Origin of the sequence: Klebsiella sp. JB_Kp031 (assembly GCF_040064295.1) — a bacterium.
GTDB lineage: Bacteria > Pseudomonadota > Gammaproteobacteria > Enterobacterales > Enterobacteriaceae > Klebsiella > Klebsiella quasipneumoniae.
The window spans coordinates 1-56,706 of sequence record NZ_JBEAJW010000003.1 but is presented as its reverse complement, the minus strand read 5'-3'; the positions used below and the strand labels follow the sequence as shown (position 1 = coordinate 56,706).

Sequence of the window (56,706 nt, the reverse complement as noted above, 5' to 3'; positions counted from 1 at the left end):
CGGTTGGTCGAGACCCAACTGATGACGAACCTGGTCGTAAGTCGACTGACTGGCATGGTCGCCGACGATCTGCAGCACGCGGTCGACCGGCGACAGCGCGGAGAGCGCGAAGGTGACCAGCAGCAGCCCGAACAGCGTCAGCAGCAGGGTAAACAGCCCCTGCAGCAGGCGGGTAAGATGAGTGGAAAACGATGGCATGGAAAATGGAAATTCCTGGTATATCAACATGGTTCCCGGCGGCGCGACGCACACCGGACCCGGGTGGCGAAACGGTCATCCGGGCAGGGCGAGGCCGCCATGCCCGGTGACATAACCCGCTTACTTGGTGACGTTATCGTACCAGACCATATCGGCGTTCAGCCCCTGCTGATAGCCCTTCACGTTGTCGCGCACCACGATCTGGGTTTTCCCCTGGTCAATAAAGACGTATGGCGAATGCTGCAGCAGGGTTTCCTGCATCGTTTTGTACAGGTCGAGGCGTTTCGCCGGGTCCGGCTCCGCCACCGCGGCGAGGGTGGCTTTATTCAGCTCAGGGATCTGCCAGCCGTTGAGCCCGGCCACGGTGCTGGATTTACCATCGTTCCATGCAAAGGCGCTGGCGTTGGAATGGGCATCAAAGTAGTCCGGGATCCACAGGCGGATCGCCGCCTGATGCTGCTTCGCGCGCACCCGGGCATAGACCTGGCTGCCGGCGGCGGGTAGCAGATCCACCTTCACCCCACCCTGGGCAAAGCTGGCCTGCAGCGACTGGGCGATGGTGATGAACGGCGGTTTGTTCTCCACGTCGAGGGTGAAGTGGGCATCCTTAATGCCCGCTTTATCGAGGATAGCCTTAGCTTTTTGCGGGTTGAAGGTGAAAGGATTGGTCTCCAGCGCCCCCGGCAGTCCGGCCGGCAGGAAGCTTTGATGAATAAAGTACTGTCCTTTCAGCAGATTTTTGGTGATGCCTTCATAATCGACCAGCCAGCGCGCCCCCTCCCAGAAGGCCGGATTATTCAGCAGCGGGTTGGCGCTGTTGGCGGTATTAAACACCAGGTAGTTTTGCTCGGCGGACGGGATGCTCAGCACCTTCACGCCGGGTTTATCCTGCAGGGCGGCTATCTGGTCAGCGCCGAGGTCGCGGGCCACGTCGGCATCCCCCTGCTGGATCAGCAGGCGGCGGGAAGCCGGGTCGGGGACGTTTTTAATAATAATGCTTTTGATCTTTGGCGCGCCGGTGGGGGAACTGGCGTTGGCCTCCAGCACGATGGCCTGATGCGGCTGGTAGACGCGCATTTTATAGGCCCCGCTGCCCGCCGAGTGCATCTTCAGCCAGTCGTTGCCGAAGTCGTTATTTTTCGCGTTCGGTGCCACCTGTTTTTCATCAACGATGGAGGCGATGGGGGTGGAGAGAATATTCAGCGCCACCGCCGGGCTGACGTCGGCGGTCCAGTGCAGCGTCAGGGTATGATCGTCAACTTTTTTCAGCTGGCTGGCGATGTTGTCCGGCTGCCAGCCGAGCACGTTGAGAATAAACGCTGGCGATTTATTCAGCGTCACCGCGCGGGTGTATGAGAAAATCACATCTTCCGGGCGCAGCGGATTACCGGAGGCGAATTTGGCATCCGGCTTCAGTTTAATGGTCAGGGTTTTCGCCGCCGGATCGGCCTGCCAGCTTTCGGCGAGAATCGGTACGATTTTTTCAGGGTTGTTGCGGTCCGGCTGCACCAGACGCTGGTAGAGGCTGGGGACCGTCTGAATGCTGGAGAGTTCGTTCGCTTCCGCCGGGTCGAGGCTGACGATATCGTCGAGACCCTGGGCGACTACCAGCGTGTTGGGCGGCGTGGCGGCATGCGCGGCGGTGGAGAGCGCCGTCAGTACCAGTAAAGGCAACAGTTTTTTGGTCATGTGCAATCCCTGAAAAATGGTTATTTTAATTTTTTATGCCTCGCTACGTTAGGCCGCTTGCGAAAAGGCGTAAAGTCAAAATAAGGATATCCTTATGCTAAAAACGCATAATCAAGAACGACAGGTTATTGCCGGTCGCGCAGAAGCGCCTTTCTCCGCTGCGGGCTTCTTGCTATAACGCATTGTCTATTGCGAGGAGGTGGGTGTGCCGGAAATCAATGAGTTTGGCCAGCAGGTGAACGACCTTGTCCCAGGCTGGCAGGGGGCGCGAGTCCTGCGACGGACGGCGTTAAATGGCCGTTTTTGTCGACTGGAGCCGCTGGACGTTGACCGTCATGCGGCGGATCTGTTTGCCGCCTATGCGCTCGGTGACAACAGCGACTGGACGTGGCTGGCGTCTACGCGGCCGGAGAGCGTGGCGGCGACCGCCCACTGGATCGCGGGCAAGGTGAATGATGATGCCCTGGTGCCGTATGCGGTGGTTGACCTGCGCAGCGAGCAGGCGGTGGGCATCGTCAGCTATATGGCGTTCGAACGGGAAATGGGCACGGTTGAGATCGGCCATGTCACCTGGTCGCGACGGATGAAAAACACCCCGCTGGGTACCGAAGCGGTCTGGCTGCTGCTGAAGAACGGCTTTGACCATGGCTATCGTCGGCTGGAGTGGAAATGCGATTCGATGAATGTCGCCTCGCGCCGCGCCGCCGAACGGCTGGGCTTTAGCTGGGAAGGACGTCTGCGGCAGAGGCTGGTGCGTAAAGGGCGGACGCGCGACAGCGATATGCTGTCCATCATCGACGGCGAGTGGCCTGCGCGCGATGCGGCGCTGCGGGCGTGGCTGGCGGCGGAAAACTTTACTGCCGACGGGCAGCAGATCAAACGCCTGGAGGCGTTTCGCTAACTCTGCAAAGTGAATGGGCAGAGCGCATCACGCCAGCTCTGCCCATACAAAGGCTATTTCTCGATCATCTGAATAATTTGATCCCGGTTAATGGCATGTTCATTTCCCGCGATATCCTCATAGGTGATTAACCCAGTATCGTCATCGACCTCCGGTTTTCCGTGGGTGATAATCATCTCACCATTTTTTTTCTCTAATACATAATCGCTGGAACACCCCGCAACGGTGAACGTTAATAATGCCAAACCGAATACTGCAACGAACTTTTTCATTGTGCTACCTGTTGTAAGAAAGCCACGGTGGGCCGCAGAATATGACAGACTAACCAGTTATCGAAAGTGGGTCATAATTAACACCGAATAAAGTATTAACATGGCGACTAACGTAATAACCACAATACGACGCTCAAGGGGCGTGGCCTTTTTCTTAGATTCATCATCTGGTTTTGTTAACATAATATTCTCTCTGTTAGCCCTGTCAGTGCTCCCGATTCCGACACCGGCAGAGGTGAGTTCTCGGCAATATTGTCGGGATGAACGACTTGCTAGTTGTTATTTAATACCCAGAGTTAAAGTAACGATTCCAGTGATAACCATTCAAAGACCCGTTCAGGCATTTTTGGCTAACACAACATTAAAAATCTCATTTTTATGGCTGAAGCTGGCTATGCCTGCCGCAGACTCTGTTGCGCAGGCAGCACGCTTATTATCTTTTCGCACGTAACGGATAAAAAATGCCTGTTGTTATCAATGCTCCGGGGCTGGAAACGGCAAACCCCGGATGACGTTATTGAATGATTCTCACCAAAATATTAAAGAGGCCTATTTAATATGATGAGAATCACAATTCGCCATTAAGCTAATATAATTTTGCAAATAAGCTATAGATTCGTCGGTTTACAAAATAAAGGTACCTTCAATAACCAGACAGGCTTCGCCTGAGAGTTCAACACGTCCGTTATCTTTGATGTGGCAGAAGAGTTCTCCCTTACGGTTGCCACCTTGCTGGGCATGAAGCGTTTTTTTCGCCAGTTTCTCACTCCACAGCGGCGCCAGAAAAGTATGTGCCGAACCGGTGACCGGATCTTCGTTGACTCCCACCTGCGGACCGAACCAGCGAGAACGAAAATCGAAGGTCCGTGATGCGGCGGTGACCACCACGCCACGGGTGTTGAAGGCATTCAAGGCGTTAAAGTCGGGTTTAAGCGCGTCCAACAGCGCTTCGTCATCAATGACGACAATAATATCGGAGGCTTGCCAGGTTTCACCTGCGTCTTCAGCCAGTCCCAGCGCCTTGAACAATCCTTGCGGCGCGGCGATGGGTGACGGAACAACCAGCGGAAAATCCAGGGTATATTTTCCGTCATGCAACGTGACGTCCAGCGCGCCGCTGCGGGTGAAAAAACGCACCCGATCGCGCGCTTGTTGATTGAGCAGCACGCTGGCCGCAGCCAGCGTGGCATGACCGCAGAGATCGACCTCGACGGCTGGGGTAAACCATCGCAATCCGAAACCGTCAGGCTGCCTGACAACAAAGGCCGTTTCCGACAGGTTGTTTTCCGTCGCAATGCGCTGCAGCACGCTATCTTCAGGCCACGCCTCCAGCAAACAAACCGCGGCGGGATTGCCGGTAAAGGGGCCTTTTGAGAAAGCATCGACCTGATAAAAGCGAATGCGCTGCTGTGAATTATTTTTCATTCATCACCTCAAGGTCATTATAAACCGTATATCGTGTTACCCCCAGGGCCTGAGCCGCCTGCTGCACGCCCCCGCGCATTTTAAAAATACCTTTCGTATGCATTTCAGCGACAATTTTCAAACGCTGCGCTTTTTGTATTTTTTTACCCGGCACTGAATATTTATCAATGATTTCCTGGATTGACTGATCGATCAATCCGCCTAAATTAAGATCGACCGCCTCTGCGGCCTCCGCCGGCGATGGCAGCAGCGCGTCAAGGCTCTTGCGTATTTGCTCAAAAGGCGAGGGGTCGACATTAATACAGAAGGCGATAAGCGGATATCCCTCTTCGCTGTAATAAATTGTCGATGCGCTATTGAGCGTTTTCCCTGAAGCGGTGACGGTTTTATAATCGCTTATGGTTCTCGGCTTGTTGTTATTCGTCTTCTGCAGAAGCAGCGCAAAACCGGTATCTTTTTCCGGGCCGGCTAATAAATGATCGCCATTACCCCTGCCGCTAACATGACCGTTAATAATTTTGATAATGGAATGTTCAGGGGTAGTGAGATTATGCAACACCACCTCCTGATTCGCTGATAACGTTCCCGCCATGGCGTCCATGGCTGCTTCAAGCGGCCCGGCGATCTGTGCAACCTGCTGTGTGTACTCTGATGTCATGGATGATCCTCTGCTGGAATCGTGGTCAGGAAGCGACCCCGGAACGCCATTTTACCATGGGAGATTCGCTGACAGGATTAAGTTATACGCACAATGTTTAATTATCAACAAAAAGTTGAATTTTTAGTGCTGGCAGCGTAAATTCCGCTGCGCAAAGCGTCAGCGCTCATGTCGGGTGCGTCTTTATGTTATGGAAATATAATGAGAATTTTTGGCTTGATAGTCATTGCCGTTCTGCTGGTGGCCTGCGGAGTCATTCACCCCTTCGGCGACAAAACCATCTATCAGACTTATTCGGTATCCGATCGGCTGGGGCTGCACTGGCGCTATGACTGCATACGCAGCGCCCTAAAGCCGCAAGGCTATGAGGTTGAGCGCATCATCCCCGAGCAGAATGCACCAAACTTCTTTGATATTTCGCAGCACGGCACACGAGTCGCCCAGATCGATATGTATCAGGTGGCTGGGGCGAGGACGATAAGTATCACCCTGATATCCGGTGCAAAACAGGTGAATGCTGCTGTTGATAGCATTATTCAGCCGTGCCTTGAGCGCTAAGGGATGCTGGAAAGGTGAGGAGTGTCCTTTCCGCACGGGAAAGGACAAGCGTGGCCTAAACGGTTAGCGGCGAACCGGCGCGTCGCCAGCGACATAATACGCCGCGGTGCTACGCGGCAGCGGCTGGCGGCCGCGAATGGCGTCAGCCATCTTCTCGCCGATCATAATGGTGGTGGCGTTCAGGTTGCCGGTGATGATCTGCGGCATAATCGACGCATCGACCACCCGCACGCCTTCCAGACCGTGGACCCGGCCTTCGCCGTCGACCACCGCCATCTCGTCGTAACCCATCTTACAGGTCCCGCATGGGTGGAATGCGGTCTCGGCGTGGTTGCGCACAAACTCATCCAGCTCGGCATCGCTCTGGCAGTCAATACCCGGGCTGATTTCGCGGCCGCGATACTTATCCAGCGCCGGCTGGTTCATGATCTCCCGGGTGATGCGAATGGCGTCGCGGAACTCCTGCCAGTCCTGCTCATGGGACATATAGTTAAACAGGATCGCCGGGTGGGCGTGCGGGTCGCGCGACTTCAGGCGCACGTGGCCGCGGCTGGGAGAACGCATCGAACCGACGTGGCACTGGAAGCCATGCTCTTTTACCGCATTCGAGCCATTGTAGTTAATCGCCACCGGCAGGAAGTGGTACTGAATGTTCGGCCAGGCGAACTCGGCGCGGCTGCGGATAAAACCGCCCGCTTCGAACTGGTTACTGGCGCCGATCCCGGTGCCGCCGAACAGCCACTCGGCGCCGATCTTCGGCTGGTTCCACCACTGCAGCGCCGGGTAGAGCGACACCGGCTCTTTGCATTCATATTGCAGATACATCTCCAGATGGTCCTGCAGGTTCTCACCCACGCCGGGCAGATCGTGCACCACCGGGATATCGAACTGCCTGAGCAGCTCGGGATTGCCGACGCCAGAGCGCTGCAGGATCTGCGGCGAGGCAATCGCCCCGGCGCACAGCAGTACCTCTTTGTTGGCCGTCGCTTTTGACGGGATAGTGCTTTCCCCCTCCAGCCACTCGACGCCCACCGCGCGCTTGCCGGCAAAAATAATATGATCGGTCAGCGCATGGGTGCGGATGGTCAGGTTGGGGCGACCGCGCGCCTGGTCGAGATAGCCGCGGGCGGTGCTGGCGCGACGGCCCTGCGGCGTCACGGTGCGGTCCATCGGACCAAAGCCTTCCTGTTGGTAACCGTTGAGATCGTCGGTGCGCGGATAACCCGCCTGCACCCCGGCTTCAACCATCGCCTCGAAGAGCGGATTATTGCCCGGCTTCGGCGTGGTGACGCTCACCGGGCCATCGCCACCGTGGTAGTCGTTGGGCCCGATATCACGGGTTTCCGCTTTCCGGTAGTAGGGCAGGCAGTCGAGATAGCTCCAGTGTTCCAGCCCTGGCGCGGCGGCCCAGTTATCGAGGTCCAGGGCGTTGCCGCGTATGTAGCACATGCCGTTGATCAGCGACGAGCCGCCGAGCCCTTTGCCGCGTCCGCACTCCATGCGGCGATTGTTCATGTACGGCTCAGGTTCGGTCTCGTAGGCCCAGTTGTAGCGCTTGCCCTGCAGCGGATAAGCCAGCGCGGCGGGCATCTGGGTGCGGAAATCGAACCGGTAGTCCGGGCCGCCGGCTTCCAGCAGCAGGACGGTGGTGTTTGGATCTTCAGTCAGTCGTGTCGCCAGAACGTTGCCGGCGGAGCCGGCGCCAATAATGATGTAGTCAAATTGCAAAAAAACCTCCCGGTTAAAATATGGACTGGAATTTACCCATCTCAACCTGGATGGACTTCACCTGGGTGTAACTCTGCAGGGTCATCACGCCGTTCTCGCGGCCAATGCCGGAGTGCTTATAGCCGCCGACCGGCATCTCCGCCGGGGATTCCCCCCAGGTGTTGATCCAGCAGATACCCGCTTCGAGCTGATGAATGGCGCTGTGGGCGCGGTTCAGGTCGGCCGTGACGATACCCGCCGCCAGACCGTAGTCGGTATCGTTGGCGCGGCGGATCGCTTCTTCATCGGTGTCATAGGTGAGGATGGACATCACCGGGCCGAAGATCTCCTCGCGCACGATGGTCATCTCATCGCTGCAGTCGGTAAACACGGTCGGGGCCACCCACGCGCCGTTGTCAAAGCCTTCGCCCTTCAGCACGTCGCCGCCGCACAGCAGGTTCGCGCCTTCTGCTTTGCCTTTGGCGATGTAGCGCAGCACATTGTCACGGTGCGGGAAGCTGACCAGCGGGCCAAAGTTGGTGCGTTCATCGAACAGATCGCCCGCACGGATGCGGCCCACGCGCTCAACGATTTTCTGCTCAAACGCCGCCTTAACCTTCGCGGGGACGAACACCCGGGTGCCGTTGGTGCACACCTGGCCGGAGCTGAAGAAGTTGGCCATCATGGCGATGTCGGCGGCGAGATCGAGATCCGCATCGTCGAAAATAATCAGCGGCGATTTACCGCCCAGCTCCATGGTGACCTCTTTCAGCGACGAGCCCGCCGCGTTGGCCATCACCTTTTTGCCGCTGGCGACACCGCCGGTAAAGGAGACTTTAGCGATACCCGGATGCTCGGTCAGGTACTGGCCGGTCTCCGCGCCCACACCCGGCAGGACGTTAAACACGCCGTCCGGCAGACCCGCTTCGGTATAGATTTCGGCAAGTTTCAGGGCGGTGAGCGGGGTCACTTCGCTCGGCTTGAAGATCATCGCATTGCCGGCGGCCAGCGCCGGGGCGGATTTCCACAGGGCGATCTGGATCGGGTAGTTCCATGCGCCAATCCCGGCCACCACACCCAGCGGTTCGCGGCGGGTGTAGACGAACGACGTCTCGCGCAGGGGGATCTGACTGCCTTCCAGCGCCGGGATCAGCCCCGCGTAATACTCCAGCACGTCCGCGCCGGTGACGATATCCACGGTTGAGGTTTCGGAATACGCTTTACCGGTGTCGAGGGTTTCCAGCTTTGCCAGCTCGTCGTTCCGTTCGCGCAGGATATCGACGGCGCGACGCAGGATGCGCGAGCGTTCCATGGCGGTCATCGCCGCCCAGATTTTTTGCCCGCGCCGCGCGCTCTCGACGGCGCGGTCGACATCCTCGCGTCCGGCAGCCTGTACGCTTGCCAGGACTTCACCGTTGGCCGGGTTAATGGTCTCGAAGGTGCGACCGCTGGTGGCGGATGTATAACCACCATGGATATAAAGCTGCTGTTCTGCCATTCGGGACATAAATTCTCCTCGGTTATTCGGTCGGTAAATGCTGGCTGATGAAGTGGCTGGTCAGCGACTGCGCCAGCGTCTTATCCAGCGGTTTGCCGCTCAGGGCGGCGCGCAGCCACAGGCCGTCTATCAGCGCCGCCAGCCCGTAGCCGGCCTCCTGGGCCTGCTGGCGCGGCAGCTCCCGGCGGAACTCGTACACCAGGTTCGACAGCAGGCGGCGGCTGCTCACCTGCTGCAGGCGGTAGAGCATCGGCTGGTGCATGCTGCTGGCCCAGAAGGCCAGCCAGGCCTTCATCGCCGCGCTGCTGATCTGCGTCTCATCAAAGTTGCCGCCGACTATCGCCTGCAGGCGCTCTCTGGCGCTGCCGTCCGGCAGAGCGTGCAGACGGTTGAGCACCGCGTCGCGTAGCTGGCTGGTGATGTCGCGCATGGTCGCCTCCAGCAGACCATTTTTGTCTTTGAAATAGTGACTGATGATCCCCGTCGACACGCCCGCCCGCCGGGCGATCTGCGCGATGGTCGCGTCGTGCATTCCGACTTCATTTATTGCGTCCAGCGTGGCGTCGATCAGTTGCCTGCGCCGGATTGGCTGCATCCCCAGTTTGGGCATTTTTGCCACTCCATTCATCAGCGTTGGTTAACTATTAAAGCGGTTTTTGATTGGACGTTCAATATAAAATGTGTCTTAATTGTTACGTGATTGAATTTTAATAGTTACAAAAACAGTGGGGATACTGGATGACAGATCTTTCGCAAAACAGAGAAAAGGACAAAATCAATCCGGTGGTTTTTTACACCTCTGCCGGACTGATTTTGTTGTTTTCCCTGATGACGATCTTTTTTCGCGATTTTTCTGCCGAGTGGATTGGGCGCACCCTGGGCTGGGTGTCGAAAACCTTCGGCTGGTACTATCTGCTGGCGGCGACGCTGTATATCGTCTTCGTCGTCTGCATTGCCTGCTCGCGCTTCGGATCGGTGAAGCTTGGGCCGGAGCAGTCCAAGCCCGAGTTCAGCTTGCTGAGCTGGGCGGCGATGCTGTTCGCCGCCGGGATCGGCATCGACCTGATGTTCTTCTCCGTGGCCGAGCCGGTGACGCAATACATGCAGCCGCCGGAAGGGGCGGGGCAGACCATCGAGGCGGCGCGCCAGGCGATGGTGTGGACCCTGTTTCACTATGGCTTAACCGGCTGGTCGATGTATGCCCTGATGGGCATGGCGCTGGGATACTTTAGCTATCGTTATAATTTGCCGCTGACCATCCGCTCGGCGCTGTACCCGATTTTCGGCAAACGGATCAATGGGCCCATCGGCCACAGCGTCGATATCGCGGCGGTGATCGGCACCATCTTCGGCATCGCCACTACCCTCGGCATTGGCGTGGTGCAGCTCAACTACGGTCTGAGCGTGCTGTTCGATATTCCGGACTCGCTGGCGGCGAAAGCGGCCCTGATTGCGCTGTCGGTGATCATCGCCACCATCTCGGTCACCTCCGGGGTGGACAAGGGCATCCGCGTGCTCTCTGAACTGAACGTCGCCCTCGCGCTGGGGCTGATCCTGTTCGTGCTGTTCATGGGCGATACCTCCTTCCTGCTCAATGCGTTAGTGCTCAACGTCGGCGACTACGTCAACCGCTTTATGGGCATGACGTTGAACAGCTTCGCCTTCGACCGCCCGGTAGAGTGGATGAACAACTGGACGCTCTTTTTCTGGGCGTGGTGGGTGGCCTGGTCGCCGTTCGTTGGCCTGTTCCTGGCGCGCATTTCGCGCGGGCGCACCATCCGCCAGTTTGTGATGGGCACCCTGATCATTCCGTTCACCTTTACCCTGCTGTGGCTGTCGGTGTTCGGCAACAGCGCGCTGTATGAGATCATCCACGGCGACGCGGCCTTTGCCGAGGAGGCGATGCTCCACCCGGAGCGCGGCTTCTACAGCCTGCTGGCGCAGTATCCGGCGTTTACCTTTAGCGCCTCGGTGGCGACCATTACCGGTCTGCTGTTCTACGTCACCTCCGCCGACTCCGGCGCGCTGGTGCTGGGGAATTTCACCTCGAAGCTGAAGGACATTAACAGCGACGCCCCGAACTGGCTGCGCATCTTCTGGTCGGTAGCTATCGGCCTGCTAACCCTCGGGATGCTGATGACCAACGGCATCTCGGCGCTGCAGAACACCACGGTGATCATGGGGCTGCCGTTCAGCTTTGTGATTTTCTTCGTGATGGCCGGACTGTATAAATCCCTGAAAGTGGAAGATTACCGCCGGGTCAGCGCCAGCCGCGACACCGCCCCGCGCCCGATGGGCTTGCAGGACCGGCTGAGCTGGAAGAAGCGCCTGTCGCGGCTGATGAATTACCCGGGCACACGCTATACCAAACAGATGATGGAGACGGTGTGCTACCCGGCGATGGAGGAAGTGGCCCAGGAGCTGCGGCTGCGCGGCGCCGCGGTGGAACTGAAGAGCCTGCCGCCGGAAGAGGGGGAGAACCTTGGCCACCTCGACCTGCTGGTGCACATGGGCGACGAGCAGAACTTTATCTACAAGATCTGGCCGCAGCAGTACTCGGTGCCGGGCTTTACCTATCGGGCGCGCAGCGGGAAATCCACCTATTACCGGCTGGAGACCTTCCTGCTGGAGGGCAGCCAGGGTAACGACCTGATGGACTACAGCAAAGAGCAGGTGATCACCGATATTCTCGACCAGTACGAGCGGCACCTGAACTTTATCCATTTGCACAGGGAAGCGCCGGGGAACAGCGTGATGTTCCCGGATGGCTAGCCAGGGAGCCCCCGTCGGCGAAAGACTGACGGGGGCGACGGGCGGTTACTGGTAGTTAAAGGCGTCCGGATGGTTGTCGAGGCTACCGCTGAGGGCGGCAAACAGCACGGTTTTGCCATCGATGGACAGGGCGTCGCTGACGTTAAGCCAGGTCAGCTTCTCCTGGTCGGTTTTTTCATCGACCACCGAGTAAACACCTGACATCTGTTTGCTTTTCTCCGACCAGATCACCGCGATACGCTCGTGGCCGCAGTCGTGGGGTTTGCAGGCGCTTAACACCTGCCAGGATTCGCTGCCCAGCTTCACCGTCTGCGCCGGCGAACCGGTGCCGCCGGTGGTCACCCAGGCGGGCAGCTGATGGCCTTTGACCATCTGGTTAAACGACGCCCGGGTGGCGCTATCGTGGGCCAGACTGTTCAGCGTGACGTCGCCTTGCGCCATAACGCTGGCGGAGGCGGCTAAGGCGATAATAGCGGTAAGCGTTTTAAACATGTTTCCTCCTGGACTTATTCCGTCCTGATAACAAGCCTCTTTATAGTGAGCGTAGATAATGATTAATGCAAACTTTGACATATATCTCGTGAATGATTAGCGGCGGTGCGCGCATGGACGTTACGCTAAGCGATATGCCATGATGCGGATTGATTAACTTTTTCCAATATATGCCCTTGTGATAAAGCAGTTAGCGAAATGGCATAGTTATTCAGGCGATAAAGCATGGCGTATGTGAATCATCTACTGACGTTTATTGAGAGTAATCCGGCGCTGGCGGTGGGATTTAACCTTATTCTGCTGCTGCTCTCCGGCATATTTGCCCACCTTTTATGCAAGTTCTTGCTGATTAAAGTGGTGCGTAAGGTCTTCTTTGGTAGCCATAAACAGGACGTGCCGCTGGAGAAGGATCGACGCATCGCCGAAAAGCTGTCCAATTTCATTCCGGTTATTATCGTCTATTACGTTCTGCAGTTTATGCCGGCGATGCCGGCATCGCTGGTGACGGCGATTAATACCGTCTGCGGGATCTTGTTTTTTATTTTTATGTCGGTGTTTTTCAACGAGATGCTGGATATTGTTAACAGCTCTTATCTGCGAAAAACCAAACGTAAAAATCATTCCATTAAGGGCTATATCCAGATAGGCAAAATCTTAGTTCACATCCTGGCGGCGATTATGATCCTCGCCGTGATGTCGAATAAATCGCCGATTATTATTATCTCCAGTTTGGGGGCGGTGGCGGCGGTGCTGATGATCGTGTTCCAGCATACCCTGCTGTCGCTGGTGGCGAACGTTCAGCTGTCGTCCAACGACGTGCTCCAGCTGGGGGACTGGATTGAAATGCCTGACAAGAACCTCAGCGGCGAGGTGACGGATATCGCGCTGCACACCATTACCATCCGCAACTGGGACAATACCATCTCCCGTATTCCTACCAAGAATTTCCTCACCGAGACCTATACCAACTGGCAGGCGATGTTCTCCTCCGGGGCGCGGCGGATCATGCGCAGTATCGCCATCGATCAGCACTCGGTGCGTTTTCTCGACCAGGAGATGCTCTCCTCGATGCTGGCCATCCGCGGGGTGAATGAGCCTTTGACCACGTTGCTTGACGGCCGGGATCCCGGCGGCGTGGCGGACCGCTGGTTTGTCGATAACGGCCTGACCAACCTGACTCTGTTTCGCCACTACCTGATGCACTATCTTGCCGAGCGGCCGGATATTATTAAGGAGATGTACATTGTGGCGAGAACGCTGAAACCGTCGCCGTCGGGTATCCCACTGGAGATTTACTGCTTCACCTCCTCGACGCTGTGGAAAGACTACGAAAACACCCAGTCGGCGATATTTGAGTACATTACCGCGGTGGCCGGGCAGTTCTCCCTGCGACTTTATCAGTATCCTGCCGGGCACGATTTCTGGCGTCTCTCCCAGGAGCACGCCGCCCGGGCTGGCCTGCCGCCGTCGGCCGAAGGCTAAGCGCTGATCTGCTGGCGCCAGAGGGCAATCTCCTCTTCCAGCCAGGCGATGAACCGGGCGATTTCCGGCCGGTTCTCTGCCTGCGGGGAGACGGTCAGCCAGTAGTGCCAGGGGTAGGGGACGGTGACGGCGGTGAGCTGCACCAGCTCGCCGCGGGCTATGGCTCCCGCCACCAGCGAGCGCCGCTCCAGCGCCACGCCGGCCCCCAGGCGAACCGCCTCCAGCACCAGGTTGGAGTCGTTCAGGCGCAGGCCCGCGGGGACGATGGTCTTTTCCAGCCCCGCCTGGCTGCACCAGGCGTGCCACGACTCCATGGAAAAAACGATATCGCTGGCGGCGATCGCCTGCGGGGTGGTCGGCAGGTCGCCGCCGCGATAGTGCGGCGCGGCCACCACCAGCTGTTCATCGGCAAACAGATGCCGGCTTTCCATCCCCTCCCAGTCGCCTTGCCCCATGCGAATGGCCAGATCGATACCCTCCTGCTGCAGGTTGACTACCGCCAGACTGGTCAGCAGGCGCACCGCGATCTGCGGATGTCGCGCCTGAAAGCGCGCCAGCCGCGGCAGCAGCCAGTGGCAGCCAAAGGAGGGGAGGGTCGCCAGGGTCAGTTCCATGGTGCGGGGTTTGATCTGCACCATCCGCGTGGCGTCGGCGATGTGCTGTAACGCCTCGCGGATTTGCAGGGCATAGAGCCGCCCCTCTTCCGTAATGCGCACCCCGCGGCCGTGGCGGACAAACAGTGAGACGCCGACCAGGGCTTCCAGCTGTTTGATGTGCTGGCTGACCGCCGAATGGGTCACGCTCATTTCGTGGGCGGCCTGCGTCACGCTGCCGAGGCGCGCCACCGCCTCAAAGCTGCGCAGGCTGGCGACAGGGGGAAAATCTGCCATGGTGATCTCTCAGTCAGTGAGTCGATACGTTAACGTTACTACCGGGTTAGCGGGTTTTATAGCCGCTACGAACAGGCTGTCGAGGGGATGCAGGCTGTCTCAGTCGGTATAGCACAGGGGAGACCGGCGGACTACCCCGTGGCGCCAGTTTGTTAGTTTTCCTAACCATTGCGGTAAGCATCCCCTGATATTCGCGGGGCGGGTTTTCCAGTAAGGTAAGCCAGCAACCCCTTTATCGCAGGCAGGAGTGACGATGAAACTCATTGGTATGATGGATTCACCTTATGTAAGACGCGTGGCAGTTTCTCTGGCGCTCTATGGCGTGGAATTCGAGAGCCTGCCGCTATCGGTTTTTAGCGGCTTTGACGAATTCTCCCGTATTAATCCGGTGGTCAAGGCACCGACGGTGATTCTTGATAACGGGACGCAGCTGATGGACTCCACGCTGATCCTCCATTATTTCGAAACGGCCAACCCCGCCGGGCGTCGGCTGCTTCCCGCTCATCCCGAGGCGCTGGCCCACGACCTGCACCTGCTGGGGGTGATCCTCGCCGCCAGTGAAAAAGCGGTCCAGCATGTTTATGAGCACCGTCTGCGGCCGGAAGAGAAGCAGCATCAGCCGTGGATAGCCCGGGTGACCGGCCAGCTGCTCGCCGCCTGTCGGGAATGGGACGCCCGGCTGGCAGACCGCGCTGTCGCCGCGCATCCGGACCAGGTGATGGTCACCAGCACGGTGGTCTGGTCCTTTATCCAGTTGATGATCCCGGCGGTGGTGCCGGCAGCGGAATTTGCGCATATTCGCGCGCTGGCGCAGAAGGGGGAGGCGCTGCCGGCGTTTCAACAGTATCCTCTGGCTTAACGGCGGGGATGGCGCGTTGGATTGCAGCCGGACGAAGACGTTATCGCCCGGCTGGGTTGCGCTCAGCGTCTTGCCAGCGTCACCGCGTGTTGCCAGGACTGCCATCGCTGCACAAGCCGATGATGCCGGAGCGGGTCTGGCGCATAAGTGATGTGTTCTGGCAAAAAGGGCTGAAGCTCTGCCACCGTCAGCTTGTGCAACGCTTTACGCGCCAGCAGTGCCGCACCGGTCGCTGACAGCTCGGCCACATCGCTGCGCATCACCGGACAACCCAGCAGGTCGGCCTGGTACTGCATTAACCAGTCGTTTTTGGTGGGGCCCCCATCCACCAGCAGCGTGTTGAGCGTAAAGCCATGATGGGCACGCATCGCAGTGATTACATCGGCAATCTGGTAGGTAATAGACTCGAGCGCGGCACGAATGAGATGGGCACGCTTCACCCCCCGGCTTAACCCATGGATCAGTCCGCGGGCATTCTCGTCCCACCAGGGCGCCCCCATGCCGGTGAGGGCAGGTACAAAAAAGACGCCTAAGGTGGAGTCTACCGAGCGAGGCAGAGCATTCAGCGCCTGGGCCAGCTCAACGGGAGAGAGTTCGCTCAAGCCCGTACTGTCGGCCATCCACGCCACCGCATCGCCAGTATGGGGAATATTCCCCTCCAGTGCATAGACCAGCTTTTCTCCGTCGTGCCAGGCCACCGTGGTGGCGAGATTGCTGACGTGACACGCCACCGAATCGACGGGCGCCATCACCGAGGTTCCTGTACCGTAAGTAGCTTTAACGCAACCGGCGGCGCCCAGACCGTGGGCGAAAAGGGCGGCATGTGAATCGCCAATCATCGCCATTACCGGGATCCCATCAGGGAGGGTGGCTAAACCAGCGGTGTAACCAAAAAGGCCGCTCGATGGTTTTATCACCGGGAGTGCTGCACGCGGAATGCCAAACAGGGCGAGCATATCGGTATCCCAGTCCGCTGTTTGCAGATTCATGAGCTGCGTACGAGACGCGTTCGCGTAATCACAACAAAATTGCTGGCCTTGCGTCAGGTGCCAGAGTAGCCAGCTATCCACCGTACCGAGGCAAATCTCGCCATCTTTCGCCCGGTTGAGGCCATCCGGCGTGTGGTCCAACAGCCAGCGCATTTTCGAGGCGGAAAAGAGCGGGGCGATTGGCAGACCGGTTACCGCCTTGATCTGCGGCTCATGGCCTTGTTCACGCAGCGAGCGGCAAAATGTGGCGCTACGTGAACATTGCCAGCTCAGGGCGGGCGCTATGGCCTCGCCCGTTTCCCGATACCAGCCCACGACGGTTTCGCGCTGGTTGCTGATCGCCAGGGCCGCCACACGCTCCGCGCCAACAGCGGCCACTGTGCGAGAAATCACCTCCAGCGACGCGGCAAGCAGAAGCTCCGCTGACTGTTCTACCCATCCTTCCTGAGGCGTAGCGATCTCAAGCGCGCGGGAAAATTGCGCGATCACCCGCCCGTGGCTATCGAAGGCAACGGCTTTGGCATTGGTCGTGCCCTCATCGAGGGCAATAATAATATCCTTGTTTACCGACATAGCGGCCTCCGGCCTTACTGGTGGAGATAGGTCGACACGCCCAGGTATCGCGTAAACGCCTCGTGCAGAATTGAAGCACTGGCAGAATGGTTCATCGCGACATGGTGCTCAAAGCCGTTACGGCAGATCCACGACAGCAGATTTTCCAGGTGGGGAACCTGAATGACCGCCCGACAGCCTACCGTATCCAGGGGATCGTCAACCGATTGGCCTTCGCCGACGTAGGCCTTGATTTCGCCAGTCAGGTCGTCAGTGCTGAGGCGAAAATAGGTCAGCGCGCCGCTTTTCATGCGACCATGCACGGCACCGCAGGTGTTTTCTTTGCCGACGGTGGTGCCGATAATATCGGCCGTTCCCATGTGCGGCGACTCGAGACTGGCCGAGGCAAAGTTCCCGCAATGGAACAGCACACATTTATCGCGATCGTCGCCGAAGTTATTATTCCAGTCCGCGATCGAGGCGGGGCTCAGGTTGCTGCTGGCGAGCGCATACATGGAGAGCGCACCCATGACATCGACTTCACAGGCGCTTGGCATCAGTTGTCCGGACATCACGCTCATGATGGAGCAGACGTTAATCCCCAGATTTTCCTGTAGCGAGGTCCAGCACTGAATCGCGGTGGTGTCGATATCGTTGGCAACAATCCACTCGCTCAGGACCACAAACAGTTTTGCCATAGTGATCAGTTTATCTGCCGGAATACCGCTGGCGTCGGCATTATCGATCAGCAGGCGGCGCTTCTCATCCACACGAATATCGTCATCACGCAGGCACTTAATCCGGGTAAATACCTCGGATAGATCTAACGTTTCCACTGCGATGCCCAAACGTTCGAGCAGTTTTTCGCTGTAGCGCACGGTGTTAAAGCCCGCAGGACGGGCGCCAATCGCGCCAACGCGTACACCGCGCATACTGTTTACCACGCGACATATCTGCGTGAAGCGCCGCAGATCCTGCTCAAACACCTCGCCGCTAAGTGCGCAAACGTGCTGGGTGGTCAGCGTAAACGGGATACCGTACTGGCGCAGGTTGTTGCAAAGGGAAATTTTGCCGCAGAAGCTATCGCGGCGCGTCGACAACCCCATTTTATCCAGATTATCCTCTTCGGCCTGAATAAGCACCGGGACGTTGAGACCGGAGAGGCGCAGCGTCTCGGCGATGGCTTTTTCATCACCAAAGTTGGGTAACAGCACCACGACACCGTGAATGTTGTCGCGGTGGGTGCGGAACAGCTCGGCGCAAATTTTGGCATCCTGCCGGGTTTCCACGCCACCCAGTTCCGTCTGGGATGGATCAAGCATAATGGTGTTAATCCCAAGGCGGCTAAACAGGGCTACCGCCTGTTCGCGCGCTTCGGCGACCAGATAGCTGGGGAAAAATCCCCGATTGCCAATAATGACGCCCATGGTGAGTTGTTGAGGAATACGGGACATTGCGTTCTCTCCAGTAAGATGTTCTTGTTATTTTTCAGGATGCTTTTTTTGTGTGCAGCTTGCGGGCGTGCTTCGCCACCCCGGCGGCATCGATTTCATGGCGCGCGCGCGTGGCGGCGCGATCGGCGGCAATGGCGTATTTCCCGTCAGGGATACCTAAGCGTTTCAAAGGGATAGCGCACCCGGCCTCGGCCAGCACTTCCGCCACCAGACTCCCGACGCCGCCGTTGACGTTGTGTTCTTCCACCGTGATCGCGACCGGACAGGACTGTATTGCCTTTAGTAGCGCCTGGGTATCACAAGGACGAATAGATGGGACACTGATAACGGTGGCGTCAATACCTTCTGCAGCGAGTTGTGCGGCGGCTTCCACTATTTCATGTACCGTTGAGCCCATAGCAACCAACGCAACATCGCGCCCCGAACGCAGCACATCAATGTTGCCCGGAATAAACCGGTAATGTTCGTCATGCAGTTCCGGTAGCGCTTTACCATCGAGGCGGATATACACTGGCCCGATGTGGGCAAGGGCATAATCGATAATCTGTCGGCACTCGCCGGGACTGGACGGCGCGTAAATTTCAATATTGCCAAAACCGCGCAGAACGGCGATATCGTCAATGCTATGGTGAGTGCTGGCCAGCGGACCGTAGCTGGCGCCCGCGTTCAGCCCGAACAGTTTGACGTTGGTGTTGTTGTAGCAAACGTCGACCTTAATCTGCTCATTGGCACGTGAGATAAGGAATGGCGCCGCGTTGCAGGTCACGGCCACTTTACCCCCCAGCGCCAGGCCGGCGGCAGCGCCAACCAGCGTCTGCTCGGCGATGCCGACGTTGACCAGCCGGCCAGGGAATCTTTTGATAAATGGGGCAATTTTCGCCGTTGAGGTGGAGTCAGCCACTACTGGCACCAGATCCACGCCGCGGTCTACGGCATCAATAAAGGCATTCACCATCACCGTGGCGAGATGTTCGCTATTACTCATCTTTCAGTTCCTCCAGCGCCAGTTCAATTTCTTCTCCTTTCGGTACCCGGTGATGCCACTCGGGTCTTCCCTGAATAAATGAAATACCTGCGCCTTTGGTGGTATTGGCAATCACGACGTGTGGTTTCCCGTTCGGCTGCAAGCGCTCAAGGGTGGCGACCACCTCCGCCATATCGTTGCCGTTACACTGTGTGACCTCCATGCCGAAAGCGCGCCATTTTTCATCCAGCGGGTCGGTATTCATGATCTCTTTGGTCGCACCGGCCAGCTGCAGATTATTTTTGTCGTTGATAATAATAAGGTTATCCAGCTGGTAGTGGGCGGCGACCAGCGCGGCCTCCCAGTTGCTGCCCTCCGCCAGTTCGCCATCGCCGGTGACGACAAATACCCGACGCGGGTTGTTATCGCGTTTCGCTGCCAGCGCAATGCCTACCGCCACGGGCAGACCATGGCCCAATGCGCCGGTATTGAGCTCAATACCCGGCGTCTTGTGCTTCACCGGATGTCCAGGCAGATGCGAGTCGGCGTGTTGATAGGTTGCCAGCCAGTCAAGGGGGATAAAGCCTGCCTCGGCCAACACGCAGTAGTAACCGCCGACAGCGTGCCCCTTCGATTGAATATAAATATCGCGCTCGTCGCTCTTTTCTAGCGCAGGAGAGCAGTTAAGGATGCGAAAGTAGAGGGCGGTCAGAAGTTCGACTTGTGACAAATCTGCACCGGTGTGGCCGCCTGCCGGGCTTTCCGCATTTAAGACGATGATGCGGCGGCGGATGGCGCGTGCTTTTTGTTCTAACTCCTTAACGGAGAGTGAAAACGGATTCATAAAACACCTCTTGAAAGTAAATTCTTGTATGAATAAATATTCCAGCAGGGTAAAAAAACACTTTCCATCCTGACTACCTTTTATCGTCGACAAAACAAGGTATTAATAAGTGATTGAATATATATTCACTACTGATTTATTATTCACATAGGTAAGATATGCCCTGCGACGGGGTTTGTCCACGATTTGTACGGCCTATTTTCTAAAAAAGGAGAAAACGATCACATTTGGATCGTCGGGAAAAGGGCGCTGCGCTTGTTATCTATTCAATGATGCATAAAAATAACGAGCAGAAAACAGAGGGGAATGCCATGTCGAAGCAGGATGAACAGCGGTTGCTGGTGAAGATCGCCACGCTTTACTACAGCGAGAATAAAAAGCAGTCCGAGATCGCCTCGCTGCTGCATCTGTCCCAGTCTTTTGTTTCACGGGCGCTTACCCGCTGCCAGAAAGAGGGGCTGGTGAAAATTACCGTAGTCCAGCCGACAAACATTTTTGTCGATCTGGAAAAGGCGATTGAGGAGCGTTTTGGCATTCGACAAGCGATAGTCGTGGATGTGGGCGAGAATGCCAGTTACAGCCAGGTAAAGCATGCCATCGGCAGCGCGGCGGCGCACTATGTCGAAACGCGGCTGCGGCCGGAAGACCTCGTGGGTATCTCGTCCTGGAGCAGTACGATCCGCTGCATGGTGGATGAGATGCATCCGCAGAACATTCGCGCCGCCGGGGTGATTCAGCTGTTGGGCGGCGTCGGTCCCAACGGCAACGTGCAGGCTACCATTTTAACCCAGCAGCTGGCGGCGCATTTAGGCTGCCCGGCGTGGCTGTTGCCGTCGCAGAGTATTGAGCATTCCGTGGAGGAGCGCAGCCGTCTGGTAAACAGCCCGGACGTCGCGGCGGTGGTGGCGAAATTTGCCGAAGTGGATGTGGCCATCGTCGGTATTGGTGAACTGGAGCCTTCTCAGCTGCTGAAAAACTCCGGTAACTATTATAATGAAAGCATGCTCCAGCTGCTGGCGGAGCGCGGCGCGGTGGGGGATATCTGCCTGCATTACTATGATGCGGCGGGCAAACCGGTACTGAGCCAGGATGAGGATCCGGTGATCGGGATGGAGCTTGAGCAAATTCGTCGCTGTCCGCAGGTGATTGCGCTGGCCGGCGGCGTGGACAAAGAGAACGCCATCCGCGGCGCGTTGCAGGGCGACTATATTGATGTCCTGATCACCGACTTCCCGACCGCGCGCGCGTTAATTAAGGGCTAAGCGGGGGTGGAGACTGGCGTGCTTGGCGTGCCAGCGTCGCCAGTTCGTCCGCGCTGAGGCGAGTCATCCGCAACACGGTTTCAGTGTCCATACCGTTCTCTAACATCATCAGCGCGATGCGGCAGGCTTCGCGATGCTCACCCGCCTGTAAACCTTCCTGAAGCCCCTCTTGCTGGCCTTGCTGTAACCAGCGTTGTTTTCCCTCTTCGCGACCTTTCTGCTTCAGGTACTCGGCAATCGTCATCAGGGTATCCTCATATTGCGGCAGACGTTCGACCAACTGGTCGATAAAGTTATCCGGGTCGGCGCTATTACCATGCAGCGACATATAGGTAAATAACGTTTTGAACTGCTGGTGGTCAGTGTATCCCATCAGCACCACCTCCACCAACTGCTGGAGGATATGGCTAAGATCGCGTTGACGGATGTGTTTCTGGACCAGTTCCAGAAGCGCGATCCGCCGATGCTGTAATATGGCGTCGTCGGGAATATCGGTCACATCGACGAGCGGAAAGGCCCCGAGATAAAGCTGTTTTGCCGGTGAGTCAGGTGGAAACTCATCCAGCCAGCACAGTGAAAAGGGATAGGGAGAAATGCTGCCATGATAAAACAGCATGGGAATTACCAGCGGCAGCGCTTTATGGCCGCGATCAAGATGCTGTTGCATGGCCGCGAGGGCATAGCGCAGGAGTCTGAATGCCATATGGCTGTCCGGGGTGCTCTGATGCTCAATGACCACATAGATATAGCCCTCTCCCTTGCTGGTCTGCAGAGAGTAGAGAATATCGGAATAGCTGGCGCGCAGGTTGTCCTCAACAAAGCTCCCGGATTCCAGGTGCAGAGTGCTTAAGTCGTACAGTTGCCGCAGCGCGGGCGGCAGATGAATATCCAGAAAATCGCGTGCGGTTTCGCTGTCGCGCAGAAAGCGCTTAAACAGACTGTCGTGCGGGGTCGAGTGAGGACGTTTTTTCATGGCTTCCTTGCCTGGCAGAGCAGAGTGGCGGGATGCTACCACCGCTTGCTGTCGGGCAGGATTTTTCGATGAGGTTTTGCGAAGCGCCTCGGAGAAAGGCGCATCGTGAGTCAGTCTCGCCTCCTGTGGTCTGAGCCACAGGAGGTCTTGCGGTTACTTATTCTCCATGACCGCTTTCTGGGCGACCACCGCCGCCTTCTGCTGCATCCGGTTTTGCATCTGATCGATAATGACCGCCACAATAATCACGATCCCTTTGATGACCATCTGCCAGAACTCGCTCACCCCCATCATCACCAGCCCGTCGGCGAGAAAACCGATGACAAACGCACCAATCAGCGTACCCAGGATGGTTCCCCGGCCGCCGGCCAGTGATGTTCCGCCCAGTACGACGGCGGCGATAGCATTCATCTCAAAAGCGGTACCGTTAGCCGGATGGCTGGCCAGCAGCTGCGCGGAGACCACTATCCCGGCAATGGCGGCGCAAAAACCGGACAGCGTGTAGACCAGCACTTTAATTTGCTTCACTTTCACGCCGGAGAGCTCGGCGGCGCGCTCGTTGTCACCGATCGCGTAAACATGGCGGCCAAAGGGCAAACGCCGCGCGATATAGGCGATGATCAGCGCCAGCAGGATCATCAGCCAGATGGCCCACGGGATGCCAAAGAGCGCACCTGCGCCAATTTCATCGAAACCCGTGTTGCCCAGCTGCGGATTGCCCGCGAGCCCGGGGAAGGTTTGGCCATCAGAGGTCAGCATCGCGGCTCCGCGGAGCACATACATGGTACCGAGGGTGCAGATAAACGGCGCCACATTGTAGCGGGTAATGATCCAGCCATTAACGGCGCCAATCAGCGCGCCTATCAGCAGCACCAGGGGCACAATGACCCACACGCTTGGAAAAATGGCGATGCCGAACATCGGCAAGACGATCCCTTTGGTGATAAGCCAGCCGGCTATCATTCCGCAGAGACCGAGCGTAGCGCCAATCGAAAGGTCGATACCGGCAGTGATAATGACAAAGGTGATCCCCAACGCCAGAAAGGCGTTAATCGCAATGTGTTTAATCATAATCACCATGCTGCCAGCGGATAAAAAACCGGGCACGGTCATCGTGAAGAAGCCGACAATCAGGAACAGCGCGATAAAGGTGCGCAGTTTTAATAACAACAGCAGGATATTTTCACGGGAGAGAGAGGCTCCGCCGCGCGGCGCCAGTGCGACCGATTGTGTCATTTTCATCTTAGAACCCCTGAGCGCTTGCTGAAACCAGCGCCGACTCTTCGGCCTGGTCACGAACGATATCGGCGGTCAGTTTGCCGCCTGACATCACCAGGATACGGTCAGAGACCGCCATGATTTCTTTTAAATCGGAGGTGGAGAACACCACTGCCATTCCCTGCTGCGACAATTGCACCATCATGCGAAACACATCCCCCTTGGCGCCGATGTCGATTCCGCGCGTAGGCTCGTCAAGAAACAGCACCTTCGGATTGGTTAACAGCGAACGGCCAATAACCACCTTTTGCTGATTGCCGCCGCTGAGCGCCTGGATCTCGACCTCTGGTGATGAGACCTTAATGGAGAGATTGCCAATCGTGCTGGCGACGACGGCCTCTTCCTTTTTAGTGGCAATGGTTAACCCGCGCTGAAGACGACGCCACAGGCTGGCAATGGTCAGATTGCTGGCGACTGACGAGATGGGAAAAATCCCGGTCCGCTTACGATCTTCCGGCACCAGACTCATGCCCATGCGGATACGTTCGGCCGTGGTTAACCGCTGGGGAACCGGTTTGCTGTCCAGCCAGATCTTGCCAAAGTAGTGGCGCGCTGTCCCCAGCAGACATTCAAACAGCTCGGTTCGCCCGGCGCCCATCAGACCGTAGATCCCAATAATTTCACCGGCATGTGCTTTAAAACTGACGTTATCCACCACCGTATTGCCCGCGGCATTCACGCAGGTCAGGTTCTCCACTTCCAGCAGTGGGGCGCCGAAGCGGCGATCCGGGGGAAGAAAATGGCTTACCGGATCGCTGCCCAGCATTTCACGGACGATCCATGGCACATCAATTTCACTCACCCTAGCCTCCGCCTGGAATTTGCCGTCACGCAGTATGGTAATGACGTCGCCGATGGCCATCAGCTCCTCCAGACGGTGTGAGATGTAGATAATGGACACCCCCTGACGCGTCAGTTCGCGGATGACCCGAAACAGGATATCCACCTCGGTTTTGCTTAAGGCTGAAGTGGGCTCATCAAGGATCAGAATGTCCGCATTTTCCGCCAGCGCTTTGGCTATTTCGACCAACTGCTGCTGACCGACCTTCAGGTTACCCACCAGCTCCCGCGGCGAGATCGGCTGATCGAGTCGCTGCAACAGCTCCGCGGCTTGTCGTTCCTGCTCTGCTTCGTTAATTGGCGTCAGCCCGCGCTGTAGCTCGCGACCAAGAAAGATATTTTCCGCGACGCTAAGATTTTCAAACAGGTTCAGCTCCTGGTGGACCATACCAATGCCGTGGGCGGCGGCCTCGCGGGTGCTGGAGAAATGGACTATGTTGCCGTTGAGCTCCATTTCACCCAGGCTCGGCTGTTGCACACCGGCGAGAATTTTCATGAGCGTTGATTTACCGGCGCCATTTTCGCCGATGATCACGTTAACTTTGCCGCGCCAGACGTTGTAGTCGACGTTATCCAACGCCACCGTGCCGGGGAACAACATCGAAATACCACGGGTGCGTAAAATGATATCCTCTGCGGGTGAACTGGCCATCAGCGCACCTCCTGTTTTAGCTGAAGAGCGGCCGCATCCTGCAGACTGCCGTTAATAACCGTGACCGCAAAGAGAATATCGACAGGCTTGCCTGTCCAGCTCGCGTCCACTTTCGGCAACTGTTTAATAGCCTCTCGATTGTAGGCGCGTGAAAGCTGCGCAAACTGCACCTGGTTGGTAAAGTCTTCAAATTTGAAACCGCTGGCATCGCGGATGGCATTGCCTCGCATGACAGGACCTAATTGCACGACCAACGGCTGGCCGTGTAGCGTAAGTTTGAGCTTTTGCTCGCGTGGGTTGCCGACGTCAATCCCGGTCACCTCGCTGTTCAGGTGGACAAAGACGCTCTGTGGCGTAGCGCCAGACGCCTGGCGCACTTTTTCCAGCGCAGTCGCGTCCAGCGCATGTTGGTTCGCTGCGTCAATCACACGAGATTGCCAGGTTTGTTGCGCGATCTGCTGCGGGGTGAGATGGTCGAAGCTGGGTTTCGCGTTCGGGTCGGCAGGCAGCACTGGCTTGCCATTCTCATCTAAGTCCACCACCGTGCAGGCCGTCAGCAACAGGGCGGCGCAGCCCATCATCACGGCGCCCCATTGTTTTAACCGCATCATTTCCGCCTTACTCGCTGAGGTTGAACATGTTGAGTTTTTTCGCATTGCCACTATCGATGAGGATGCAGTCCATCAACTGCTTCTCTTCTTTCTGGGCTTTCCCGTTCTTGAGGAAAAAGTCCGCCTGTTCCACGGCCATTTGCGCCTGCTTCCAGCCAGGCTGGAGAACCGTGGCTTTAATGTTGCCCTGCTTGAGTATCGAGTCGCGCGTGTAGTCGCTGCCGTCGAAGCCGACGACAATCACGTCGTTTTTACCTGCGGCTTTCAGCGCCGCTTCCGCCCCCAGCGCCATGGTATCGTTGCCGGAAATCACACCGACGATATCCGGATTCGTCTGCAGAATAGCTTCCATACGGGTAAAGGCTTCCGTCTGGCTCCAGTTCGCCGTCTGCTGGGCGACCATTTTCATTTCCGGATAGTCGTCCAGCACATCGTGATAACCCTGCGAGCGGACGCTGGCGTTGGTGTCGGACTGACGACCTAACAGTTCGACATACTTGCCTTTACCGTTGAGGAGGCTGGCGAATTTTTCTGCGCCAAGCTGGGCGCCCTGATAGTTGTTAGAGACGATCTGCGCCACGGCGACGCCGGTTTTATTGATCTCTCTGTCGATTAAAAATGCCGGCACACCTGCCGCTTTTGCTTTTTCCAGCGGGCCGACGGTGGCATCCGCGCCAGCGTTATCCAGGATGATGGCTTTGGCTTTCCGCGCAATAGCCGTTTCAATCAATTGGTTTTGTTTGTTGACGTCATCGTCGTGCGAGGCGACCAGGGTGCTGTAACCCAGCTCTTTCGCTTTCGCCGCTGCGCCGTCAGCCTCGGCTTTAAAGAACGGATTATCATGTGAAGGGGTAATGATTGCGATCAGGCCATTATCGGCGGCGAAAAGTGAGCCAGATGCGGCCATCATGGAGGCAAACAGAACAGACTTTATCAGGGTAGTTTTCATTATTATCTCCGCATTGAATATATATTCAACAATGATTTATTATTCAATGTAACCATAAAGCGGACAGCCAGAACTGTCTACGGTTTGCACAGGTAATTTCTTAAAAAGCGAAAAGGATCACGCTTCGCGAGGCGGGCAGGTACAGGTAATAACGAAATCGTCTTTTATCAGATGGTTGATTTGCAAGGTGAAATGAGCAAGCTGTACGGAGAAGCTGGCGGTAAAACGTAAATGGATCTGCTGCGCAGTGAGTGCCACAATCCGGGCGCTGTGGAAGCCGGGCAGGGCTAAAGCGTGAGAGGACCAGGCCTTAAACCCACTCTCTTTCGCCGAAAACGCCAGCGTCAGCGCCAGCGGGAAGGGCAGGCCGCTGTGTAACAGCACCTTTTTTTCCACCTCGTTGATAATGCTGCTCTCCAGCTCCGCCGCCAGCGGTGGCGTAAACCGGCGCTCGATATCGACCCCCACCGGCCGGTCAGTCACTACCGCCAGCGCGCGCTGGCCGCAGTGGCTGATGCTGCCGAACCAGGGCGCGGGCCACAGCGGCTCGCGCCGATCGCCGATGGCGGGAGGCTGTTTTTCCCCGACCTCGCGCAGGGCGTACACCGCGGCGATGCGCCCGGCCAGGTGCTCCGCCTGCCGCTTGCGGCCCCAGCCGCTCAGGCTGGCGTGGTAGGGCAGCCACAACAGATCTTCAGGCTGGAAAGTCGCCGGGTCGAAATCGATCTGCTGCAGCGTATAGCCGGCCAGCGGCAGGGTGGCGTGATGGATGCGCATAGGGCAAGAATACCGTGGTTGTCCCCGCCCTTTGTCTTGCAAGGGCGGGGCAGGGAGAACCCGCTATCAGAAGTGGGTGTTGACGCTCAGGTACCAGGTGCGGCCCGATTCGTTGTAGGTCTCGGCGCCGGCGCCGTACATCGTGCCGGTGGCACCCCCAGTGGTCTGGGCGTTGCCCGCGCGCCAGTGGCGCTTGTCGAAGACGTTATCCACGCCGCCGGTCAGACTAACGTATTTGGTGACGTCCCAGGTCGCGCTCAGGCCGAGGATGCTGTAGGGGCTGACCTCGTTCTTCTCGCTGCCGGTAACCGGTTGACCCTTATAGTTGTACTTTTTCGGCTCCTGTTTGCCGTACCAGGTAAAGGTCGATTGCAGCGAAACATCATCGCGTACCTGCCAGCTCAGCGTGGAGTTTAGCGTGTATTCCGGGATTATCGACAGACGATCGCCGGTCTCTTTGTTCTTACTCTGCAGCATATAGGTGATGTTGTTGGTCCAGTTGACGGTCTCGCTCACCGGGACGTTGAGCGTGCCTTCCAGGCCTTCCACTACCGCTTTCGGCACGTTTTCCCACTGGTAGAGATCGGTACCTTTACCGTTTTGATAGACCGGAGCATAGCCTGCCTCAATCTTGTTGCGGTAATCGTTGCGGAACCAGGTCACGCCCGCCAGCCAGCCGTCGCGTTTAAACTCAAGGCCAATCTCTTTGTTGATGCTGGTCTCGGCTTTTAAATCTTCATTCCCCTGCAGATAGCAGCCGTCTTTGCTGGCGTAGCAGCCCTGGCCTTTGCTGTAGAGAATGTAGTTCGGGTTGGTCTGATACAGGCTCGGCGCTTTATAGGCGCGGGCGATGCCCATCTTCAGCGTGAAGTCGTCCCACAGCCCTTGGGACAGGTTAAGGGACGGACTCCAGTTGTTGCCGACGATGCTGTGGTGATCGAAACGCAGCGCCGGGGTCAGCATGGTGGTGTCGGTCAGCTCCATGTTGTTCTCAGCAAACAGGGAGAAGATCTCCGCCTGCGAGTACGGGCTGCGGCCGGTGCTGTCGTAGCCCGGAATTTCTCCTCCCGACAGCGCCTGGGTGTTGGAGGCATTATCCTTCATCCGCTGCTGGTTCCACTCGCTGCCCAGCGTCAGGTTCTGATTAACCAGATAGTCGAACGGGATGCTGACTTCGCTGTGCAGCATCACATCCGCCAGATCGATATCGGTGAACTGGTTGCTGTTGAAGATCCCCTCGGTACCCCCGGCCAGACCTTCGCCTTTGCGCGAGTTGCGGGTGCGTTCGTACTGCGCCCAGTTGCTGGTGGTCACGCCGTTGTCCCAGGCGCCGTTCCAGGTGACCGAGTAGGTGTTGCGGTACAGACGGTTGGTCTCTTTGCCGTAGTTCTCTTTCACCAGGTCGTTGGAGTTGGTGTTCTGAGTGTCGCCGGCATAGAGGTTCCCCTGGCGGCTGTAGCCGGCCTCAAACTCCAGCGACTGCATCGGGGCGAATTCCCAGCGCACCAGACCATCGATGTTTTTATTTTTTACCCCTTCGCGCCCGGCCGGCAGGGTGTCGGCATAGATCCCGGTGCGTTCGGACTGATGACCCTGGTTGATGTCCCAGGCGTCGGCCTGCGTTTTGTCGAGGTTACCGAACAGGCGGAAGCTGAAATCGCCGCCCAGCGGGCCGCTGAGGCTGAAGTTGGTGCGCTTGGTGGAGCCTTCGTCTTTGTGCTCCGGGGCGTTCATATAGGTGTTCCAGGAGCCGTGCCACTCATCGCCGGTTTTTTTGGTGATGATATTCACCACGCCGCCGGCGGCGCCGTTACCGTAGCGGGCGGCGGCCGGGCCGCGAATCACTTCGATGCGTTCGATCATCTCCGGCGGTACCCAGCTGGTGTCGCCGCGGGTGTCGCGCTCGCCGCGCCAGCCGAGACGCACAGAGTTGCGGCTGGTGACCGGCTTGCCGTCGATCAGGATCAGGGTGTTTTCCGGGCCCATGCCGCGGATATCAATCTGGCGGTTATTGCCGCGCTGGCCGCTGGTGGAGTTGCCGGTCAGGTTGACCCCCGGCATGGTGCGAATGATCTCCGAGACGTCGCGCGCCGGCGGACGCTTGCGGATCTCATCGGCGGTGATGGTGGAGACGCCCGGCGCCTGCAGGTTCTGCTCGGCGGCGGTGACCACCATGGTCTCTTCCGCGGCGCTGTTTTTATCGTCGGTGGCGGTTTCCGCTGCGCTTAACGGAAAAGCAACCCCGTAAATTCCCAGATTGACCAGCAAGGCCAGGGATTTGATCCTGTTATTCATTGTTATTCCTGCTTTTTTGTCGCCACGTTCCCCAAACGCCCCTTCCCACCGGGAGGGGAGGCGGCATAAATGTTGCCGGAAGAGGGCAAAGGCACTCCGTCGCTAGCTGAATAAGCTCTCTTCGACATGTGTTGTGAAAGACGCGCTTCCCACGGCGCGCTAATACGCTATTGCAAATGCAAATAGTTATCAATAATATTATCAATAAAGAATGACAATTAATTAAAAAAGTCACGCGATACATAGGGTTAATGACAGAATGTTAACGACAGGAAGCGAGGAGTGGTGGCGAACCCTGCAGGGTCCGCAGTCCCGGGCGGTGGATGACGCCATCGAGGTGACGTTCTGGTGGCGGGATCCGGCAGGGGATGAAACGCGTTCTCCACGCCGTCGGGTATGGCTCTATATCACCGGCGTGACCGACCACCATCAAAATGCGCGGCCGCAATCGCTGCAACGTCTGCCCGGGACCGACGCCTGGTGCTGGCGAACCACGCTGTCGCCGACCTGGCGCGGCAGCTACTGCTTTATTCCTTCCGACCGTGACGATGATTTTTCCCCTGAGGTGTTCAGCGCTGATAAGCCGGACCGCGCGCTGCTGCGCGAAGGCTGGCGCAAACTGCTGCCGCGGGCGATAGCCGATCCGCTGAACCCGCACAGCTGGCGGGGTGGACGCGGCCATGGGGTCTCGGCTCTGGAGATGCCGCAGGCGCCGGCGCAGCCCGGCTGGGACCAGCTTAATGCAGCGCATTCTCCCGCTCGTTGCCTTGAGTGGCGCAGCGCGCGTCTGGGCAACCATCGCCGGGTCTGGATCTATACCCCCGGCGAGGCCGTCGATCCGCAAACACGGCCCCTGGCGATCCTGCTTGACGGCCAGTTCTGGGCCGAAAGCATGCCGGTGTGGTCGCCGCTGGCCGCGCTGACCCGCGAGGGGAAACTGCCGCCGGCGGTCTACCTGCTGATCGACGCGATCGATAACCAGCGCCGCGGGGTTGAGCTGCCCTGTCATCGCGATTTCTGGCTGGCGGTTCAGGAGGAGCTTCTGCCCCTGGTCCGCGGCCATGCCCCGTTCAGCGACCGCCCGGATCGGACGGTGGTGGCCGGGCAAAGCTTCGGCGGCCTGGCGGCGATGTTCGCCGCCCTCAACTGGCCGCAGCGCTTTGGCTGCGTGCTCAGCCAGTCAGGCTCCTACTGGTGGCCGCATCGCGATGGCCGCGGGGAGGGCTTTATCGGCGAACGTCTGCGCCAGGGTGAGGCGTCCGCGGCCGGGCTGCGCATCTGGCTGGAGGCGGGCCAGCGTGAACCGATTATTTTTCGCGCCAACCAGGCGCTGCTGGCGCAACTCACCACCACGCAGCAGACAATTTTCTGGCGTCAGGTTGACGGCGGGCATGATGCGCTCTGCTGGCGAGGCGGGCTGACGGCAGGGCTTATCCAGCTCTGGCAGCCTCTGCTGTCGCCCCCTTAGCACAGCGCTTTACGACAGGAGTTTGATATGCAATTCAGTAACCCCTTCGACAATCCGCAAGGGCAGTTTTACATTCTGCGCAATGATCAGCAGCAGTACAGCCTGTGGCCGGGGCACTGCGCGCTGCCTGCCGGATGGACGGTAGTGTGCCCTCCGCAGTCGGTTGAGGCGTGCAACGCCTGGCTGGCGGCTAACTGGCCGACACTGACCCCCGCTCATCATGCGGCATAAGGAGCTGACCATGACCACTCGTTTACCGCTGGTTGCCGCGCAGCCGGGGATCTGGATGGCCGAGCGCCTCTCCACTCTGCCTGGCGCCTGGAGCGTGGCCCACTATGTTGAACTGCGCGGCGCGCTCGACCCCGCGCTGCTGGGTAAGGCGATTGTCGCCGGTCTGCAGCAGGCAGACACCCTCAGCCTGCGCTTTGAGGAACAGGAGGGGGAAGTCTGGCAGTGGGTAGCGGCGGAGCGCACCTTTGCCGAACCGCCCATCATTGACCTGCGTACGACGCCGGATCCGCATCGTGCCGCCACGGAGCGGATGCAGGCAGATCTGGCGCAGGATCTGCGCGTCGACGGCGGTAACCCGCTGGTGTGCCATCAGCTGCTGCGCGTCGGCGACGACCGCTGGTACTGGTATCAGCGTTATCACCATTTGCTGGTGGATGGCTTTAGCTTCCCGGCGATAACCCGGCAGATCGCCGCCATCTACCGCGCCTGGCAGCGCGGGGAAGCCACTCCTGAGTCGCCTTTCACCTCCTTCGCCGAGGTGGTGGACGAGTACCAGCGCTACGCCGGCAGCGAGGCCTGGCAGCGGGATAAAGCTTTCTGGCAGGCCCAGCGTCAGGCGTTACCGGCTCCCGCCTCACTCTCTGCCGCGCCGCTGGGCGGACGCGCCGCCGGGAGCGATATCTGGCGGATGAAGCTGGAGATGAACGCCGACGCCTTCCGCCGCCTGGCCAGCCATGTGCCGCAGTGTCAGCCCGCTGATCTGGCGCTGGCGCTCACCACGCTGTGGCTGGGCCGCCTGTGCAACCGGATGGACTACGCGGCGGGCTTTATCTTTATGCGCCGGATGGGCTCAGCGGCGCTGACCTCGACGGGGCCGGTGCTCAATGTCCTGCCTCTGGCGGTGCATATTGACGCCCAGGAGACGCTGGCGGACCTGGCGATGCGCCTCGCCGCTCAGCTGAAAAAGATGCGCCGCCATCAGCGCTATGACGCCGAGCAGATCGTCCGCGACAGCGGCAAAGCGGCAGGGGACGAACCGCTGTTTGGCCCGGTGCTGAACGTCAAAGTCTTTGATTACCAACTGGATATCGACGGCGTCGAGGCGGTGACCCATACTCTCGCCACCGGCCCGGTCAACGATCTTGAGCTGGCGCTGTTCCCCGATGAGACCGGCGGCCTGTCGCTGGAGATCCTCGCCAACAAGGCCCGGTATGATGAAGCCGAGCTGCGTCGCCACATGGCGCGACTGACCGCGCTGCTGGTGCAGTTTGCCGCCGATCCGACGCTGCGCTGCGGCGACGCGGAGATGCTCTCCGCCGACGAGCTGACCCGCCTGACGGCGGTCAACGATACCGCTATGCCGCTGCCTGCCACCACCCTCAGCGCGCTGGTGGCCGACCAGGCGCGGAAGACTCCTGATGCCCCAGCGCTGGCGGATGCAAACTGGCAGTTCAGCTATCGCGAGATGCGTCAGCAGGTGGTGGCGCTCGCGCAGCTGCTGCGTCAACGCGGCGTGAAGCCGGGCGACAGCGTGGCGGTGGCCCTGCCGCGCTCGGTGTTCCTGACCCTGGCGCTGCACGGCATTGTCGAAGCGGGGGCCGCCTGGCTGCCGCTGGACACCGGCTACCCGGACGACCGTCTGCGGATGATGCTGGAAGACGCCCGGCCGTCGCTGCTGATCGCCTCGGAGGATCAGCTGGCCCGCTTCAGCGATATCCCCGGGCTGGAGAGCCTCTGCTACCAGCAGCCGCTGGCCGTTGCGGATGACGCGCCGCTGGTGCTGTCAAAACCGGACCATACCGCCTACATCATCTTTACATCGGGCTCCACCGGACGGCCGAAAGGGGTGATGGTCGGCCAGACCGCCATCGTCAACCGCCTGCTGTGGATGCAGGATCGCTATCCGTTATCTGCCGACGACGTGGTGGCGCAGAAAACACCGTGTAGTTTTGACGTTTCGGTGTGGGAGTTCTGGTGGCCGTTTATCGCCGGCGCGCGGCTGGTGATGGCCGAGCCGGAGGCGCACCGCGACCCGCAGGCGATGCAGCAGTTCTTCGCCCACTACGGCGTGACCACCACCCACTTTGTGCCGTCGATGCTGGCGGCGTTTGTCGCCTCGCTGGATGCCGACAGCGTCGCCGCCTGCCGCACGCTGCGGCGGGTATTCTGCAGCGGCGAAGCGCTGCCGACGGAATTGTGCCGCGAGTGGGAGCGCTTGACCGGCGCGCCGCTGCATAACCTGTACGGCCCGACGGAAGCGGCGGTGGACGTCAGCTGGTATCCGGCCTGCGGGCCTGAGCTGGCGGCGGTGACCGGCAGCAGCGTGCCGATTGGCTGGCCGGTATGGAACACCGGGCTGCGCATTCTGGATGCCGCGATGCGCCCGGTGCCGCCGGGGGTGGCGGGGGATCTTTATCTCACCGGCATTCAGCTGGCGCAGGGCTACCTGGGGCGTCCGGACCTCACCGCCAGCCGCTTTATCGCCGACCCGTTTGCCCCCGGCGAGCGGATGTATCGTACCGGCGACGTGGCGCGCTGGCTGGCGAACGGCGCGGTGGAGTATCTTGGCCGCAGCGACGATCAGCTGAAGATCCGCGGGCAGCGCATCGAGCTTGGCGAGATTGACCGGGCGATGTCGGCCCTGCCGGACGTGGCGCAGGCGGTGAGTCACGCCTGCGTCTTCAACCAGGCGGCGGCGACCGGCGGCGATGCCCGGCAGCTGGTGGGCTATCTGGTCTCTGACTCCGGCCTGCCGCTGGATACCGCGGCGCTGAAAGCGCGGCTGGCGGAACAGCTGCCGCCGCATATGGTGCCGGTGGTGCTGATGCAGCTCGCTGACCTACCGCTCAGCGCTAATGGCAAACTGGATCGCAAAGCGCTGCCGCTGCCGACCCTCGGCGGCGAGCGCAGCGGCCGGCCGCCGGAGCCCGGCATGGAAACTCTTGTCGCCGCCGCCTTCAGTCAGCTGCTGGGCTGCGAGGTGAATGATATCGACGCTGATTTCTTTGCCCTCGGCGGCCATTCGCTGCTGGCGATGCGCCTGGCGGCACAGCTTAGCCGCCAGCTGGCGCGACAGGTGACCCCGGGGCAGGTGATGGTGGCCTCGACAGTGGGCAAACTGAGCGCGCTGCTGGCGGCCGATCTCAGCGATGAGCAGGCTCAGCGCCTGGGACTGGATACGCTTCTGCCGCTGCGCGAGAGCGACGGTCCGACGCTGTTCTGCTTCCATCCGGCCTCCGGCTTCGCCTGGCAGTTCAGCGTGCTGGCGCGCTATCTCAGCCCGCGCTGGTCAATTACCGGTATTCAGTCGCCGCGCCCGCAAGGGCCGATGGCCAGCGCCGCCAGCCTCGACGAGGTCTGCGAGCATCATCTGCAAACGCTGTTGGCGCAGCAGCCGCACGGCCCTTATTACCTGTTCGGGTATTCGCTGGGCGGCACCTTAGCCCAGGGCATTGCCGCCCGCTTGCGCCAGCGCGGCGAAGCGGTGGCCTTCCTCGGCCTGCTGGATACCTGGCCGCCGGAGACGCAAAACTGGGCGGAGAAAGAGGCTAACGGGCTGGATCCGGCTGTGCTGGCGGAGATTGCCCGCGAGCGCGAAGCGTTTCTTGCCGCCCAGCAGGGGCAAGCCTCCGGCGAGCTGTTCAGCGCCATCGAAGCCAACTATGCCGATGCGGTACGGCTGTTAACCACCGCGCACAGCGCGAAGTTTGACGGCAAGGCGACGCTGTTCGTGGCTGAGAAGACGCGGCAGGCGGGGATGGATCCGCAGGTCGTATGGGGCCCATGGGTGGGCGAGCTGGAGGTGTTCAGCCAGAGCTGCGCCCACGTCGACATTATCTCCCCGCAGGCCTTTGAAGCCATCGGCCCGGTGGTCAAGGAGATTCTGGGATAACGGTTGAGTTCGGGCTACAGCAGGTAGCCCGGCTCAGGGTAGCGCAAGCCGGGGAAAGGGAGAATTACCGGCGGCCCAGCGGCACCACCAGCGGCGTATGCGCCACCGGATCCTCAATGATCGTGCAGCGCAGGCCGTAAATCCGTTCAATCAGTTCCGCCGTGACGATCTCCTTCGGCGCCCCCTCGGCGACGATCTTGCCGTCGCGCAGGGCGATCAGGTGGGTAGCGTAGCGGCAGGCCTGGTTAAGATCGTGCAGCACCGCCGCCAGGGTATAGCCCTTCTCGCGATTCAGCTCGCTCAACAGCTCCAGCAGGTCGATCTGATGGCTGATGTCCAGCCAGGTGGTCGGCTCATCCAGCAGCATAATCTCTGTCTCCTGGGCCAGCACCATCGCAATCCACGCCCGCTGGCGCTGGCCGCCGGAGAGCGTATCGACGCTCTGCAGCGCCAGGTCGCTGATTCCGGTCGCCCGCATCGCGTTGTTTACCGCCGCTTCATCTTCTTTGCGCCAACGGGTGAACAGCGGCTGGTGCGGGTAGCGCCCGCGGGCCACCAGCTCCTGCACCGTGATATCGCCAGGAGTGGTGGCATTCTGCGCCAGCAGTCCGATGCGGCGGGCAACCTCTTTCGTGGCATATTGCTGGATCTGCGCGCCGTCGAGCCAGACATGGCCGCTGGCCGGCGCCATCAGGCGGCTGAGGGTGCGCAGCAGCGTCGATTTGCCGCAGCCGTTGGGGCCGATAATGGCGGTGAAGTGGCCGTCAGGGATGGTCACGTTCAGCGACTCGGCGATAGTCTTGTTCCCGTAGGCCAGGGTTAACTGCTCGCCGCGCAAACGGGAGGGGACAGCACTCATTTTTTGCGGGACTCCTGAATCAACAAAGCAATAAGGTAAATACCGCCGAGGCTGACGGTTAGCACGCCCACCGGCAGTTGCCAGGGCATAAACAGCCGCTGGGCGCCGTAATCGGCCAGCGCCAGCAGCAGCGCGCCGCACAGGGCTGACTGGGTTAATCCCCAGCGGGCCGTGCCGCTCAGGCGGCGGGCGATATGCGGCGCCACCAGCGCGATAAATGAGATTGGCCCGGCCAGCGCCGTCGAGGCGGCGGTGAGCACCACTGCCACTAGCATCAGCAGCAGGCGCGAGCGTTCGACCTGCACCCCCAGCGCGCAGGCGGTATCGTCGCCCATCTCCAGCAGCCGCATCCGGCGAACCAGCAGGGCGCTGCCCACCAGCATCAACAGGATCAGCGGCGCTGACGGCCAGGTTTTACCCCACGTCAGGCCGTTAAGCGATCCGGCGTTCCACAGGCCCGCAGAAAGGGCGGTCTCCAGCGAGGCGCGCAGCAGCAGCCAGGTGTTGAATGCCACCAGCATGGCGCGCACGCCGATGCCGATAATGATCAGGCGGAAGGTCTCGATCCCGTTGCGCCAGGCCAGCAGCCAGACCACCAGCGAGGTCAGCACCCCGCCGGCCATCGCCGCCAGGGCGATCGCCGTCAGGTTCTGGCCGAAGAGCACCATCGCCACCAGCACGCCGCTCCAGGCGCCGGTGTTAAAGCCCATCACGTCCGGGCTGCCGAGCGGGTTACGGGTCAGCGACTGGAAAATGGCGCCGCTGACGCCGAGCGCGGCGCCGATGAGCAGCGCCATTAACACCCGCGGCAGCCGCCATTCGTTTACCACCATCGTGACGTTGCGCGGCGCGTCGCCGAACAGCGCCGAGAACACCTGGTCAATCGTTAGCGGCACCGGGCCTTGCGCCAGCCCGAGCAGGGAAATCAGCAGGCTGGCGGCCATTAGCAGCAGACAGCTGGCTATCAGGCGGCGGGACGGGGCAATCACAGGCCACCTCCCCGCGGCTGGCGGCGCACCAGCCAGATCAGCACCGGCGCGCCGAGAAAGGCGCTCACCACCGATACCCGCAGTTCGCCGGGCACCAGCAGGCGGCCAATCACGTCGGCAAACAGCAGCAGCGCCGGGGTGGCGAGCAGGGTGACCGGCAGCGACCAGCGATGATCGGCCCCCACCAGCCAGCGCGCCATATGCGGCATCATCAGACCGATAAAGGCGATAGGGCCGACGACGGCGGTGGCGCTGCCGCACAGGACGGTGATAACGATCAGGCCGATCAACTGGGTGCGGGCGACGCGGCTGCCGAGGGCGGTGGCGGTATCGTTGCCGAGGCTCAGGCTGTTAAGCGCCCGGCTCAGCAGCAGGGCGGCGATCCCCGCCACCACCACCGGCAGCAGGACAATTTTCAGCGTCTGCAGGGTGCGGATATCCAGCGAACCGGCCTGCCAGAAGCGCAGCTGATCGTAGACGTCGGGGTTGAGCAGGGCGATGCCGTTGGACAGCCCTTCCAGCACCGCCGCAAGGGCGACCCCGGCAAGGGTGAGGCGCACCGGGCTCAGCTGGCCGCCGCCCTGGCTGCCGGTGAAGGCCACCAGCAGCGAGGCGCAGAGCGCGCCGCAAAACGCCAGCAGCAGCTGCTCCTGTGGAGAGGTGATCCCGAACAGCGCCGCGCCGAGGACGATGGCGAAGCTGGCGCCGGAGTTGACCCCCAGCAGGCCGGGGTCGGCCAGCGGGTTACGGGTGAGCGTCTGCATCAGCGCGCCGGCGAGACCGAGGGCGATGCCCGCCAGCAGACCGGCCAGGGTGCGCGGCAGGCGCGCATCCAGCACGATGGTGCAGTCGGCGCTTTGACAGGTTCCGCTAAAGGCGGTGAATACCGTGCCGATCGGCAATGATTTGGCGCCGATCGTCAGGCTAAGCGCGGCGGCTAAGGCGAGTAGTAGCAACAATCCGGGCACGGCGACAGAGCGTACCGCGGTCGTAGAAAACGACATAACTGACATCCCTGATATGATAATGATAGTAATTATCGTTATCGATTTTATTCAGCTATGGTAGCATGACCCACAGGAAAAAGGGTATTAAAAATAACGACAAGGCGCTGTAATGAACCGACAATCCTGGCTGCTTAACCTCAGCCTGCTGAAAACTCACCCGGCGTTTCGCGCCGTTTTTATCGCTCGCTTTATCTCTATTCTGTCGCTTGGTCTGCTGGGCGTGGCCATCCCGGTGCAGATCCAGATGATGACCCATTCGACCTGGCAGGTCGGGTTGTCGGTGACCTTGACCGGCGCGTCGATGTTTATTGGCCTGATGGTGGGGGGCGTACTGGCTGACCGCTATGAGCGCAAACGCCTGATCCTGCTGGCGCGCGGCACCTGCGGCGTGGGCTTTGTCGGCCTGTGTCTGAACGCCCTGCTGCCGGAGCCGTCGCTGGCGGCGATTTATCTGCTGGGGATCTGGGACGGTTTCTTCGCCTCTTTAGGCGTGACCGCGCTGCTGGCGGCGACCCCGGCACTGGTGGGGCGGGAAAATCTGATGCAGGCCGGGGCCATCACTATGCTGACGGTGCGCCTGGGCTCGGTGATTTCGCCCATGATCGGCGGCCTGCTGCTGGCCTCCGGCGGCGTGGCGTGGAACTTCGGCCTGGCGGCGGCGGGGACGTTTATCACCACCTTAACCCTGCTGCGTCTGCCGCAGCTGCCGCCGCCTCCGCAGCCGCGTGAGCATCCGCTGCGTGCCCTGCTGGCGGGGCTGACCTTCCTCTGTCAGAGCCCGCTTATCGGCGGGATTGCGCTGCTCGGCGGCCTGCTGACCATGGCCAGCGCGGTGCGGGTGCTCTATCCGGCGCTGGCCGGGAGCTGGCAGATGTCGGCCGGACAGATTGGCCTGCTGTACGCCGCGATTCCGCTCGGCGCGGCGCTGGGGGCGTTGACCAGCGGCCAGCTGGCCCAGACCGTGCGGCCGGGCGCGCTGATGCTGGCGACGACGGTGTGCTCCTTTGTCGCCATTGCGCTGTTCAGCCTGATGCCGCACTGGGCGTTGGGCGCGCTGTGCCTGGCGCTGTTTGGCTGGCTGAGCGCTATTAGCTCGCTGCTGCAGTACACCCTGATCCAGACTCAGACGCCGGAACATATGCTCGGGCGGATTAACGGTCTGTGGACCGCCCAGAACGTTACCGGCGACGCCATCGGCGCGGCGCTGCTCGGCGGGTTAGGGGCGGTGATGACGCCGGTCGCTTCCGCCAGCGCCAGCGGCTGGGCGCTGGCCCTCGTCGGCGTGCTGCTGGTGGGGCTGCTACGCGAGCTGCGCCGCTTCCAGCGCCCGGAAATCGTCAAAGAAAGTTAAGTAGGGGGCGATTGCCCGGTGGCGGCTGCGCCTTACCGGGCCTGGGGGTGCGGGCATTGTAGGCCGGGCAAGCGCAGCGCCGCCCGGCAAAGCGTTCGGGCTGGGTTCCCGTCCTGATGGCACAGCCCGCGCTAGCCGAACAGGCTGGAGAGACGCTGGAGCACCAGCAGGGCGCTGTAGTAGTCAAGACGGAAGGTCTCGGTGCCCAGCGGGTAGACGCGTTTCCCTTCGACCGCCGGGAGATGCGCCAGCAGCGGGTTGGCGTAGATGGCATCGACATCTTTCTGGTCGCCAGCGAACAGGAACAGGCTCTGGCCGTTCAGTCCGGCCGCCAGGTTCTCCCCGCCCAGCTGCACGATATCGTGGCGTTTGCCCTGGCTGTGGCTGGCGGGCAGGCCGCCTGGCAGCGTCGCCAGACTAAAGCCCAACTGCTGGAGCATCTGCCCCTGGGCCGATTCCGGCGTCCAGATATTGGCGCTGTGCGCGGCCGCGGTATAGACGAGGGCGGTGACCGGCTGCGGCGGTAGCTTCATTTTTTCTTTTAACGAAACGAGCTGTTTATTGAAGTCGGCGATGCGCGCGCTGGCCTGCTGCTCATGGCCGGTGATCTGCCCCAGCTGGGTGAGCAGCGTTTGCCAGCTTTTATCGTCATAGTTGATGACCAGCGTTGGGGCGATCGTTTTGAGCTGATCGTACAGCGGCAGGGCGGAGTCGCCGCCGGTGGCGCTCACCAGGATCAGATCCGGCATCTGGGCGGCCACCGCTTCCGCGCTCGGTTCGCCGATATACAACCGCGCCAGCTTGCGGGCTTTGGCGACCTCGCTCCACTGGCGCAGAAAGCCCTGGCTATCGGCCACGCGGTTGTTCGGGGTGGTGGCGCCGCTGGCGACCACCGGCGCGTCGATCGCCAGCAGCGAGCCGGTGAGGGTCACGCTGGTGGAGACAATGCGCAACGGCTGGCTCGGCAGGGTGTGTGTCCCGTAGCTGTCGGTGACCTGGCGCGGCCAGTCCGCCGCCTGGGCTGAGGTAATTCCTAAAAACAACAGCATGCCGGTCAGCGCACCGCGGCGGCAAAAAGAAGAGAAGTTCACGTCATCGCATCCTGATTCGAAGGGTAATAAATGCGTCTCATTTTCAACTTTGCGTTGACAGGATGCAAGCCAAAGTGGCGGCGCGATGACGTAACGCGGTTGACATGGCGGGCAATACCTTTTAGGTTAGCCAACCAAAATACAAATGATAATTATTCGTAATATATTTATCGTTTTTGGAGGATGATATGGAAACGTCACTGGCTGAGGATGTACAGAAACCTACCCGGACCTTGTCGCCGGACAGCTTCTTCTTTATGTCGCCGTACCGCAGTTTTAGCACCTCAGGCTGCTTCCGCCGCCTCTCAGCGCCCGCTGTCGGCGGCGATGCGCTGAACGGCGAGTTCCAGCAGCAGATGGCCGCCGCCTTTGCCGAGGCCCGGGCGGCGGGGATCCGCAAGCCGGTGATGGTCGGGGCCATCCCGTTCGACACCTGTCAGCCTTCCGAGCTTTATATCCCCGAGCGCTGGGAAGCGTTCTCGCGACCGGAAAAACAGCGTTCGGCCCGCTATGCCGCGCCGCTGGAGGCGATGGCGGTGGTGGAGCGCCGGGAGATCCCGGAGCAGGACGCGTTTCTAGCCATGGTGGAACGCGCCGCCGCGCTGACCGCCACCCCGGAAGTCGACAAAGTGGTGCTATCACGACTAATCGATATCACTACCCGCGATCCTGTCGATAGCGGCGCCCTGATGGAGCGCCTGATCGCTCAGAACCCCGCCAGCTTTAACTTCCATGTGCCGCTCGCCGACGGCGGCGTGCTGCTGGGCGCCAGCCCGGAGCTACTACTGCGTAAAGAAGGGGCGCATTTCAGCTCACTGCCGCTGGCCGGCTCCGCCCGCCGCCAGCCTGACGATGTGCTGGACCGCGAAGCGGGCAACAGGCTGCTGGCGTCCGGCAAAGATCGCCATGAGCACGAGCTGGTGACCCAGGCGATGAAGAGCGTGCTGGGCCCGCGCAGCAGCCAGCTGTCGCTGCCGTCATCGCCGCAGCTAATCACCACCCCGACGCTCTGGCATCTGGCGACGCCGATCGAAGGCACGGCGCTGGCGGAAGAAAACGCCATGTCGTTGGCCTGCCTGCTGCACCCGACTCCGGCGCTGAGCGGCTTCCCGCACCAGGCGGCGAAGCGCCTGATTGCCGAACTGGAACCCTTCGACCGTCAGCTGTTCGGCGGCATCGTCGGCTGGTGTGACGATGAAGGCAACGGCGAATGGGTGGTGACCATCCGCTGCGCGCGTCTGCAGCAGCGTACGCTGCGCCTGTTTGCCGGCGCGGGCATTGTTCCGGCCTCCTCGCCGCTGGGCGAATGGCGCGAAACCGGCGTCAAACTGACCACCATGCTTAACGTATTTGGCTTGAATTAAGAGGCAAGGATGATTGCATTTACCCGTTGGCCGGATGAGTTCGCGGCCCGCTATCGTCAAAAAGGCTACTGGCAGGATCTGCCGTTAACCAATCTGATCACCCGTCACGCAGAAAACGACGCCGTGGCGATTATCGATGGCGATCGACACATTAGCTACCGCCAGTTTAACCAGCGGGTGGACAACCTTGCCTGCTCTCTGCAGCGTCAGGGACTGAAGCGCGGAGAAACCGCGCTGGTGCAACTGGGCAACGTCGCCGAGTTTTACATCACCTTCTTCGCGCTGCTGCGCATCGGCGTCGCGCCGGTGAACGCGTTGTTCAGCCACCAGCGCAGCGAGCTTAACGCCTACGCCGCGCAGATTAAGCCGGCGCTGCTGATCGCCGACCGCGAGCACGCGCTGTTTGCCGACGATAGCTTCCTCCATGCGTTTATTGCTGAACATGCTTCCCTGCGCGTGGCGCTGCTGCGTAACGACGGCGGCGAGCGCGATCTGGCGACGGAGATTAACCGCCCGGCGGATAACTTTATCGCCAACCCAACCCCTGCCGACGAAGTGGCCTTTTTCCAGCTCTCCGGCGGCAGCACCGGGACGCCGAAGCTGATCCCGCGCACCCATAACGATTACGACTACAGTATCCGCCGCAGCAACGAGATCTGCGGGATCAACGCTGAGACGCGCTACCTCAACGCGCTGCCGGCGGCGCATAACTATGCGATGAGTTCCCCGGGTTCGCTCGGCGTTTTCCTCGCCGGCGGACGGGTGATCCTCGCCGCCGACCCGAGCGCCACCCTCTGTTTCCCGCTGATTGAACAACATCAGGTCAACGTCGCTTCGCTGGTGCCGCCGGCGGTCAGCCTGTGGCTGCAGGCTATTCATGAATGGGGCGGCAATGCCCAGCTGCAGTCGCTGCAGCTGCTGCAGGTCGGCGGCGCGCGCCTGTCGGCGACCCTTGCCGCGCGCATCCCGGCGGAAATCGGCTGCCAGCTGCAGCAGGTGTTCGGCATGGCGGAGGGGCTGGTGAATTACACCCGCCTTAACGACAGCCCTGAGCGGATCATCCATACCCAGGGCTGCCCGATGTGCCCGGACGATGAAGTGTGGGTGGCGGATGCCGAGGGCAACCCGCTGCCACGCGGCGAAGTGGGCCGCCTGATGACCCGCGGGCCCTACACCTTCCGCGGCTACTACAACAGCCCGCAGCATAACGCGGAGGCCTTTGACGCCGACGGGTTTTACTGCTCCGGCGATCTGATTTCGATCGATGAAGACGGGTATATCACCGTCCAGGGCCGGGAAAAAGATCAGATCAACCGCGGCGGCGAGAAGATCGCCGCCGAAGAGATCGAAAACCTGCTGCTGCGCCATGAGGCGGTGATCCACGCCGCGCTGGTCAGCATTGAAGACAATCTGCTGGGCGAGAAGAGCTGCGCTTACCTCGTGGTGACCTCGCCGCTGCGCGCCGTCGCGGTGCGCCGCTTCCTGCGCGAGCAGGGGGTGGCGGAATTTAAACTGCCGGACCGCGTGGAGTGCGTTGCTGCGCTGCCGCTGACGCCGGTGGGCAAAGTCGATAAGAAACAATTACGTCAGTGGCTGGCCGAAGGCAAGCTGGGCTGAAGGAGAACAGAAAATGGCAATCCCTAAATTACAGGCTTACGCGCTGCCGGAAGCCAGCGATATCCCGGCGAACAAAGTCAGCTGGGCCTTTGAGCCTGCCCGCGCCGCGCTGCTGATCCACGATATGCAGGAGTATTTCCTCAACTTCTGGGGCGAAAACAGCGCGATGATGGAGACAGTGGTGGCCAATATCGCCGCCCTGCGCGACTTCTGCAAACAGAACGGCATTCCGGTGTACTACACCGCCCAGCCGAAAGAGCAGAGCGATGAAGACCGCGCCCTGCTGAATGATATGTGGGGGCCGGGGCTGACCCGTTCGCCGGAGCAGCAGCAGGTGATTGCCGCCCTGGCGCCGGATGAAGACGACACCGTGCTGGTGAAATGGCGCTACAGCGCGTTTCATCGCTCGCCGCTTGAAGAGATGCTGAAGGAGAGCGGCCGCGACCAGCTGATCATCACCGGCGTTTACGCCCATATCGGCTGCATGACTACCGCCACCGACGCCTTTATGCGCGATATCAAACCGTTCTTTGTCGCCGACGCGCTGGCGGACTTCAGCCGCGAAGAGCACCTGATGGCGCTGAAATACGTCGCCGGCCGCTCCGGCCGCGTGGTGATGACCGAAGAATTGTTGCCGCTGCCGGCCTCCAAAGCGGCGCTACGCGCGCTGATCCTGCCGCTGCTCGACGAATCCGACGAACCGCTGGATGATGAAAACCTGATCGACTACGGTCTGGATTCGGTGCGGATGATGGCTCTCGCCGCCCGCTGGCGTAAAGTGCACGGCGATATCGACTTCGTGATGCTGGCGAAAAACCCGACCATCGACGCCTGGTGGGCGCTGCTTTCCCGCGAGGTGCAATAATGGCGGCGCTGGATTTTCGCGGCCAGACCGTGTGGGTGACCGGCGCCGGTAAAGGCATTGGCTATGCCACCGCGCTGGCTTTTGTGGAGGCCGGCGCCAACGTCACCGGTTTCGACCTCGCCTTTGACGGCGAACGCTACCCGTTTGCCACCGAAACGCTGGACGTCGCCGATGCCGACCGGGTACGCGACGTTTGCGCGCGTCTGCTCAACGATATCGAACGACTGGACGTGCTGGTGAACGCCGCCGGGATCCTGCGCATGGGCGCCACCGACCAGCTGAGCGCGGAAGAGTGGCGGCAGACCTTCGCGGTCAACGTCGGCGGGGCGTTTAATCTGTTTCAGCAGACGATGGCCCAGTTCCGCCGTCAGCGGGGCGGGGCGATCGTCACCGTCGCTTCCGATGCCGCGCATACGCCGCGCATCGGCATGAGCGCCTATGGCGCCTCGAAGGCGGCGCTGAAAAGCCTGGCGTTGACCGTCGGCCTTGAGCTGGCGGGCAGCGGGGTGCGCTGTAATCTGGTGTCGCCGGGCTCTACCGATACCGATATGCAGCGCACGCTGTGGGTCAGCGACGATGCGGAGCAGCAGCGGATCCGCGGTTTCGGCGAGCAGTTTAAGTTGGGTATCCCGCTGGGCAAGATTGCCCGCCCGCAGGAGATCGCCAATACCATTCTGTTCCTCGCCTCTTCTCACGCCAGCCATATCACCCTGCAGGATATTGTGGTGGACGGCGGCTCGACGCTGGGGGCGTAAATGGCCTGGAAACGAGCGCTCACGCTGGCGGCGCTGAACGCCAGCAGCGAAAACACCCTGGTGGCGCATCTGGGGATCGTCTACACCCGGCTGGAGGCGGGGTTGCTGGAGGCGGAGATGCCGGTGGATGCCCGCACCCATCAGCCGTTTGGCCTGCTGCACGGCGGCGCTTCCGCGGCGCTGGCGGAGACGCTGGGGTCGATGGCCGGCTGGCTGATGACCGAAGAGGGGCAGTGCGTGGTGGGCACCGAGCTGAACGCCACCCATCACCGGGCGGTCTCCAGCGGGAAAGTGCGCGGCGAATGCCGCCCGCTGCATCTTGGCCGGCAGAGCCAGAGCTGGGAGATTGTGGTGTATGACGAGAAGGGGCGGCGCTGCTGCACCTGTCGTCTGGGCACCGCGGTGCTGGGCTAAGGAGCCGCTGTTTCCCCGGCTCGCGCTGCGCTGAGCCGGGCTACGGTTTTGACGCCCGGCGGCGCTGCGCTTGCGCGGGCCTACGGTCTGCCCCGGCTTTCCGGGAATGTCTCAGCGATGTTGAGACCGCCAACACCGGCAGTTTCAGTCAGCATCGATGCCGTTGTAGGCCGGGTCAGCGCAGCGCCACCCGGCAAAATCACGGCGTAACCGGACCGATTCGGTCATCGACTGGCAACCCGCATAATCCTTTCATTCATTTTCCTGCCTTAAGTGATCTCGCTAGCAATGTGAGACAAATCTCTGTGGGTGGACGGCATCTGCGCTGTTTCGATGTTGTTAAATTCTGCGTTGTGATCTAGAAACAAAATGTAACATCCTGATTACCCTACCGGTGGACCACAACAATGAATAATTCAGGGAAATACCTTATCTGGGCACTGCTCTCCGTGATCGGAGCCTTTGCCCTCGGCTACATTGCTTTAAACCGGGGTGAGCAGATCAATGCGCTGTGGATTGTCGTCGCGGCAGTCTGCGTTTATCTGATCGCGTATCGTTTTTACGGCCTGTATATCGCCAAAACCGTGCTCGGCGTCGATTCGACGCGCATGACGCCCGCGGTGCGGCATAACGATGGCCTCGACTATGTCCCGACTGACAAAAAAGTGCTGTTCGGACACCATTTTGCCGCCATCGCCGGCGCGGGGCCGCTGGTGGGCCCGGTGCTTGCCGCGCAGATGGGCTATCTGCCGGGGATGATCTGGATCCTCGCCGGCGTGGTGCTGGCCGGGGCGGTGCAGGACTTTATGGTGCTGTTCGTCTCCACCCGCCGCGACGGCCGTTCGCTGGGCGAACTGGTGAAAGAGGAGATGGGGGCGACCGCCGGGGTGATTGCCCTGGTGGCGACCTTTATGATCATGGTGATCATCCTCGCTGTGCTGGCGATGATCGTGGTGAAAGCGCTGACCCATAGCCCGTGGGGAACCTATACCGTGGCCTTTACCATTCCGCTGGCGCTGTTTATGGGGATCTATATTCGCTATCTGCGCCCGGGGCGCATTGGCGAAGTGTCGGTGATTGGCCTGATATTCCTGGTGTTCGCCATTATCTCCGGCGGCTGGGTAGCGGAAAGCCCGACCTGGGCGCCGTTCTTTGACTTTACCGGCGTCCAGCTCACCTGGATGCTGGTGGGCTACGGTTTTGTCGCCGCGGTGCTGCCGGTCTGGCTGCTGCTGGCCCCGCGCGACTACCTCTCCACCTTCCTCAAAATCGGCACTATCGTCGGTCTGGCGATCGGCATTCTGATTATGCGTCCGACCCTGACCATGCCGGCGCTGACCAAATTTATTGACGGTACTGGCCCGGTATGGACTGGCAACCTGTTCCCGTTCCTGTTTATCACTATCGCTTGCGGCGCGGTGTCGGGCTTCCACGCCCTGATTGCCTCCGGTACCACGCCGAAGATGCTGGCGAATGAAAATCAGGCCTGCTTTATCGGCTACGGCGGCATGCTGATGGAATCCTTCGTAGCGATTATGGCGCTGGTCGCCGCCTGTATCATTGACCCGGGCGTCTACTTCGCGATGAACAGCCCGATGGCGGTGCTGGCGCCGGCGGGAACCACCGATGTGGTGGCGTCGGCGGCGCAGGTGGTGAGCGGTTGGGGCTTTGCGATTACCCCGGAAACGTTGACGCATATCGCTAATGAGGTGGGCGAGCAGTCCATCATCTCCCGCGCCGGCGGGGCGCCTACGCTGGCGGTGGGCATGGCCTACATTCTCCACGGCGCGCTGGGCGGGCTGATGGACGTCTCGTTCTGGTACCACTTTGCCATTCTGTTTGAAGCGCTGTTTATCCTGACGGCGGTGGATGCCGGCACCCGTGCGGCGCGCTTTATGCTGCAGGATCTGCTGGGTGTGATCTCCCCGAACCTGAAGCGTACTGATTCGTTACCGGCTAACCTGCTGGCGACGGCGCTGTGCGTGCTGGCGTGGGGCTACTTCCTGCATCAGGGGGTGGTCGATCCGCTGGGCGGTATTAACACCCTGTGGCCGCTGTTCGGTATCGCCAACCAGATGCTGGCGGGGATGGCGCTGATGCTCTGCGCAGTGGTGCTGTTCAAGATGAAACGTCAGCGCTATGCGTGGGTGGCGCTGGTGCCGACGGCCTGGCTGCTGATCTGTACCCTCACCGCCGGCTGGCAGAAAGCCTTCAGCCCGGACAATAAAGTGGGCTTCCTGGCGATTGCCAACAAGTTCCAGGCGATGATCGACAGCGGCAAAATTCCGGCGCAGTACACCGAGTCGCAGCTGTCGCAGCTGGTGTTTAACAACCGTCTCGATGCCGGGCTGACCATCTTCTTTATGATCGTGGTGGTGGTGCTGGCGCTGTTCTCGATTAAAACCGCGCTGGCGGCGCTGAAGGAGAATAAACCGACGGCGAAAGAGACACCCTATGAGCCAATGCCTGAAAACCTGGACGCTGTGGTGACTCAGGCGAAAGGGGCGCATTAACCTGTGTGCCGGGTGGCGGCTTCGCCTTACCCGGCCTGTCTTTCTGATCCTCCCTCTCCCTTTGGCAGAGGCTCGGGGTGAGGGAAACAAAAGAGAAATGACTTATGTTTGACACCCTTTCCAAAGCAGGTAAGTACCTGGGCCAGGCCGCCAAAATGATGATCGGCGTGCCGGATTACGACAACTACGTCGAGCACATGCGCGTCAACCATCCGGATCAGACGCCAATGACCTGGGAAGAATTTTTCCGCGAACGCCAGGACGCTCGCTACGGCGGCAAGGGCGGGGCGAAGTGCTGTTAACCCTCTTTCGGCAGATAGAGGCTGATCTGCTCCTGCTTACAGCCGTAGAGCGCCGCCAGCTTTTCGCGGGTGCGCTTCTGCGGCCGGGAGTCCAGCGCTTCCAGCTGTGACACGGCGGACTGGCTGATGCCCAGTTTGTCGGCCACCTCCTGCTGGGATAACCCACGCAGGATACGCCACGCGGCCTGCAGGCTGACGTTCTCGCTATGCATGATGTCGCACACTTCACCCGGTAAACCTACGTTATCGTAGATATCTGATTCGTAAGGGATGTCTTCCCAGTCGTTTTCATCATCGTCATCATACTCAAGCATGGCTAAACGCATGCGAAAATATTCACCGTAGGGAATGACAACATACTGTTTTTTTCCTTCTTCATCCTTGATGAACTGAATAGTCATATTCCGTATGCTCCTCATGAAGGTAGGTGGTGGTTGTCCGGCGTTTTACCGCCACTACGTAACAGGTATCACCCGGCGGGTCTCCGAAGGTGTAAATGACCCTGTAATCACCTAATCGCAACCTGTAGTGGTTTTCGGGAGAAGATAATTTCTTGATATCCGCGACAGGTGATGTTTTATCATCCATCTTCTCCAGCCTGAATTTAATGCGGTTCTGATATCGCGTATCGATTTTAGAAAATTGCTTCTCTGCTGTTTTTGACCAGACAATCTTCATCCGTACCTCCACTGTACGCCCACACAGAATATAAGGAAATAATAAGACTATTAGATAAATTCCGAATTTCTAATGGGTTACTGTAGAGCGGAGAAAAACCGGGAGAAAGCGGCAAAACGGGAACCGTCGAGGGTGCTCGGGAAGGCCTCTGCCGGACGACAGAGGCTTGCAGGAAATGTGCGATCAGGCGTTCAAACCACCGTCCACATCGAGACCGGTGCCGGAGATCTGCCCGGCGGCCGGGCTGGCGAGGAAGGTGACCGCCGCGGCGATGTCTTCCGGCTGGCCGTAGTGGCCTAACGCAATAAGTTGACGCTGAGCATCGGCCTGCTCGCCGTCTTCCGGGTTCATATCGCTGTTGGTCGGGCCGGGATGGACGAGGTTAACGGTGATACCGCGGGGGCCTAAATCGCGCGCCAGGCCGCGGGTCAGGGAGTTGAGAGCGGACTTGGTCATTGAGTAAACCGCGATGCCCGGCTGCGCCACGCGGTTAGCCAGACAGCTGCCGATGTTGATGATGCGGCCGCCGTCGGACATATGCACCAGCGCCTCCTGGATAGCGATAACCACCCCACGAATATTGACGTTAATAAGCGCGTCAATGTCCGCCAGCGTCATGGACTCCAGCGGGCCGCCGCGCGCGATCCCGGCGTTGTTGACCAGAATATCCAGCCCGCCGAGGGATCGCGCCGCATGGGTCACAGCATCCTGTATCGCCTGCGCGCTGGCGCTGTCGGCCTGCACCGCTTCACTGTGCCTACCCAGCGCCTTTATTTCCTCGGCGACCGCCTGGGCTTTATCGGCCGATTTTTCATACGTTATAACCACATCTGCGCCGGCGCGCGCCAGCGACAGCGCGATAGCGCGCCCCAATCCACGGCTGGCGCCGGTAACCAGCGCCTTCTTACCTGTTAAATCGATCTGCATGATGACCTCGTTGCGAGAGTGGTGAGCATCATCATTAGGTATAGACGGTCGGGGTGATTAACGGCTGAAGTATTCCACCTTCTCAAACGCCGCGCGCAGAACCCCAGGGGTTAAGGTCACCGGTAAATAATGAATCGACTCGCCCGGGCGCAGGGTATGAGCAATGACCCGGTCAAGCTCTGCGCGGTTATTGATATCAACCTCCAGCGCCGCCAGCGTCGCCGGCAGGTTAAAGCGCTGCCAGGCCTGCACCAGCTGCGCCAATACCTCATCCTGACCGAGCAGGGCGCTTTGCACCAGAATGCCGTAGGCCACCTTGGTGCCATGGAGGAATTTATCCGTCTGCGGCAGCACCGTCAGCCCGTTGTGCACCGCATGGGCGGCGGCGACCCGGGTGTAGCGTTCCCCCAGCCCGCCAACCATCCCGCCGCCAGCGATAACTGCATCCACCACATCGCGAAACGCCTGGGTCAGCTCGCCGCGGCGCTGGTCCGCCAGCGCCGTTTCGCTGCTGTCCAGCAGCACGTCGCGGATCGCCAGCGCGCCGTTAATCCCCAGCCGCACGGTGAGCGGCAGAGCCTCCGGCTGCGGCGCCAGTACCACGGCCTCATACCATTTGGCTAAGGTGTCGCCAATGCCCGCCAGCAGGTACTCCGCCGGGGCGTTGAGAATGATGCGCGGCTCGACCAGCACCAGGAAATTCGCGTCATCGAACATCTCAAAATTCAGCGCCTGTCCGGCGTCGCTGTACCACACCGACAGCGGCGTCCACGCCGCGCAGGTGGCGGCGATGGTCGGGATGGCCACCAGCGGAACCCCCAGGCGGCGGGCCAGCACTTTCGCGCTGTCGAGCAGCGCGCCGCCGCCGACGCCAATCACTACCGCCCGATCGTCACCTGAGGCCTGCACCAGACCCGCCACGTCGCGTTCGCTGCAGTGGCCGGTAAAGCGGATCTTTTTCGCTTCCGGCAGGTGGAAGGCCGCCGGCAGAAAAGGCTCGGCGCCGGCCAGGGCGCGCTCGCCATAGACCCACACCGCCCGCGACAGCTGGTCGGCGTTAAAAAAATCGCTTAGCCGCTCAAGGCTGCCAGAATGGGAGAAATAGTTGGCCGGGCCGGGCACGACGCGGATATCGCTGTTGCTCATGGGTGCTGTCCTTATTGGTGTTGGGCTAACCTGATGTTATGTCTGGACATCCAGATGGCTAATATTATTTCGTTGTATCTTATGCTTTTTACGCAGTTGTCAGCCAGCGGCGGCTATGAAAAATTCGTTAAATCAGAAGATTAATTGCCGCACGGGAGCAGTGATGAGCGCGAATCGCCTTGAGATGCATAACATTAGCCTGGCCTTCTCCGGCTTTCAGGCGCTGAACAAGGTGGCCTTCACCCTTTATGGCGGGTCGGTGCATGCCCTGACCGGCGCCAACGGCGCGGGTAAGTCGACGCTGATGGCCGTGTTGTGCGGCACCCACGCCCACTATGAAGGCGAGGTGACGATCAACAACCAGCCGGTCACCATTCGTTCGCCGCGGGATGCCAAACAGCTGGGGATCCACCTGGTGCAGCAGGAGGTGGACGTGGCGCTGGTGCCGGGCCTGAGCATTGCCGAAAACATCATGCTGGACAGGCTGGCTGAGCCGGGGACGACCTTCCGCTGGGCGCGGGTTCGGCAGCTGGCGCGCGAGGCGCTGGCGCAGCTGGACGTGGCGCTGGACGTCAGGCGCTCTATTGATAGCTGCACCCTTGCTGAAAAACAGCAGATCCTGCTGGCCCGCGCCCTGTCGCACCATTGCCGCTTTTTGATTCTGGATGAACCCACCGCGCCGCTGGATCAGCATGAAAGCGAACGCCTGTTTGCGGTGGTGCGCCGTCTGCAGCAGCAGGGGATCGGGGTGGTGTTTATTTCGCACCGTATTCACGAGCTGAAGGCGATCTGCGACACCCTGACGGTGCTGCGTGACGGGCGGTTGATTGAGAGCGGCCCGATGGCGCCGCTGAGCGGGGAACAGATTGTCGAAAAGATGCTGGGCCACGAGCTGAGCGATATCTTCCCGCCGCCGCGACCGCCGCACGGTGAAGAAGTGCTGCTGCAGGTAGAAGGGCTGCACGATGAGGCGCTGCTGCAGGATATCTCGCTGCGCCTGCGCAAGGGGGAAATTCTTGGTATCGCTGGGCTGGCCGGCGCGGGCAAAACTGAGCTGTGCAAAGCGCTGTTCGGCGCCAGCAAAAGCCGGGTACAGCGCGGCGAGCTGAACGGCCAGCCGTGGCGGCCGCGCGATCCGGCCGATTCGGTAGGGCGCGGCCTGGCGCTGGTCCCGGAGGAGCGGCGCAAAGAGGGCATTTTCATCGAAGAGCCGATCGCGATGAACCTGGCGGTCAGCGCCGATAACCACTTTTCGCGCTGGAGCCTGTTCGGCCATCGGCAGGCCTGGCGCTGGGCGGAGGAGGTGATTGCCCGCCTCGGCGTGCGCGCCACCGGTCCCGGTCAGACGCTGCGCCGTCTTTCCGGCGGCAATCAGCAGAAAGTGGCCATTGGCAAATGGCTGCGCAGTCATGCCAATGTTTTGATTTTTGACGAACCGACCAAAGGTGTCGATGTGAAAGCGAAAACCGATCTGTTCATGCTGATCGATGGTCTGGCGCGGGAAGGCAAAGGGGTGATTTATGCCTCGGGTGAATTCGCCGAGCTGGTCGGTTTATGCGACCGCATCTGCGTACTGTGGGACGGACGGATCGTGGCGGAGATCCCCGGCGCGGAAGCCCGGGAAGAGACACTGCTTTATTATTCAACCGGAGGAGCGGCAGCGTGAGCAAGGCCCTGGCAGTGAACGCGACGGTATCGGGCCGTCAGCGATTTTTTGATTTTCTCTATAAGTGGGGCATGTTGCTGACCGTGGTGCTGCTGGTGGCGGTCTTTGGCCTCGCCTCGGACAATTTCCTTGACCCGTTCAACATCATCAACATTCTGCGCTCGATTGCCATCGTGACGGTGATTGCCATTGGGGTGTCGATTTCCCTCACCATCGGCGGCTTCGATCTGTCCGTCGGATCGACGGCATCGCTGGCCAACGCCCTGGTGATCTCCCTGTTCGTCTGGCATGGCCTGGGGACCACCGAAGCAATCCTGATCACCCTCGTGCTCTGCACTCTGGTAGGGCTGTTTAACGCCTTTCTGATCGTGGTGCTGCGCATCCCCGACATGCTCGCCACCCTGGCCAGCCTGTTTGTGATTCAGGGGGTGGCGATGACCTACAGCTACGGCGGGTCGATTACCGAAAACATGGTGCTGCCGAGCGGCGAGATGGCGGAAGGCACCATCCCGGCGGCGTTTGGCGCGCTGGGCCAGGTGCCGACTATCGTCATCATCATGCTGGTGGTAACGCTGGTCGCCCAGCTGGCGCTGTCGTTCACCACCCACGGCCGGCGGATGTACGCCATCGGCGGCAACCCGGAGGCGGCGAGGCTCTCCGGCCTGCGGATCACGCGTTATAAAGTGGCGGCGTATGTGATTGCTTCGCTGCTGGCCGGGCTGGGCGGCATTCTGCTGGCCTCGCGTATCGGATCCTCGCAGGTTAATGCCGGCGGCGGCTATTTGATGGACGCGGTGGCGGCGGCCTGGATCGGCTTTTCGCTGGCCGGTTCCGGGAAACCGAACGCCCTGGGGACGCTGGTGGGGGCGGTGATCCTCGGCGTGCTCTCCAACGGCCTGGTGATGCTCTCGGTGCCGTATTACGCGATGGACATTATTAAAGGGCTGGTACTGGCTGGCGCGCTGGCACTGACCTATTTTCAGCGCCGTACTTAACATTTTACAGGGTAAACCGCATGAAAAAGATCGCACTCTCTCTCATTACGCTGGGTCTGCTGCAGTCGACGGCGGCGCTGGCCACCGCCCCGACGCCGGTGCCGGCGGCCATTGCCGAACACAACGGCCCGATCCGCATTGCCGTGATCCGCAACCTGGGGTCTGACGATAACACCACCCAGTTTGTCGCCGGGGCGCTGCAGGAAGGCAAAAAGCTCGGTTTCAAAATCAGCACCTTCCTGAGCAACGGCGATGACGCCAAGTTCCAGGACTTCGTCAACCAGGCGATCAGCCAGAAATATGACGGCATTATTCTCTCCCAGGGGCGTGACCCCTATTCGACGGCCCTGGTGAAGAAGGCGGTGGACGCCGGGATCAAAGTGGCGGTGTTCGATACTGCGGTGAGCGGTGAGATCCCGGGAGTGACGGTCAGCCAGCAGGATGACGCCTCACTGACCGAGCTCTCCTTTGGCCAGCTGGTGAAAGACTTCAACGGCAAGGCCAACATCGTCAAGCTGTGGGTGGCGGGCTTCCCGCCGATGGAGCGCCGTCAGGCGGCTTACCAGACACTGCTGAAGCAAAATCCGGGAATTAAAGAGCTGGAGTCGATCGGCGCCGTTTCATCCGATGTGCAGGGCGACACCGCTAACAAGGTGGGGGCGATCCTCGCCAAGTATCCGAAAGGGAAAATCGACGCTATCTGGGGCACCTGGGATGCCTTTAGCCAGGGGGCCTATAAAGCGCTGAAAGAGAACGGCCGCACCGAGATCAAACTCTACAGCATTGATATTTCCAACCAGGATCTGCAGCTGATGCGCGAAGCCGGCAGCCCGTGGAAGGTGAGCGTGGCGGTGGATCCGAAGCTTATCGGCGCGACCAACGTGCGGCTGATCGCTAATAAGATCGCCGGCGAGCCGACGCCAGCCACCTACGACTTCAAGGCGGCGGCAATCCCGCAGGCGCTACTGGCGGCCCAGCCGGGGGCGGTGAACGTGGCCTCGCTGGGGAAAATCATTCCGGGCTGGGGCCAGACGGAAGACTTTATCGCCCCGTGGTTCGCGACGCTGGAAGCGAAAAACAAATAAAACGAAGCCGGGTGGCGGTGGGGCGGTCTGGTGCCCTCACCCCGGCCCTCTCCCGCAGGGAGAGGGGGAACACCAACTGCACCCGTAGGCCCGGTAAGCGTAGCGCCACCGGGCGTAAGGAATCCACTATGTCAGCATTACCTTCCCCCGAATACAGCCGCAATATGCGGCTGATTGGCCATAGCGACCAGGGCGGTCGTCCGGACGGCGTGCAACTGATGGTGCACCGCGGATTCGCCTATATCGGCCATATGGTGTCGCAGGGTTTTTCCGTGGTCGATGTTCGCGATCCGACCCGGCCCACTACGGTCAACTATATTGCCGCGCCGTCGGGCACCTGGAACGTGCACCTCCAGGCGCATGACGATCTGCTGCTGGTGATCAACGCCCGGGACCTGTTTGCCGACGCCCGTTTTGCCGATGAGAAGGTGTACTACACCCGATCGGTGGGTGACACAGTCAGCGATGTGCAGGACAAAGGCTGGAGCGCCGGGCTGCGCGTGTTTGATATCTCCACGCCGGATAAGCCGCGTGAAATTGGCTTTCTGTCGCTTAATGGCATCGGTATTCACCGCATCTGGTACGTCGGCGGCCGCTGGGCGTATGTGTCCGCGCTGATCGACGGTTTTACCGACTACATCTTCCTGACCATCGATCTGGCCGATCCGCGTAAACCGCAGGTTGCCGGGCGCTGGTGGCTGCCGGGGATGCACCAGGCAGGCGGCGAAACACCGGACTGGCCGCAGGGCAAACGCTACGCGCTGCACCACGCCATTATTGCCGGGGATACCGCCTACGGCAGCTGGCGCGACGGCGGCCTGACGCTGCTGGACGTCAAAGACCGAACTCAGCCGACGCTGATTAGCCATCGCAACTGGAGCCCGCCGTTTGGCGGCGGAACGCATACCGCGCTGCCGCTGCCGGATCGCGATCTGCTGGTGGTACTGGATGAAGCGGTGCTCGACAACCAGGAGGACGGCGAGAAGCTGATCTGGCTGTTTGATATCCGCGAGCCGGCGAACCCGGTGAGTATCTCGACTTTCCCACAGCCGGATGAAATCGACTATGTGGCGAAAGGGGCGCATTTTGGCCCGCACAATCTGCATGAGAACCGGCCGGGGAGCTTTGTCAGCTCAACGCTTATCTTCGCCACGTATCAGAATGCCGGCGTGCGGGCGTACGACATTTCTAATCCTTATCGCCCGGTGGAGACCGGGGCGCTGGTGCCGGCTGCTCCTGAGAGAATGATGGATACCCGTCCCGGCCGCCCGCGGGTAATTCAGTCCTGCGATGTGTTTGTCGATGCCCAGGGAATTATCTACAGCACCGATTACAACGGCGGGCTGTCGGTGATTGAGTATCTGGGGTGAGGGCAAGGTAAAAGCAAAATTGTGCTTGCATTTCTGCCGGGTGGCGGCTTTCGCCTTACCCGGCCTACGAAAGACTGCAACATCAAATCGTTATGCGGTTATCTGTAGGCCCGCGCAAGCGTAGCGCCGCCGGGCAATCTCAGAAAATTGCACTTTTTAGGGCTTGCTCCCTCTCCCTGTGGGAGAGGGCCGGGGTGAGGACAAGGTAAAAGCAAAATTGTGCCCGCATTTCTGCCGGGTGGCGGCTTTCGCCTTACCCGGCCTACGAAAGACTGCAACA

At 60.2% G+C, this 56,706-nt stretch carries 50 protein-coding genes and 1 pseudogene (1 of these 51 only partly in view); 22 read left to right on the top strand and 29 right to left on the bottom strand.

Annotation, left to right across the window (positions count from 1 at the left end):
- Both ABLV64_RS04440 and ABLV64_RS04435 read right to left on the bottom strand, forming a co-directional pair.
- Positions 1–198, bottom strand: partial view of an ABC transporter permease gene (locus tag ABLV64_RS04440; protein ID WP_043521729.1) — the 5' end (the start) only. It extends 825 nt beyond the left edge of the window; the window shows 198 of its 1,023 coding nt (coding positions 1–198); its start codon is at positions 196–198; the stop codon falls past the left edge of the window.
- Between the two features lie 120 nt (positions 199–318).
- On the bottom strand, positions 319–1,887 hold the full coding sequence (locus ABLV64_RS04435) for an ABC transporter substrate-binding protein (RefSeq protein ID WP_117263412.1): 1,569 nt from the start codon (positions 1,885–1,887) through the stop codon (positions 319–321).
- Between the two features lie 205 nt (positions 1,888–2,092).
- Here ABLV64_RS04435 and ABLV64_RS04430 point away from each other — a divergent pair, with 205 nt between their 5' ends.
- Positions 2,093–2,788, top strand: coding sequence for a GNAT family protein (locus tag ABLV64_RS04430; protein WP_348843315.1), 696 nt, complete (start codon positions 2,093–2,095; stop codon positions 2,786–2,788).
- A 53-nt stretch (positions 2,789–2,841) separates the two neighbouring features.
- On the opposite strand, the gene ABLV64_RS04425 is transcribed toward ABLV64_RS04430, so the two are convergent.
- The 3 genes from ABLV64_RS04425 to ABLV64_RS04415 all read right to left on the bottom strand — a co-directional run bounded on the left by ABLV64_RS04425 (position 2,842) and on the right by ABLV64_RS04415 (position 5,143).
- Positions 2,842–3,060: a YgdI/YgdR family lipoprotein gene (locus tag ABLV64_RS04425; protein WP_004885657.1), complete on the bottom strand. Its 219-nt coding sequence runs from the start codon at positions 3,058–3,060 to the stop codon at positions 2,842–2,844.
- Positions 3,061–3,684: 624 nt separating this feature from the next.
- Positions 3,685–4,485 (bottom strand): PhzF family phenazine biosynthesis protein, encoded by an 801-nt coding sequence (locus ABLV64_RS04420; protein WP_004885659.1) that lies wholly within the window; start codon positions 4,483–4,485, stop codon positions 3,685–3,687.
- Entirely contained in the window at positions 4,475–5,143 is a 669-nt protein-coding gene (locus ABLV64_RS04415; protein ID WP_004885662.1) for a PAS domain-containing protein, read from the bottom strand. The genes ABLV64_RS04420 and ABLV64_RS04415 overlap by 11 nt, the downstream gene beginning before the upstream one ends.
- Positions 5,144–5,344: 201 nt before the next feature.
- On the opposite strand from ABLV64_RS04415, the gene ABLV64_RS04410 reads away from it, so the two are divergent.
- Entirely contained in the window at positions 5,345–5,701 is a 357-nt protein-coding gene (locus ABLV64_RS04410; protein WP_085846396.1) for a hypothetical protein, read from the top strand.
- Between the two features lie 63 nt (positions 5,702–5,764).
- Here the strand turns inward: ABLV64_RS04410 and betA are convergent, their stop codons facing one another.
- Genes betA through betI form a run of 3 tightly spaced genes read right to left on the bottom strand, consistent with a single transcriptional unit; the run spans position 5,765 to position 9,516 of the window.
- Positions 5,765–7,429, bottom strand: coding sequence for a choline dehydrogenase (gene betA, locus ABLV64_RS04405; RefSeq protein ID WP_004885666.1), 1,665 nt, complete (start codon positions 7,427–7,429; stop codon positions 5,765–5,767).
- Positions 7,430–7,442: 13 nt separating this feature from the next.
- The gene (betB, locus tag ABLV64_RS04400; protein ID WP_004885669.1) at positions 7,443–8,915 is read right to left on the bottom strand and encodes a betaine-aldehyde dehydrogenase; all 1,473 of its coding nucleotides are present in this window, start codon (positions 8,913–8,915) and stop codon (positions 7,443–7,445) included.
- A 13-nt stretch (positions 8,916–8,928) separates the two neighbouring features.
- On the bottom strand, positions 8,929–9,516 hold the full coding sequence (gene betI, locus ABLV64_RS04395) for a transcriptional regulator BetI (protein ID WP_004885670.1): 588 nt from the start codon (positions 9,514–9,516) through the stop codon (positions 8,929–8,931).
- 128 nt (positions 9,517–9,644) lie between these two features.
- On the opposite strand from betI, the gene betT reads away from it, so the two are divergent.
- Positions 9,645–11,678: a choline BCCT transporter BetT gene (betT, locus tag ABLV64_RS04390; protein ID WP_004885674.1), complete on the top strand. Its 2,034-nt coding sequence runs from the start codon at positions 9,645–9,647 to the stop codon at positions 11,676–11,678.
- A gap of 45 nt (positions 11,679–11,723) precedes the next feature.
- On the opposite strand, the gene ivy is transcribed toward betT, so the two are convergent.
- Positions 11,724–12,170 carry an Ivy family C-type lysozyme inhibitor gene (ivy, locus tag ABLV64_RS04385; RefSeq protein ID WP_017899040.1) on the bottom strand — a complete coding sequence of 149 codons (447 nt, stop codon included), beginning with the start codon at positions 12,168–12,170 and terminating at the stop codon, positions 11,724–11,726.
- Positions 12,171–12,395: 225 nt separating this feature from the next.
- Here ivy and ABLV64_RS04380 point away from each other — a divergent pair.
- Together ABLV64_RS04380 and ABLV64_RS04375 are read left to right on the top strand one after the other, a co-directional pair.
- A pseudogene (locus ABLV64_RS04380) lies at positions 12,396–12,816 on the top strand (hypothetical protein).
- A complete protein-coding gene (locus ABLV64_RS04375; RefSeq protein ID WP_276418254.1) occupies positions 12,717–13,652 on the top strand; it encodes a mechanosensitive ion channel domain-containing protein in 936 nt (311 codons plus the stop codon). Before ABLV64_RS04380 ends, ABLV64_RS04375 begins: the two are co-directional and overlap by 100 nt.
- On the opposite strand, the gene ABLV64_RS04370 is transcribed toward ABLV64_RS04375, so the two are convergent.
- Positions 13,649–14,542 carry a LysR substrate-binding domain-containing protein gene (locus ABLV64_RS04370; RefSeq protein ID WP_004885684.1) on the bottom strand — a complete coding sequence of 298 codons (894 nt, stop codon included), beginning with the start codon at positions 14,540–14,542 and terminating at the stop codon, positions 13,649–13,651. The two genes, ABLV64_RS04375 and ABLV64_RS04370, sit on opposite strands and share 4 nt — an antisense overlap.
- Positions 14,543–14,795: 253 nt before the next feature.
- Between ABLV64_RS04370 and ABLV64_RS04365 the strand changes: the two genes are divergently transcribed.
- Entirely contained in the window at positions 14,796–15,401 is a 606-nt protein-coding gene (locus tag ABLV64_RS04365) for a glutathione S-transferase (protein ID WP_023319931.1), read from the top strand.
- Positions 15,402–15,463: 62 nt separating this feature from the next.
- On the opposite strand, the gene ABLV64_RS04360 is transcribed toward ABLV64_RS04365, so the two are convergent.
- From ABLV64_RS04360 to ABLV64_RS04345, 4 genes are read right to left on the bottom strand one after another with little or no spacing between them, the layout of a single operon-like run.
- Positions 15,464–16,963 (bottom strand): FGGY-family carbohydrate kinase, encoded by a 1,500-nt coding sequence (locus ABLV64_RS04360; protein WP_004885691.1) that lies wholly within the window; start codon positions 16,961–16,963, stop codon positions 15,464–15,466.
- A 14-nt stretch (positions 16,964–16,977) separates the two neighbouring features.
- Complete coding sequence (locus tag ABLV64_RS04355; protein ID WP_004885694.1) at positions 16,978–18,396, bottom strand: L-fucose/L-arabinose isomerase family protein; 1,419 nt, start codon at positions 18,394–18,396, stop codon at positions 16,978–16,980.
- Positions 18,397–18,430: 34 nt separating this feature from the next.
- Positions 18,431–19,381 (bottom strand): transketolase C-terminal domain-containing protein, encoded by a 951-nt coding sequence (locus ABLV64_RS04350; RefSeq protein ID WP_348843316.1) that lies wholly within the window; start codon positions 19,379–19,381, stop codon positions 18,431–18,433.
- Positions 19,374–20,204, bottom strand: coding sequence for a transketolase (locus tag ABLV64_RS04345; RefSeq protein ID WP_004885699.1), 831 nt, complete (start codon positions 20,202–20,204; stop codon positions 19,374–19,376). Before ABLV64_RS04345 ends, ABLV64_RS04350 begins: the two co-directional genes overlap by 8 nt.
- A 311-nt stretch (positions 20,205–20,515) precedes the next feature.
- On the opposite strand from ABLV64_RS04345, the gene ABLV64_RS04340 reads away from it, so the two are divergent.
- A complete protein-coding gene (locus ABLV64_RS04340; protein WP_004885703.1) occupies positions 20,516–21,466 on the top strand; it encodes a sugar-binding transcriptional regulator in 951 nt (316 codons plus the stop codon).
- Here ABLV64_RS04340 and ABLV64_RS04335 read toward each other — a convergent pair.
- The 7 genes from ABLV64_RS04335 to fepA form a co-directional block, all read right to left on the bottom strand.
- The gene (locus ABLV64_RS04335) at positions 21,456–22,439 is read right to left on the bottom strand and encodes an Rpn family recombination-promoting nuclease/putative transposase (RefSeq protein ID WP_004885705.1); all 984 of its coding nucleotides are present in this window, start codon (positions 22,437–22,439) and stop codon (positions 21,456–21,458) included. The two genes, ABLV64_RS04340 and ABLV64_RS04335, sit on opposite strands and share 11 nt — an antisense overlap.
- A 153-nt stretch (positions 22,440–22,592) precedes the next feature.
- Positions 22,593–23,681 carry an ABC transporter permease gene (locus ABLV64_RS04330; protein WP_004885708.1) on the bottom strand — a complete coding sequence of 363 codons (1,089 nt, stop codon included), beginning with the start codon at positions 23,679–23,681 and terminating at the stop codon, positions 22,593–22,595.
- 1 nt (position 23,682) lies between these two features.
- A complete protein-coding gene (locus ABLV64_RS04325; RefSeq protein WP_044521535.1) occupies positions 23,683–25,209 on the bottom strand; it encodes a sugar ABC transporter ATP-binding protein in 1,527 nt (508 codons plus the stop codon).
- Positions 25,209–25,817, bottom strand: a complete 609-nt coding sequence (locus ABLV64_RS04320; protein ID WP_167875406.1) for a DUF2291 family protein — start codon at positions 25,815–25,817, stop codon at positions 25,209–25,211. Before ABLV64_RS04320 ends, ABLV64_RS04325 begins: the two co-directional genes overlap by 1 nt.
- 10 nt (positions 25,818–25,827) lie before the next feature.
- Positions 25,828–26,769 (bottom strand): D-ribose ABC transporter substrate-binding protein, encoded by a 942-nt coding sequence (locus ABLV64_RS04315; RefSeq protein WP_004178959.1) that lies wholly within the window; start codon positions 26,767–26,769, stop codon positions 25,828–25,830.
- A 117-nt stretch (positions 26,770–26,886) separates the two neighbouring features.
- Complete coding sequence (gene entD / locus ABLV64_RS04310; protein WP_004885718.1) at positions 26,887–27,546, bottom strand: enterobactin synthase subunit EntD; 660 nt, start codon at positions 27,544–27,546, stop codon at positions 26,887–26,889.
- A 66-nt stretch (positions 27,547–27,612) separates the two neighbouring features.
- Entirely contained in the window at positions 27,613–29,841 is a 2,229-nt protein-coding gene (fepA, locus tag ABLV64_RS04305) for a siderophore enterobactin receptor FepA (protein ID WP_017899050.1), read from the bottom strand.
- A 259-nt stretch (positions 29,842–30,100) separates the two neighbouring features.
- On the opposite strand from fepA, the gene fes reads away from it, so the two are divergent.
- Genes fes through entF form a run of 3 tightly spaced genes read left to right on the top strand, consistent with a single transcriptional unit; the run spans position 30,101 to position 35,432 of the window.
- A complete protein-coding gene (gene fes / locus ABLV64_RS04300; RefSeq protein ID WP_017899051.1) occupies positions 30,101–31,309 on the top strand; it encodes an enterochelin esterase in 1,209 nt (402 codons plus the stop codon).
- A 27-nt stretch (positions 31,310–31,336) separates the two neighbouring features.
- Complete coding sequence (locus ABLV64_RS04295) at positions 31,337–31,540, top strand: MbtH family NRPS accessory protein (RefSeq protein ID WP_017899052.1); 204 nt, start codon at positions 31,337–31,339, stop codon at positions 31,538–31,540.
- 10 nt (positions 31,541–31,550) lie between these two features.
- Positions 31,551–35,432: an enterobactin non-ribosomal peptide synthetase EntF gene (gene entF / locus ABLV64_RS04290; protein ID WP_348843317.1), complete on the top strand. Its 3,882-nt coding sequence runs from the start codon at positions 31,551–31,553 to the stop codon at positions 35,430–35,432.
- 64 nt (positions 35,433–35,496) lie between these two features.
- Here entF and fepC read toward each other — a convergent pair whose 3' ends face one another.
- Genes fepC through fepD form a run of 3 tightly spaced genes read right to left on the bottom strand, consistent with a single transcriptional unit; the run spans position 35,497 to position 38,284 of the window.
- Positions 35,497–36,291: an iron-enterobactin ABC transporter ATP-binding protein gene (gene fepC / locus ABLV64_RS04285; protein ID WP_065878914.1), complete on the bottom strand. Its 795-nt coding sequence runs from the start codon at positions 36,289–36,291 to the stop codon at positions 35,497–35,499.
- Positions 36,288–37,280, bottom strand: coding sequence for an iron-enterobactin ABC transporter permease (gene fepG / locus ABLV64_RS04280; RefSeq protein ID WP_049004480.1), 993 nt, complete (start codon positions 37,278–37,280; stop codon positions 36,288–36,290). Before fepG ends, fepC begins: the two co-directional genes overlap by 4 nt.
- Complete coding sequence (gene fepD / locus ABLV64_RS04275; protein WP_004885733.1) at positions 37,277–38,284, bottom strand: Fe(3+)-siderophore ABC transporter permease; 1,008 nt, start codon at positions 38,282–38,284, stop codon at positions 37,277–37,279. Before fepD ends, fepG begins: the two co-directional genes overlap by 4 nt.
- A 112-nt stretch (positions 38,285–38,396) precedes the next feature.
- Here fepD and entS point away from each other — a divergent pair, with 112 nt between their 5' ends.
- Complete coding sequence (entS, locus tag ABLV64_RS04270) at positions 38,397–39,638, top strand: enterobactin transporter EntS (RefSeq protein WP_017899055.1); 1,242 nt, start codon at positions 38,397–38,399, stop codon at positions 39,636–39,638.
- A 131-nt stretch (positions 39,639–39,769) separates the two neighbouring features.
- On the opposite strand, the gene fepB is transcribed toward entS, so the two are convergent.
- Positions 39,770–40,687: a Fe2+-enterobactin ABC transporter substrate-binding protein gene (gene fepB / locus ABLV64_RS04265; protein WP_153650209.1), complete on the bottom strand. Its 918-nt coding sequence runs from the start codon at positions 40,685–40,687 to the stop codon at positions 39,770–39,772.
- Positions 40,688–40,917: 230 nt separating this feature from the next.
- Here fepB and entC point away from each other — a divergent pair, with 230 nt between their 5' ends.
- From entC to ABLV64_RS04230, 7 genes are all read left to right on the top strand, one after another.
- Positions 40,918–42,093, top strand: coding sequence for an isochorismate synthase EntC (gene entC, locus ABLV64_RS04260; RefSeq protein WP_004885741.1), 1,176 nt, complete (start codon positions 40,918–40,920; stop codon positions 42,091–42,093).
- A gap of 9 nt (positions 42,094–42,102) precedes the next feature.
- The gene (gene entE, locus ABLV64_RS04255) at positions 42,103–43,710 is read left to right on the top strand and encodes a (2,3-dihydroxybenzoyl)adenylate synthase EntE (RefSeq protein WP_348843318.1); all 1,608 of its coding nucleotides are present in this window, start codon (positions 42,103–42,105) and stop codon (positions 43,708–43,710) included.
- A gap of 13 nt (positions 43,711–43,723) precedes the next feature.
- Positions 43,724–44,575 (top strand): enterobactin biosynthesis bifunctional isochorismatase/aryl carrier protein EntB, encoded by an 852-nt coding sequence (gene entB, locus ABLV64_RS04250; protein WP_130944898.1) that lies wholly within the window; start codon positions 43,724–43,726, stop codon positions 44,573–44,575.
- Positions 44,575–45,330: a 2,3-dihydro-2,3-dihydroxybenzoate dehydrogenase EntA gene (gene entA / locus ABLV64_RS04245; RefSeq protein WP_348843319.1), complete on the top strand. Its 756-nt coding sequence runs from the start codon at positions 44,575–44,577 to the stop codon at positions 45,328–45,330. Before entB ends, entA begins: the two co-directional genes overlap by 1 nt.
- Positions 45,331–45,744, top strand: coding sequence for a proofreading thioesterase EntH (gene entH / locus ABLV64_RS04240; RefSeq protein ID WP_023319943.1), 414 nt, complete (start codon positions 45,331–45,333; stop codon positions 45,742–45,744).
- A 407-nt stretch (positions 45,745–46,151) separates the two neighbouring features.
- Positions 46,152–48,257 (top strand): pyruvate/proton symporter CstA, encoded by a 2,106-nt coding sequence (gene cstA / locus ABLV64_RS04235; RefSeq protein WP_348843320.1) that lies wholly within the window; start codon positions 46,152–46,154, stop codon positions 48,255–48,257.
- Positions 48,258–48,361: 104 nt separating this feature from the next.
- Positions 48,362–48,559 carry a YbdD/YjiX family protein gene (locus tag ABLV64_RS04230; protein ID WP_004885759.1) on the top strand — a complete coding sequence of 66 codons (198 nt, stop codon included), beginning with the start codon at positions 48,362–48,364 and terminating at the stop codon, positions 48,557–48,559.
- Here the strand turns inward: ABLV64_RS04230 and ABLV64_RS04225 are convergent.
- From ABLV64_RS04225 to ABLV64_RS04210, 4 genes are all read right to left on the bottom strand, one after another.
- Positions 48,556–48,960, bottom strand: a complete 405-nt coding sequence (locus ABLV64_RS04225; RefSeq protein WP_004885761.1) for a helix-turn-helix transcriptional regulator — start codon at positions 48,958–48,960, stop codon at positions 48,556–48,558. The genes ABLV64_RS04230 and ABLV64_RS04225 overlap by 4 nt on opposite strands.
- Positions 48,935–49,237 carry a type II toxin-antitoxin system RelE/ParE family toxin gene (locus tag ABLV64_RS04220; protein ID WP_017899060.1) on the bottom strand — a complete coding sequence of 101 codons (303 nt, stop codon included), beginning with the start codon at positions 49,235–49,237 and terminating at the stop codon, positions 48,935–48,937. Before ABLV64_RS04220 ends, ABLV64_RS04225 begins: the two co-directional genes overlap by 26 nt.
- A 183-nt stretch (positions 49,238–49,420) precedes the next feature.
- Complete coding sequence (locus tag ABLV64_RS04215) at positions 49,421–50,164, bottom strand: 3-oxoacyl-ACP reductase family protein (RefSeq protein WP_348843321.1); 744 nt, start codon at positions 50,162–50,164, stop codon at positions 49,421–49,423.
- 57 nt (positions 50,165–50,221) lie between these two features.
- Positions 50,222–51,310: an oxidoreductase gene (locus ABLV64_RS04210; protein WP_004885776.1), complete on the bottom strand. Its 1,089-nt coding sequence runs from the start codon at positions 51,308–51,310 to the stop codon at positions 50,222–50,224.
- Between the two features lie 163 nt (positions 51,311–51,473).
- Between ABLV64_RS04210 and ABLV64_RS04205 the strand changes: the two genes are divergently transcribed.
- From ABLV64_RS04205 to ABLV64_RS04190, 4 genes are all read left to right on the top strand, one after another.
- Positions 51,474–52,976 (top strand): sugar ABC transporter ATP-binding protein, encoded by a 1,503-nt coding sequence (locus ABLV64_RS04205; protein WP_049004676.1) that lies wholly within the window; start codon positions 51,474–51,476, stop codon positions 52,974–52,976.
- Positions 52,973–53,971, top strand: coding sequence for an ABC transporter permease (locus ABLV64_RS04200; protein ID WP_004885781.1), 999 nt, complete (start codon positions 52,973–52,975; stop codon positions 53,969–53,971). Before ABLV64_RS04205 ends, ABLV64_RS04200 begins: the two co-directional genes overlap by 4 nt.
- A 20-nt stretch (positions 53,972–53,991) precedes the next feature.
- The gene (locus ABLV64_RS04195) at positions 53,992–55,056 is read left to right on the top strand and encodes a sugar ABC transporter substrate-binding protein (RefSeq protein WP_004885784.1); all 1,065 of its coding nucleotides are present in this window, start codon (positions 53,992–53,994) and stop codon (positions 55,054–55,056) included.
- A 128-nt stretch (positions 55,057–55,184) separates the two neighbouring features.
- Positions 55,185–56,426 (top strand): LVIVD repeat-containing protein, encoded by a 1,242-nt coding sequence (locus ABLV64_RS04190; RefSeq protein ID WP_017899065.1) that lies wholly within the window; start codon positions 55,185–55,187, stop codon positions 56,424–56,426.
- Positions 56,427–56,706: the final 280 nt, after the last annotated feature.

Excerpts from the sequence above, each read along its gene's own strand:
- ABLV64_RS04345 (WP_004885699.1), bottom strand. The coding sequence starts at position 20,204 with ATGAATCCGTTTTCACTCTCCGTTAAGGAGTTAGAACAAAAAGCACGC.
- ABLV64_RS04195 (WP_004885784.1), top strand. The coding sequence starts at position 53,992 with ATGAAAAAGATCGCACTCTCTCTCATTACGCTGGGTCTGCTGCAGTCG.
- fepC (WP_065878914.1), bottom strand. The coding sequence starts at position 36,291 with ATGAGTGCTGTCCCCTCCCGTTTGCGCGGCGAGCAGTTAACCCTGGCC.
- entB (WP_130944898.1), top strand. The coding sequence starts at position 43,724 with ATGGCAATCCCTAAATTACAGGCTTACGCGCTGCCGGAAGCCAGCGAT.
- ABLV64_RS04340 (WP_004885703.1), top strand. The coding sequence starts at position 20,516 with ATGTCGAAGCAGGATGAACAGCGGTTGCTGGTGAAGATCGCCACGCTT.
- ABLV64_RS04360 (WP_004885691.1), bottom strand. The coding sequence starts at position 16,963 with ATGTCGGTAAACAAGGATATTATTATTGCCCTCGATGAGGGCACGACC.
- entC (WP_004885741.1), top strand. The coding sequence starts at position 40,918 with ATGGAAACGTCACTGGCTGAGGATGTACAGAAACCTACCCGGACCTTG.
- entD (WP_004885718.1), bottom strand. The coding sequence starts at position 27,546 with ATGCGCATCCATCACGCCACCCTGCCGCTGGCCGGCTATACGCTGCAG.
- fepA (WP_017899050.1), bottom strand. The coding sequence starts at position 29,841 with ATGAATAACAGGATCAAATCCCTGGCCTTGCTGGTCAATCTGGGAATT.
- entA (WP_348843319.1), top strand. The coding sequence starts at position 44,575 with ATGGCGGCGCTGGATTTTCGCGGCCAGACCGTGTGGGTGACCGGCGCC.
- entS (WP_017899055.1), top strand. The coding sequence starts at position 38,397 with ATGAACCGACAATCCTGGCTGCTTAACCTCAGCCTGCTGAAAACTCAC.
- ABLV64_RS04350 (WP_348843316.1), bottom strand. The coding sequence starts at position 19,381 with ATGAGTAATAGCGAACATCTCGCCACGGTGATGGTGAATGCCTTTATT.
- ABLV64_RS04415 (WP_004885662.1), bottom strand. The coding sequence starts at position 5,143 with ATGACATCAGAGTACACACAGCAGGTTGCACAGATCGCCGGGCCGCTT.
- ABLV64_RS04355 (WP_004885694.1), bottom strand. The coding sequence starts at position 18,396 with ATGTCCCGTATTCCTCAACAACTCACCATGGGCGTCATTATTGGCAAT.
- ABLV64_RS04335 (WP_004885705.1), bottom strand. The coding sequence starts at position 22,439 with ATGAAAAAACGTCCTCACTCGACCCCGCACGACAGTCTGTTTAAGCGC.
- entH (WP_023319943.1), top strand. The coding sequence starts at position 45,331 with ATGGCCTGGAAACGAGCGCTCACGCTGGCGGCGCTGAACGCCAGCAGC.
- ABLV64_RS04330 (WP_004885708.1), bottom strand. The coding sequence starts at position 23,681 with ATGAAAATGACACAATCGGTCGCACTGGCGCCGCGCGGCGGAGCCTCT.
- ABLV64_RS04320 (WP_167875406.1), bottom strand. The coding sequence starts at position 25,817 with ATGCGGTTAAAACAATGGGGCGCCGTGATGATGGGCTGCGCCGCCCTG.
- ABLV64_RS04375 (WP_276418254.1), top strand. The coding sequence starts at position 12,717 with ATGTCGGTGTTTTTCAACGAGATGCTGGATATTGTTAACAGCTCTTAT.
- fes (WP_017899051.1), top strand. The coding sequence starts at position 30,101 with ATGTTAACGACAGGAAGCGAGGAGTGGTGGCGAACCCTGCAGGGTCCG.
- ABLV64_RS04220 (WP_017899060.1), bottom strand. The coding sequence starts at position 49,237 with ATGAAGATTGTCTGGTCAAAAACAGCAGAGAAGCAATTTTCTAAAATC.
- ABLV64_RS04215 (WP_348843321.1), bottom strand. The coding sequence starts at position 50,164 with ATGCAGATCGATTTAACAGGTAAGAAGGCGCTGGTTACCGGCGCCAGC.
- cstA (WP_348843320.1), top strand. The coding sequence starts at position 46,152 with ATGAATAATTCAGGGAAATACCTTATCTGGGCACTGCTCTCCGTGATC.
- ABLV64_RS04205 (WP_049004676.1), top strand. The coding sequence starts at position 51,474 with ATGAGCGCGAATCGCCTTGAGATGCATAACATTAGCCTGGCCTTCTCC.
- ABLV64_RS04325 (WP_044521535.1), bottom strand. The coding sequence starts at position 25,209 with ATGGCCAGTTCACCCGCAGAGGATATCATTTTACGCACCCGTGGTATT.
- betT (WP_004885674.1), top strand. The coding sequence starts at position 9,645 with ATGACAGATCTTTCGCAAAACAGAGAAAAGGACAAAATCAATCCGGTG.
- betI (WP_004885670.1), bottom strand. The coding sequence starts at position 9,516 with ATGCCCAAACTGGGGATGCAGCCAATCCGGCGCAGGCAACTGATCGAC.
- ABLV64_RS04425 (WP_004885657.1), bottom strand. The coding sequence starts at position 3,060 with ATGAAAAAGTTCGTTGCAGTATTCGGTTTGGCATTATTAACGTTCACC.
- ABLV64_RS04435 (WP_117263412.1), bottom strand. The coding sequence starts at position 1,887 with ATGACCAAAAAACTGTTGCCTTTACTGGTACTGACGGCGCTCTCCACC.
- betB (WP_004885669.1), bottom strand. The coding sequence starts at position 8,915 with ATGTCCCGAATGGCAGAACAGCAGCTTTATATCCATGGTGGTTATACA.
- fepD (WP_004885733.1), bottom strand. The coding sequence starts at position 38,284 with ATGTCGTTTTCTACGACCGCGGTACGCTCTGTCGCCGTGCCCGGATTG.
- fepB (WP_153650209.1), bottom strand. The coding sequence starts at position 40,687 with ATGCTGTTGTTTTTAGGAATTACCTCAGCCCAGGCGGCGGACTGGCCG.
- entF (WP_348843317.1), top strand. The coding sequence starts at position 31,551 with ATGACCACTCGTTTACCGCTGGTTGCCGCGCAGCCGGGGATCTGGATG.
- ABLV64_RS04225 (WP_004885761.1), bottom strand. The coding sequence starts at position 48,960 with ATGACTATTCAGTTCATCAAGGATGAAGAAGGAAAAAAACAGTATGTT.
- entE (WP_348843318.1), top strand. The coding sequence starts at position 42,103 with ATGATTGCATTTACCCGTTGGCCGGATGAGTTCGCGGCCCGCTATCGT.
- ABLV64_RS04370 (WP_004885684.1), bottom strand. The coding sequence starts at position 14,542 with ATGGCAGATTTTCCCCCTGTCGCCAGCCTGCGCAGCTTTGAGGCGGTG.
- ivy (WP_017899040.1), bottom strand. The coding sequence starts at position 12,170 with ATGTTTAAAACGCTTACCGCTATTATCGCCTTAGCCGCCTCCGCCAGC.
- ABLV64_RS04365 (WP_023319931.1), top strand. The coding sequence starts at position 14,796 with ATGAAACTCATTGGTATGATGGATTCACCTTATGTAAGACGCGTGGCA.
- ABLV64_RS04420 (WP_004885659.1), bottom strand. The coding sequence starts at position 4,485 with ATGAAAAATAATTCACAGCAGCGCATTCGCTTTTATCAGGTCGATGCT.
- ABLV64_RS04315 (WP_004178959.1), bottom strand. The coding sequence starts at position 26,769 with ATGAAAACTACCCTGATAAAGTCTGTTCTGTTTGCCTCCATGATGGCC.
- ABLV64_RS04410 (WP_085846396.1), top strand. The coding sequence starts at position 5,345 with ATGAGAATTTTTGGCTTGATAGTCATTGCCGTTCTGCTGGTGGCCTGC.
- ABLV64_RS04230 (WP_004885759.1), top strand. The coding sequence starts at position 48,362 with ATGTTTGACACCCTTTCCAAAGCAGGTAAGTACCTGGGCCAGGCCGCC.
- ABLV64_RS04190 (WP_017899065.1), top strand. The coding sequence starts at position 55,185 with ATGTCAGCATTACCTTCCCCCGAATACAGCCGCAATATGCGGCTGATT.
- ABLV64_RS04210 (WP_004885776.1), bottom strand. The coding sequence starts at position 51,310 with ATGAGCAACAGCGATATCCGCGTCGTGCCCGGCCCGGCCAACTATTTC.
- ABLV64_RS04295 (WP_017899052.1), top strand. The coding sequence starts at position 31,337 with ATGCAATTCAGTAACCCCTTCGACAATCCGCAAGGGCAGTTTTACATT.